General features: G+C 42.7%; 47 protein-coding genes and 5 pseudogenes. 26 read left to right on the plus strand and 26 right to left on the minus strand.

The features are described 5' to 3' along the window. From EXN75_RS09460 to EXN75_RS09480, 5 genes and pseudogenes are all read left to right on the plus strand, one after another. Positions 1-110, plus strand: a pseudogene (locus tag EXN75_RS09460) (IS982 family transposase); the annotation flags it as partial. A gap of 340 nt (positions 111-450) precedes the next feature. Then, positions 451-1,836, plus strand: a complete 1,386-nt coding sequence (locus tag EXN75_RS09465) for an MATE family efflux transporter (protein ID WP_118117188.1) — start codon at positions 451-453, stop codon at positions 1,834-1,836. A 281-nt stretch (positions 1,837-2,117) separates the two neighbouring features. Further along, positions 2,118-4,949: a M16 family metallopeptidase gene (locus EXN75_RS09470; RefSeq protein ID WP_134843619.1), complete on the plus strand. Its 2,832-nt coding sequence runs from the start codon at positions 2,118-2,120 to the stop codon at positions 4,947-4,949. A 129-nt stretch (positions 4,950-5,078) separates the two neighbouring features. Beyond that, positions 5,079-5,957, plus strand: coding sequence for a TraB/GumN family protein (locus EXN75_RS09475; RefSeq protein WP_246031347.1), 879 nt, complete (start codon positions 5,079-5,081; stop codon positions 5,955-5,957). Between the two features lie 735 nt (positions 5,958-6,692). Then, positions 6,693-7,580, plus strand: a complete 888-nt coding sequence (locus EXN75_RS09480; protein ID WP_246031348.1) for a DUF4923 family protein — start codon at positions 6,693-6,695, stop codon at positions 7,578-7,580. A gap of 142 nt (positions 7,581-7,722) precedes the next feature. On the opposite strand, the gene EXN75_RS09485 is transcribed toward EXN75_RS09480, so the two are convergent. The 4 genes from EXN75_RS09485 to EXN75_RS09500 all read right to left on the minus strand — a co-directional run bounded on the left by EXN75_RS09485 (position 7,723) and on the right by EXN75_RS09500 (position 10,772). Beyond that, entirely contained in the window at positions 7,723-9,039 is a 1,317-nt protein-coding gene (locus EXN75_RS09485; protein ID WP_134843620.1) for a DUF4861 domain-containing protein, read from the minus strand. Between the two features lie 146 nt (positions 9,040-9,185). Next, positions 9,186-9,932, minus strand: a complete 747-nt coding sequence (locus EXN75_RS09490) for a peptidylprolyl isomerase (RefSeq protein WP_408005946.1) — start codon at positions 9,930-9,932, stop codon at positions 9,186-9,188. Positions 9,933-10,077: 145 nt separating this feature from the next. After that, the gene (locus EXN75_RS09495) at positions 10,078-10,440 is read right to left on the minus strand and encodes a hypothetical protein (RefSeq protein ID WP_022110110.1); all 363 of its coding nucleotides are present in this window, start codon (positions 10,438-10,440) and stop codon (positions 10,078-10,080) included. Then, positions 10,440-10,772, minus strand: a complete 333-nt coding sequence (locus EXN75_RS09500) for a hypothetical protein (RefSeq protein WP_118117193.1) — start codon at positions 10,770-10,772, stop codon at positions 10,440-10,442. Before EXN75_RS09500 ends, EXN75_RS09495 begins: the two co-directional genes overlap by 1 nt. On the opposite strand from EXN75_RS09500, the gene dnaK reads away from it, so the two are divergent. Continuing rightward, positions 10,771-12,681: a molecular chaperone DnaK gene (gene dnaK, locus EXN75_RS09505; RefSeq protein ID WP_134843622.1), complete on the plus strand. Its 1,911-nt coding sequence runs from the start codon at positions 10,771-10,773 to the stop codon at positions 12,679-12,681. The two genes, EXN75_RS09500 and dnaK, sit on opposite strands and share 2 nt — an antisense overlap. A gap of 381 nt (positions 12,682-13,062) precedes the next feature. On the opposite strand, the pseudogene EXN75_RS09515 reads toward dnaK, so the two are convergent. Next, positions 13,063-13,266: pseudogene (locus EXN75_RS09515) on the minus strand (RNA-binding domain-containing protein); the annotation flags it as partial. A gap of 432 nt (positions 13,267-13,698) precedes the next feature. On the opposite strand from EXN75_RS09515, the gene EXN75_RS09520 reads away from it, so the two are divergent. Genes EXN75_RS09520 through EXN75_RS09530 form a run of 3 tightly spaced genes read left to right on the plus strand, consistent with a single transcriptional unit; the run spans position 13,699 to position 15,298 of the window. Beyond that, entirely contained in the window at positions 13,699-13,911 is a 213-nt protein-coding gene (locus EXN75_RS09520; protein WP_408005947.1) for a helix-turn-helix domain-containing protein, read from the plus strand. A 20-nt stretch (positions 13,912-13,931) separates the two neighbouring features. Further along, the gene (locus tag EXN75_RS09525; RefSeq protein WP_134843625.1) at positions 13,932-14,522 is read left to right on the plus strand and encodes an MjaI family restriction endonuclease; all 591 of its coding nucleotides are present in this window, start codon (positions 13,932-13,934) and stop codon (positions 14,520-14,522) included. Between the two features lie 5 nt (positions 14,523-14,527). Beyond that, complete coding sequence (locus tag EXN75_RS09530; protein WP_134843626.1) at positions 14,528-15,298, plus strand: MjaI family restriction endonuclease; 771 nt, start codon at positions 14,528-14,530, stop codon at positions 15,296-15,298. Between the two features lie 37 nt (positions 15,299-15,335). Here the strand turns inward: EXN75_RS09530 and EXN75_RS09535 are convergent, their stop codons facing one another. From EXN75_RS09535 to crcB, 6 genes are all read right to left on the minus strand, one after another. Beyond that, positions 15,336-16,667 carry a DNA-methyltransferase gene (locus EXN75_RS09535; protein ID WP_223176156.1) on the minus strand — a complete coding sequence of 444 codons (1,332 nt, stop codon included), beginning with the start codon at positions 16,665-16,667 and terminating at the stop codon, positions 15,336-15,338. Between the two features lie 43 nt (positions 16,668-16,710). Beyond that, positions 16,711-17,760: a DNA methyltransferase gene (locus EXN75_RS09540; protein ID WP_134843628.1), complete on the minus strand. Its 1,050-nt coding sequence runs from the start codon at positions 17,758-17,760 to the stop codon at positions 16,711-16,713. Between the two features lie 409 nt (positions 17,761-18,169). Further along, on the minus strand, positions 18,170-19,207 hold the full coding sequence (gene recA / locus EXN75_RS09545) for a recombinase RecA (protein WP_118117195.1): 1,038 nt from the start codon (positions 19,205-19,207) through the stop codon (positions 18,170-18,172). A 50-nt stretch (positions 19,208-19,257) separates the two neighbouring features. Next, a complete protein-coding gene (locus EXN75_RS09550; RefSeq protein ID WP_118117196.1) occupies positions 19,258-20,499 on the minus strand; it encodes a saccharopine dehydrogenase family protein in 1,242 nt (413 codons plus the stop codon). A 37-nt stretch (positions 20,500-20,536) separates the two neighbouring features. Then, positions 20,537-21,145 carry a DUF6621 family protein gene (locus EXN75_RS09555; protein WP_134843629.1) on the minus strand — a complete coding sequence of 203 codons (609 nt, stop codon included), beginning with the start codon at positions 21,143-21,145 and terminating at the stop codon, positions 20,537-20,539. Positions 21,146-21,271: 126 nt separating this feature from the next. Beyond that, entirely contained in the window at positions 21,272-21,652 is a 381-nt protein-coding gene (gene crcB / locus EXN75_RS09560) for a fluoride efflux transporter CrcB (protein ID WP_134843630.1), read from the minus strand. Between the two features lie 270 nt (positions 21,653-21,922). Here crcB and EXN75_RS09570 point away from each other — a divergent pair, with 270 nt between their 5' ends. Together EXN75_RS09570 and EXN75_RS09575 are read left to right on the plus strand one after the other, a co-directional pair. Further along, on the plus strand, positions 21,923-22,546 hold the full coding sequence (locus EXN75_RS09570) for a vWA domain-containing protein (RefSeq protein ID WP_134843632.1): 624 nt from the start codon (positions 21,923-21,925) through the stop codon (positions 22,544-22,546). A 393-nt stretch (positions 22,547-22,939) separates the two neighbouring features. After that, positions 22,940-23,413, plus strand: coding sequence for a lipocalin family protein (locus EXN75_RS09575; RefSeq protein ID WP_134843633.1), 474 nt, complete (start codon positions 22,940-22,942; stop codon positions 23,411-23,413). Positions 23,414-23,721: 308 nt separating this feature from the next. On the opposite strand, the gene EXN75_RS09585 is transcribed toward EXN75_RS09575, so the two are convergent. The 5 genes from EXN75_RS09585 to EXN75_RS17685 are packed head-to-tail and all read right to left on the minus strand — an operon-like array spanning position 23,722 to position 25,985. After that, entirely contained in the window at positions 23,722-23,937 is a 216-nt protein-coding gene (locus EXN75_RS09585; RefSeq protein WP_022110805.1) for a hypothetical protein, read from the minus strand. An 11-nt stretch (positions 23,938-23,948) separates the two neighbouring features. Further along, positions 23,949-24,425, minus strand: coding sequence for a DUF3990 domain-containing protein (locus EXN75_RS09590; RefSeq protein WP_118117201.1), 477 nt, complete (start codon positions 24,423-24,425; stop codon positions 23,949-23,951). Continuing rightward, on the minus strand, positions 24,422-24,637 hold the full coding sequence (locus EXN75_RS09595) for a DUF3791 domain-containing protein (RefSeq protein ID WP_118117202.1): 216 nt from the start codon (positions 24,635-24,637) through the stop codon (positions 24,422-24,424). Before EXN75_RS09595 ends, EXN75_RS09590 begins: the two co-directional genes overlap by 4 nt. A gap of 59 nt (positions 24,638-24,696) precedes the next feature. Then, a complete protein-coding gene (locus EXN75_RS09600; protein ID WP_134843634.1) occupies positions 24,697-25,554 on the minus strand; it encodes an ADP-ribosylglycohydrolase family protein in 858 nt (285 codons plus the stop codon). A gap of 32 nt (positions 25,555-25,586) precedes the next feature. Continuing rightward, entirely contained in the window at positions 25,587-25,985 is a 399-nt protein-coding gene (locus tag EXN75_RS17685; RefSeq protein ID WP_187349084.1) for an A1S_2505 family phage non-structural protein, read from the minus strand. 1,021 nt (positions 25,986-27,006) lie between these two features. Here EXN75_RS17685 and EXN75_RS09610 point away from each other — a divergent pair. From EXN75_RS09610 to EXN75_RS09625, 4 genes are all read left to right on the plus strand, one after another. Next, positions 27,007-28,368 (plus strand): formylglycine-generating enzyme family protein, encoded by a 1,362-nt coding sequence (locus tag EXN75_RS09610; RefSeq protein ID WP_246031349.1) that lies wholly within the window; start codon positions 27,007-27,009, stop codon positions 28,366-28,368. 119 nt (positions 28,369-28,487) lie between these two features. Continuing rightward, positions 28,488-29,027: an RNA polymerase sigma factor gene (locus EXN75_RS09615; RefSeq protein WP_134843636.1), complete on the plus strand. Its 540-nt coding sequence runs from the start codon at positions 28,488-28,490 to the stop codon at positions 29,025-29,027. 48 nt (positions 29,028-29,075) lie between these two features. After that, complete coding sequence (locus EXN75_RS09620) at positions 29,076-29,465, plus strand: hypothetical protein (protein ID WP_134843637.1); 390 nt, start codon at positions 29,076-29,078, stop codon at positions 29,463-29,465. Positions 29,466-29,566: 101 nt separating this feature from the next. After that, entirely contained in the window at positions 29,567-30,037 is a 471-nt protein-coding gene (locus EXN75_RS09625) for a hypothetical protein (protein ID WP_187349083.1), read from the plus strand. Between the two features lie 66 nt (positions 30,038-30,103). Here the strand turns inward: EXN75_RS09625 and EXN75_RS09630 are convergent, their stop codons facing one another. After that, a complete protein-coding gene (locus EXN75_RS09630) occupies positions 30,104-31,234 on the minus strand; it encodes a DUF3810 domain-containing protein (protein WP_134843638.1) in 1,131 nt (376 codons plus the stop codon). Positions 31,235-31,657: 423 nt separating this feature from the next. Further along, a complete protein-coding gene (locus tag EXN75_RS09635) occupies positions 31,658-32,368 on the minus strand; it encodes a M15 family metallopeptidase (RefSeq protein WP_134843639.1) in 711 nt (236 codons plus the stop codon). Positions 32,369-33,176: 808 nt separating this feature from the next. On the opposite strand from EXN75_RS09635, the gene EXN75_RS09640 reads away from it, so the two are divergent. Next, entirely contained in the window at positions 33,177-34,316 is a 1,140-nt protein-coding gene (locus EXN75_RS09640) for an MFS transporter (protein ID WP_134843640.1), read from the plus strand. A 66-nt stretch (positions 34,317-34,382) separates the two neighbouring features. Here the strand turns inward: EXN75_RS09640 and EXN75_RS09645 are convergent, their stop codons facing one another. Together EXN75_RS09645 and EXN75_RS09650 are read right to left on the minus strand one after the other, a co-directional pair. Then, positions 34,383-36,050, minus strand: a complete 1,668-nt coding sequence (locus EXN75_RS09645) for a PepSY-associated TM helix domain-containing protein (protein WP_246031350.1) — start codon at positions 36,048-36,050, stop codon at positions 34,383-34,385. A 121-nt stretch (positions 36,051-36,171) separates the two neighbouring features. Then, positions 36,172-38,001: a MutS-related protein gene (locus tag EXN75_RS09650; protein ID WP_134843641.1), complete on the minus strand. Its 1,830-nt coding sequence runs from the start codon at positions 37,999-38,001 to the stop codon at positions 36,172-36,174. Between the two features lie 244 nt (positions 38,002-38,245). Between EXN75_RS09650 and greA the strand changes: the two genes are divergently transcribed. After that, positions 38,246-38,710, plus strand: coding sequence for a transcription elongation factor GreA (gene greA / locus EXN75_RS09655; protein ID WP_118117216.1), 465 nt, complete (start codon positions 38,246-38,248; stop codon positions 38,708-38,710). Positions 38,711-38,873: 163 nt separating this feature from the next. On the opposite strand, the gene EXN75_RS09660 is transcribed toward greA, so the two are convergent. Beyond that, positions 38,874-40,556 (minus strand): transposase, encoded by a 1,683-nt coding sequence (locus EXN75_RS09660; protein ID WP_246031351.1) that lies wholly within the window; start codon positions 40,554-40,556, stop codon positions 38,874-38,876. A 167-nt stretch (positions 40,557-40,723) separates the two neighbouring features. On the opposite strand from EXN75_RS09660, the gene EXN75_RS09665 reads away from it, so the two are divergent. From EXN75_RS09665 to EXN75_RS09690, 7 genes are all read left to right on the plus strand, one after another. Then, complete coding sequence (locus EXN75_RS09665) at positions 40,724-40,924, plus strand: hypothetical protein (protein WP_134843643.1); 201 nt, start codon at positions 40,724-40,726, stop codon at positions 40,922-40,924. Between the two features lie 320 nt (positions 40,925-41,244). Next, on the plus strand, positions 41,245-42,384 hold the full coding sequence (locus tag EXN75_RS09670) for an ATP-binding protein (RefSeq protein WP_246031352.1): 1,140 nt from the start codon (positions 41,245-41,247) through the stop codon (positions 42,382-42,384). Next, the gene (locus tag EXN75_RS18235; RefSeq protein ID WP_246031353.1) at positions 42,375-42,617 is read left to right on the plus strand and encodes a PD-(D/E)XK nuclease domain-containing protein; all 243 of its coding nucleotides are present in this window, start codon (positions 42,375-42,377) and stop codon (positions 42,615-42,617) included. The genes EXN75_RS09670 and EXN75_RS18235 overlap by 10 nt, the downstream gene beginning before the upstream one ends. A gap of 56 nt (positions 42,618-42,673) precedes the next feature. After that, positions 42,674-43,870 (plus strand): hypothetical protein, encoded by a 1,197-nt coding sequence (locus EXN75_RS09675; RefSeq protein ID WP_118117218.1) that lies wholly within the window; start codon positions 42,674-42,676, stop codon positions 43,868-43,870. Between the two features lie 46 nt (positions 43,871-43,916). Then, entirely contained in the window at positions 43,917-44,477 is a 561-nt protein-coding gene (locus EXN75_RS09680) for a condensin complex protein MksE (protein WP_134843653.1), read from the plus strand. Beyond that, complete coding sequence (locus EXN75_RS09685; RefSeq protein WP_134843644.1) at positions 44,474-48,157, plus strand: ATP-binding protein; 3,684 nt, start codon at positions 44,474-44,476, stop codon at positions 48,155-48,157. The genes EXN75_RS09680 and EXN75_RS09685 overlap by 4 nt, the downstream gene beginning before the upstream one ends. 17 nt (positions 48,158-48,174) lie before the next feature. Beyond that, on the plus strand, positions 48,175-49,044 hold the full coding sequence (locus tag EXN75_RS09690; RefSeq protein WP_246031354.1) for a DUF7281 domain-containing protein: 870 nt from the start codon (positions 48,175-48,177) through the stop codon (positions 49,042-49,044). 67 nt (positions 49,045-49,111) lie between these two features. Here EXN75_RS09690 and EXN75_RS09695 read toward each other — a convergent pair whose 3' ends face one another. The 3 genes from EXN75_RS09695 to EXN75_RS09705 all read right to left on the minus strand — a co-directional run bounded on the left by EXN75_RS09695 (position 49,112) and on the right by EXN75_RS09705 (position 51,397). Beyond that, a complete protein-coding gene (locus tag EXN75_RS09695) occupies positions 49,112-49,255 on the minus strand; it encodes a nitroreductase family protein (protein WP_134843646.1) in 144 nt (47 codons plus the stop codon). Between the two features lie 18 nt (positions 49,256-49,273). Continuing rightward, positions 49,274-50,488, minus strand: a complete 1,215-nt coding sequence (locus EXN75_RS09700; RefSeq protein ID WP_134843647.1) for an ATP-binding protein — start codon at positions 50,486-50,488, stop codon at positions 49,274-49,276. A gap of 231 nt (positions 50,489-50,719) precedes the next feature. Then, positions 50,720-51,397: a hypothetical protein gene (locus tag EXN75_RS09705; RefSeq protein WP_134843648.1), complete on the minus strand. Its 678-nt coding sequence runs from the start codon at positions 51,395-51,397 to the stop codon at positions 50,720-50,722. A 301-nt stretch (positions 51,398-51,698) separates the two neighbouring features. On the opposite strand from EXN75_RS09705, the pseudogene EXN75_RS09710 reads away from it, so the two are divergent. Then, a pseudogene (locus EXN75_RS09710) lies at positions 51,699-52,330 on the plus strand (nitroreductase family protein). Positions 52,331-52,385: 55 nt separating this feature from the next. Here the strand turns inward: EXN75_RS09710 and EXN75_RS09715 are convergent. Both EXN75_RS09715 and EXN75_RS09720 read right to left on the minus strand, forming a co-directional pair. Continuing rightward, a complete protein-coding gene (locus EXN75_RS09715) occupies positions 52,386-52,568 on the minus strand; it encodes a helix-turn-helix transcriptional regulator (RefSeq protein ID WP_118117222.1) in 183 nt (60 codons plus the stop codon). Positions 52,569-52,872: 304 nt separating this feature from the next. Beyond that, positions 52,873-54,025: pseudogene (locus EXN75_RS09720) on the minus strand (IS110 family RNA-guided transposase). A 256-nt stretch (positions 54,026-54,281) separates the two neighbouring features. On the opposite strand from EXN75_RS09720, the pseudogene EXN75_RS09725 reads away from it, so the two are divergent. Further along, a pseudogene (locus tag EXN75_RS09725) lies at positions 54,282-54,809 on the plus strand (alpha-L-fucosidase); the annotation flags it as partial. Positions 54,810-54,935 lie beyond the last annotated feature (126 nt).

Here is a 54,935-nt window from a genome sequence, read left to right on the forward strand (position 1 = left end):
TAGGACTGTTTACCCGAATCATCGGGAAAATCAGCGCATTTACAGTCTTGCAATATATTAATTATGTAAACAACAGACCGGTTGGCAGGGTTAAGTATGCGCTAAATTAATTCCGCCAACGGGTTAAGTTTTAGGTTTTTAGTTAGGTAATAGATTGTTCTAGGTTTAGTTTTTTAAAAGGTAGTTTATTAAGATTGTAATTCAAGGACGACAGGTATTAGAAGAAAAGGTAAATAAAGATTGTTTATTCAAGGACGACAAATAGGTTAGGTTAGTTTTCATAAAGGTGAAAGTGCGTATTTTAGGAATATTGATTGAAGGTAATAATTATTTATGTTAATAAGAAATGGCGGTTCCTCAACATGGAGTCGCCATTTTCCGTGTATTTTGTTTTGATGTAAATCGATAAAAGAACAGATAATAACAAAAAATAGGAAAATAGAAATAGATATGCTATATAGTAAGAAAACAGAATATCTGATGGAGTCGATTCGTTCGGGTAGAGCGATGGTGCGTAGTGAGAAACTCAATCTGATTGTGGGATTGAGTATCCCATCTATGTTGGCACAGATTTCCACCGTCATGATGTTTTTTATTGATGCCTCTATGGTTGGTCATCTGGGTGCTGAAGCCTCTGCCAGTATCGGTCTGATAGAATCTACCACATGGTTGGTTGGCAGTTTGCTGAGTGCGGCTGCCACAGGATTCTCTGTGCAGGTAGCTCATTTTATCGGAGCCAATGATTTTGTGAAGGCGCGTCAGGTTTTCCGTCATGCCTTGATTTGCGGTTTGGCTTTCAGTGTGTTCCTTTCGCTCATAGGAGTGGGAATACATTCACATCTTCCATACTGGTTGGGCGGTGGTGCTGATATCGCTTCAGCATCTTCTGGTTATTTCCTGATATATTCCTTGGTGCTTCCCTTCGTGTATCTTTATCATACTTCCGAGATGATGCTCAAGTCGGCTGGTAATATGCATACGCCGAGCGTGATGGCTGTACTGGTGTGTATTTGTGATGTAATCTTCAATTATATTTTCATTTATATCTGCAAGCTCGGGGTAGTGGGTGCTGCTATGGGAACAGCCTTGGCATATATCTGTATTTCACTACCCAATCTATATCTGTCGGCTTGCAAGAACCGGATGCTTAATCTCCGTCAGGACCATGTGCGTTTTCATTGGGTAAAGGAATATGTGCAGAGAGCCTGCAAGATCAGCATCCCTATCGCCATACAGAATATTCTGATGAGTGGAGCACAGATTGTGAGTACCATGATTGTGGCGCCATTGGGCAACATAGCCATTGCTGCCCATTCTTTTGCGATTACAGCAGAAAGTCTTTGTTATATGCCTGGTTATGGTATCGGTGATGCTGCTACTACCCTGGTAGGACAGACTCATGGAGCGGGGCGCATAGACCTGTGCAAGAACTTTGCTTATATGACCGTTGGTCTTGGTATGTTGGTGATGGCATTGATGGGAGTCATCATGTATGTCTTTGCGCCAGAAATGATAGGAGTGCTTTCGCCTGTTGAGGCCATCCGCCAGTTGGGTACTACCTGTCTGCGTATCGAAGCATTTGCCGAACCGTTCTTTGCTGCGAGCATCGTGACCTATTGTGTCTGTGTGGGAGCAGGTGATACATTCAAGCCTGCTGCCATCAATCTCGGTACCATGTGGCTCGTGCGACTCACTCTTGCCTACGGCTTATCCAAGAGCTATGGGTTGGAAGGTGTGTGGATTGCGATGGCTACGGAACTTACTTTCCGTGGAGTTCTCTTCCTCATACGCCTTTTCCGCGGTTCTTGGATGAAGAGCTTTCAGGTGCGTGGATAACGGACTTCCGGTTCTTTGAGTTAGTGCATGATTTTCCAGGCAAAAGTGTGAAAATAGCGATAAAAGCGTGAAAATGAGGGGTAAAGAGTGAAAAAGCTACAAAATATTTGTTTTCTCCCTTTAATTATGTTATTTTTGCATTCTGAAAGCTACCCAAAGGCGTGGGGATTTCGTTTTATCATATAAATGTATATTCAGAAAATATCCATTTTCCTATAATATATGTGTATAGATTAAATAATAAAATGTAAGTAATAATTCTAACAACATTATAATAAAACATGAGATTAAAGCAGTTTTTTGTAGCGGCAGTGATGCTGCTGGCTACAGGCTCAATGGTGGCACAGCAGATGCCTCAGGTTCCTGTTGACAAGGACGTGAGAATCGGTCACCTTGACAACGGCCTTACCTACTACATTCGTCACAACAATTTCCCTGAGCATGTAGCTAGTTTCTACATTGCACAGAAGGTTGGTTCTATTAATGAGAACGACGACCAGCGTGGTTTGGCTCACCTCTTGGAGCACTTGGCTTTCAATGGTTCTGAGCATTTCCAGGGCAATAGCCTTCAGAACTATCTTCAGAGCATTGGTGTGGAGTATGGTAAGAATTTGAATGCTTACACAAGTATCGACAAGACCGTTTATTATTTTACCGACGTACCAACTACTCGTACTACAGCCGTAGATTCTTGTATGCTCATCCTCAAGGATTGGAGCAATGGTATCTCTCTTACCCAAGAGGCTATCGACAATGAGCGTGACGTTGTACACAATGAGTACCGTATGCGTATGGTAGGTCAGCAGCGTATCATGGAGCGTTCACTTCCTGCACTTTATCCTGGCAGCAAGTATGGTTATCGTATGCCAATCGGTCTGATGAGCATCATTGATGGTTGCGATCCTGAAACCCTCCGTGCTTACTATCGCAAATGGTATCGTCCAGACAACCAAGCTGTCATCGTTGTAGGTGATGTGGATGTTGATCACATTGAGGCACAGATCAAGAAGCTCTTCAGCGGCATCAAGGTTCCTGCTAATGCAGCAAAGGTGATCCCTGAGTTGGTTCCTGACAATGATACAGCTATCTATGTAGTTGACAAGGACAAGGAGCAGAACTACGATGTGGCTATGATCAGCATGAAGCACGATGCTACACCTGACTCTTTGAAGGGTAGTCTCAATTACTTCGCTACTTCTTATGTTCAGAGTGCAATTACCAGCATGCTTAGCTCTCGTTTGGGCGAAAAGTCATTGGAGGCTGACTGTCCATATCTCCAGGCTGGTTGTGATAATGGCAGCTACTTGGTTTCCCGCACAAAGGATGCTTTCAGTCTTACTGCAGTTGCCAAGCCTGGCAAGATGCTTGAGGCTTATGCAGCTGTTCTCCGTGAGGCTAAGCGTGCTAAGGACTTTGGTTTCACAGCTACTGAGTACGTTCGCTATAAAGAGGATTTCATGAGCGGTTTGGATAAGATGTATTCTAACCGTGATAAGATGAAGAATGAGCAGTTTACTTCTCAGTATGTAGATCATTTCATCTCTAATGAACCAATCCCTTCTGTTGAGGTTGAACATCAGATCTATAAGACCATGGTTCCAAGTATTCCTTTAGAGGCTATCAATGCTTATGCCAAGGAGTTGATTTGCGAGACTGATACCAATTTCGTAACACTTCTGATGATGCGCGATGCTGAGGGTGCTGTTTATCCAACCAAGCAGCAGTTGGCAGATGTCGTAAAGCAGGTGCGTGGTGAAAAGCTCGAAGCTTACGTAGATAATGTAAAGCAGGAACCATTGATGGCAGAGCTTCCTAAGGCTGGTAAGATCAAGAAGACTACAGAGAATAAGCTCTTCGGTTACAAGATGCTTACCCTCTCTAATGGTGCCAAGGTTGTGCTCAAGAAGACTGACTTCAAGAACGACGAGGTACAGTTTGCTGCTACTGCAAATGGTGGTACTTCTGTTTTCGGAACAAAGGATCTCAACGAGGTGAAGATGATGGGTGCCTTGATGAACTCAAGTGGTTTGCGTGGCTTTACCAATAATGACCTTGAGAAGGTATTGGCTGGTAAGATTGCTTCTTGCGGATTCAGTGTTTCAAAATACCGTCATGGTTTGGGTGGTGGCTCAACTCCAAAGGATTTGGAGACTTTGATGCAGCTCATCTATTTGAAACTCACCAATCTGACTAAGGACGAGAAGGCTGTCAACAACCTGATCAACAATCAGGTAACAGCACTCGCTAATCGTAGCAACAATCCTCAGGCTGTATTCCAGGATTCATTGACCAGCACGCTCTATCCTGGTAATCCAGTATTCCGCACAATGACAGTGGATGAGGTGAAGAGTGTAAACTACGACCGCGCACTTGAACTTGGTAAGCAGCTTTTCGGTAATGCGAAGGATTATACCTTCTTCTTTGTCGGCAACTTCGATGAGGCTAAGATTCTTCCTCTTATCGAGCAGTATATCGCTTCTTTGCCAAACAACGGAAAGAAGTTCAAGAACGTAGAGACATTGCCAGTGAAGGGTGAAGTTATCAACAAGTTCACCAAGGCAATGGAGAATCCACAGGATGTAGCTGTTGAGATCTGGTGCTCAGAGGCTCCTTATACATTGCGCAACTCAGTACTTGCTGATATTGCAGCTCGCGTTATCAATATGGATTACAACCGTAATATCCGTGAAAAGTTGAGCGCTGCTTATTATGCTGGTGCTGATGCTATGGAAAGTGTAAAACTTGATGGTAAGACCATGCGTGTAGGTGTTACTGGTAATGCAATGATGAACCCAGACAAGTCTAAGGATGCTATTCCTTACTTCTATTCTGGTTTGAAGGATGCGATGGAGCAGCCTAATCTGGATGACCTCCAGAAAGTGAAGGAAATCCTTCTGAAACAGGCTGATGTAAGCTGTAAGCAGAATGGCTACTGGATGGGTGTTATTTCTGAGTATCTGCTTCATGGTATTGATACTCATACCAACTACAAGAAGGAGGTAAGCTCTGTAGATGCAAAGGCAGTGAGCGATTTCCTCAAGAATGTAGTGATGAAGGATGGCAACCACGTAGAGGTTATCATGCATGCGACAAAGGCTGGTGAGGCTAAGTAACAAGAAAAAAGTCACATAAATATATAAAATCCCGATACAATTGTTGTTGTATCGGGATTTTTTTGTACCTTTGTCCACAAAATAGAGAGTTTAGTGAAAGATAAGTTTAATGTTTTAATTTAAAAGTAAATGAATTTCAAGAAGATGAATTTCAATTCGATGAAGCGAATTGTTTTGGCGCTTATGCTGATAAGTGTAAGCATGGTGAGTGTGCAGGCACAGCTTCTTTACAAGATTAGTAAAGATAGTACCGACCAGAAGCCTTCCTATATCATGGCTTCCAGCCGGCTCATGAATCCTATGGGTGTTGTTAGTCTGAGTGGTGAGTTGAAGGAAGCACTTACTAATACCGATCAGATGTATTTTGAGGTAAACAAGGCGGCTTATCGTGAGTCCATTAATGACGCTAAGAAACTGGCTGACGGCAAGACTCTTCTCAGTTTGCTTACTCCGGCTCAGCAGACAAAACTTAATGCTTTCCTCAAGAAATACATGGAGGTGGATTTCCGTAGTTCCTACGTGCAGAAAAAGTATGGTAACCTGACTCCTGCAGCTTTGATGGAAGACATGGAGCAGTTGCTTTTTGTGGCCAATCACATGGGTATGTATGATCCTACTCATACTTTCGACCAGTATTTTGAAGCACAGGCAAAGGCAAACAATGAGACTGTAGGCGGTTTAAGTGATGTTGATGCTTATATCAACGATACTTATAAGAGTGACCTGAAGCAGCAAGTGGCTCGCTTGGTAGAGTTTCTTGAGAATGAGCCTACAGAGTTGGCCAAGTTGAATAAAGCTGTAGGTGCTTTCAAGGCACAGGATGTAGATGCTGCAGCCAAGGCTACTGGCGCTCATGTTTCTCAACCAACTCTTGAGGCTTGGGCTGCAAAGGTGCAGACTGTGATGGCAGAGAAGCCAACCTTCTTTGTTGTTGATGCCGCCAATTTAGGTGGTGAGAATGGTCTTCTCCAGTTGCTCCGCAATGCCGGCTGCAAAGTAGAGAAATAATCAATAGTATAATCTAAAAATAAATAGGGTAAACCAAAAAAGTCCCGCTGTTAGGATGAAATTCCTTACAGCGGGACTTTTTTCGTGATGTCCTCGACTCTCTATCGAGCGGGGGATAAAGATCATAATCTTACAGCATAACCTTCTTCCAGATCAATGGAATTTACCACATACGAGTGTCTTCCATCTGGAAGAAAAACAAAGCTGCACACGAGAATCTCTCTTAAAAGATAATCTCTTTAATTTCTGCTTTTAGCCTTAGAGGCAAGAGCCTCGCGGCGATCACGAAGAATGCTCTGGCATCTGCTGATAGCCTGATTCTGATTCTCTTCGTTAACCTTTATTAAACAATCATTCATAACCTATTGTGTTTTGATAAACCTATTGTGATTTGAATACGTTGCAAAGATAGAGCATTCTGATAAAAGATGAAAGAAAATCCTATTAAAATGCATTACTTTTAGTCGATTTTTTGATTTACGTCAATTTTAAAGCCTTTTGTATTCCAATTTTCATGTTATATTCATACGATTCGTAGTATTTATAGGGATATTACTATGAGAAAATGGGGAAATCCTTCTGAAATTTCATTTTTTTTTGCGAACTTTGCAGTCGAAAATGGATTCTTCTTCTAAAAGAGATTGTTTTCTTCCAGAGATAATTCCATGCATAAATAGAGAGAAGGAAATGAAGAATTCCATAGGAATATAGGTATATATATAAAATAATAAAGGTATGAAAAAAGTAATTCTATTGACTGCTTTGGTGCTGGCTTGCACTACTGGCAGTATGGCAAATGAACTCAGCGAGTGCTCTCTTTCAGAGTTAATCAGTACTCCTGTTAAGAAAACTACAAAGAAGACAACAAAGAAGGCAACAAAGAAAACAACAAAGAAAACAACAAGCAAGAAGACAAGCTCAACTAAGTCTTCTGCTAAAACTTCTACTGCGGCAACCTCTGCCACCAGTACTTCTGCAACAACAAATACAGAAACAACAACTCCTACAACGGCAACTTCTGCAACTTCTACCTCAGCTGGTTCAGCAATAGCTGGTATCCTCGGTGGATTGCTTGGTGGAGGCACATCTGGTAGCACAGGCAGTACTGCAGGAACCATTATCAATGGAATTCTAAACAATGTAATCGGATCTGGTTCTTTCAGTAAAGAGAGTCTTTGTGCTCATACTTGGAAATACAGTAAGCCAGGTTGTGCTTTTACTTCAGAGAATCTGCTTGCCAAAGCAGGCGGTGAAATTGCAGCTAATAAGATAGAGGAGCAGTTGGAAGGTTATTACAAGAAAGCAGGTTTCTCCGGCTCAAACACTTACTTCAAGTTTAATACGGATGGAAGTTTTGAGTCAAAAATAGATGGCAAGTCATGGAAAGGTACTTATACTTTTGATGAGAAGACACATGCCATCACAATGAAGGGACTCCTGTTCAGCGTTTCCGGCTATGCCACACAAACAACCAATGGTGTCAGCCTTCTCTTTGAATCAAAGAAACTCCTTACCTTGGTTCAGACATTGACAGCTCTCAGCGGTAATTCTACACTTGGCACTATCGGCAATATCACCAAGAATTATGATGGTGTACGTGTAGGCTTTGAGATGAGTAAGTAATTTCTCATTTCATCTATTGAGATATTATATAGTAATGATTATATTGCTATTATTTATATAGCAGAAAAATCCCCTTAGAGATTGCCTGAATCAGGCTTTCGCTAAGGGGATTTTTTATCTCTTTCGCTTTAAAGTTTCCTTTTTACTTGATCTCAACTTTTAGCGGAGTTTTCAATGCTTCAAGATAATCCTTGATGCGAATCTGCCATTCTGTATAGCTGCGAACATCATATTTGCTCCATGCAGCTCCGAAGTAATAGCTGAACTTTTCTCCGTCCTTCAAGCCAGTCTTGATGCCTAACGCATGACCGGTAGCGCCGTCGTGCTTCTTATCGAAAAGCTGGTAGTAGGTATTGTCAATGCCATAAGGGAAGAGTACACCTACATATACCTGAGACTGGTTACCTTCCATATTGTCGGTAGGGTCTGCGTAACTTACGTAGTCTTTTGCGAAAGTTTTAGTCTCGGTATCTTCCTCATGGATTGGGAAACCTGTAGCAAAGTCGGTAGGGTGGGTGAGGCCATCATACCAGACAGTCATCTTGTTGAAGTTGCTGCCCTTGTCGAGAGAGATGATACGATGTTCTACTACGTTCTTCTGGTCGCCCACGGTAGAAGGATTGTAGGTCAGTTCAACGGTAAATCTGAGAGGACCATTGTCTAAGATCTTGTAATCCTTATAGCAGTAAGGTAATATCTGTTCGTTACCAATCATAAGACTTGGTGCACCGAGACCCAAGGTTGCACCTACGCGATATGGGTCGAGTCCGTTGCCCTGGTCGAGATGGAATGAGTTGCGGATATTAACTTCTTTTCCTTCTGCTTCTACTGCCTTGATCTGATCTTTGAGTTTGACAATTCTTGCAGGATTTTTCTCCGTCTTGAGTTGTTTTTCTATGGCTTTTTTCTTTGCATCCACTCTGCACATGTTTTCCCAGGCTTTCTGGTTCTTGATGTATCGGATATTTACCACCGTATCAGGCGTGTTCTTTACCCAAACATCAGTGCCGAATGAGCGCTCGCCAGAACGCTGTAATGCTGGTCCGTAAACACGGTAGGCGCATCGGTCGTTCTCCCAAGCCAGGTCGTCCTTTCTCATCTTATAGAGAGCGCCTGTTGTCCAAACTTTCTGAGGATATGGCTTCTCTATGCTGATATAAAAGGTAGCTGCGCTATGAGGGCGCACACTGGCGTCGATGAGCAACTTGCCATCGTGGGTAATCTGTGAACCGATTTGCTGTCCGCGGGTATTCTTTACCACATAAGCCTGTCCTTTGCCAGGAGTTGCATTTGATAGCTTGGCTTTCACATCGGCCATGCTTACTTCTACGAGTTCCATTCGCTGTGTAGCAGTTGTGTTGCTTACTACTACAGTTGCTTGCTGGGCATAGCTGTAGTTGGAACCGGCTATCGCCAAGAGCATCATGACACTCTTCATCATGTTGGTTTTTGTCATCATTGTTTCTGATTTGTTAGTTATTATTAATTTTGTTTTCTTACGTGTCGAACTTGCTTCGTTACGTACATTATTATATATAATACGAATGAATAGTTGCCGATACTGACAAAGTGACAATATTTTCTGTTGCCAATATTTCTTCTGGATTATTCCTCGATAAGGGAAACTTCCATACTGATATCCTCTTTCGGACGATCACCTCTGAGCGTCTCGCAATTCTGGATTTTTTCCACGACGTCGAGACCTTCTTCTACTTCGCCGAATACAGTATATTGGTTGTCAAGGAAAGGAGTACCGCCCATCTCGGTGTAGGTTTTCACCTGCTCATCGGTAAATTTAGGGTAACCTTCCTCCTTGCAGCGTTTCTTGGTTTCATCCACCAGCTGATCCTGCAATTCCATCAATCCCTGGCGGTCGCGGTTGCGACGGAAGTTCATGATCTCATCGTGGTGTTCTTTAGCAAGCTGGTTGAATATGTTTTGTTCCATCTGCATGTCCATCTGTTTCTCCATCTGCTTGAGTTCATTCATCTTGTAGGTTTTTCCCCATACGATATAGAACTGGCTTCCGCTGCTTTCGCGCTTAGGATTTACCTCATCTCCCAATCTTGCAGCGCTCAGTGCACCACGCTTATGGAAAAGTTGAGGATAAACAAATTCTGCAGGAATCGTGTAGTCAGGACCACCTGTTCCTAACATTTTGCCCTTAGGAGCATTCTTACTCTCCGGATCACCGCCCTGAATCATGAAATCCTTGATGACACGATGGAAGAGAGTGCCGTCGAAATATCCCTCTTTAGCCAACTTGATAAAGTTGTCGCGATGTTGAGGAGTCTCATCATAAAGGCGAACTTTGATATCGCCTTCAGAAGTCTTAATCAATACTTTTGCCATAATATTTAATTATCAGTATAGTTCTTTAATTTGGTCTTTATAACCTTCAGTCCTTCAAGTTCTTTAGCCCTTCAGTCCTTTAGTCTTCAGCCCTTCAGCCTTCAGTTATTCAGCCCTTTTTTTACCTTTTTACTTTTTTACCTTTTTACCTTTCATAATATTCCTTCCATTCTTTCATGGCTTCCTTCCAGTCGGTTTGCTCTCCGCTTGCAACAGCTTCCTTCTGTTTTTCAGCCTCGTCGCGGGCCTTGTCACGGGCACGCTTAGCTTTCATCGCCTCGATAGTAGCATCATCAAGAATCTGGATGGCGCCACGCTTGATGGCAGCCTGAAGTTCCTCTTCGCCGAAAGCCTTGCCCGGTTCGTTGAAGTCGGATATATTAAATTCGTAATCTACACGAAGGTCATGGCGAATCTGCTTCTGCTGGAGTCTGTTACCAGCGTTTTTCAATCGGAGCAATTTGCCGATTTCCTTGATTTCTCCTGCGGAGTATTTGTTTCTTCCCATTAAAAAACTGATGTTATAATAATCTTATGAATAATTCTCTGCAAAATTACAGATAATCCTTGATAATGCCAAGTAATTATCTGGAAAAATGCGCTTATGGCATACGAAATCTGCCATCTTGTCATTTCTTTTATGCTCTTTTCTGACATTTCTCGCTCTTTTGTCAGTTGTGCCCCTTCTGTCTTTTCCTTGGCACACGCTTTGTTAACTATGTTTGCGTGACCGTTGGGGAGAGTTCCTGATAGATGCATATCTTCGGCAGACTTTCCGGAAACAGCGTTCACATGATAAACATTATTAATAACGATAAAAATAAAAAAAGATATAATCATGGGAAAAGTAATTGGAATTGACTTGGGTACCACAAACAGTTGTGTTGCCGTTTTCGAAGGTAGCGAACCAGTTGTAATCGCTAATAGTGAAGGTAAGCGTACTACTCCATCAGTAGTAGGTTTCGTTAAGGATGGTGATCGCAAGGTAGGTGATCCTGCTAAGCGTCAGGCCATCACAAACCCTAAGAACACTGTATATTCTATCAAGCGTTTCATGGGTGAGACATACGCTCAGAGCCAGAAAGAGGCTGAGGCAATGCCTTACACAGTAGTAAACGAGGGTGGTTATCCACGTGTTGAAATCGAGGGTCGCAAATATACTCCACAGGAGATTTCTGCAATGGTTCTTCAGAAGATGAAGAAGACCGCTGAGGATTATCTCGGACAGGAGGTTACAGATGCAGTTATTACAGTTCCTGCTTACTTCTCTGACTCACAGCGTCAGGCTACTAAGGAGGCTGGTCAGATTGCAGGTTTGAACGTTCAGCGTATTGTCAATGAGCCTACAGCTGCTGCTTTGGCTTATGGTGTTGACAAGGCTAACAAGGATATGAAGATCGCCGTATTCGACTTGGGTGGTGGTACATTCGATATCTCTATCTTGGAGTTCGGTGGCGGTGTATTCGAGGTACTTTCTACCAATGGTGATACTCACCTCGGTGGTGATGACTTCGACCAGGTAATCATCAACTGGTTGGCTGATGGCTTCAAGGCTGAGGAAGGCGTAGATCTCCGCAAGGACCCTATGGCTATGCAGCGTTTGAAAGAAGCTGCTGAGAAGGCTAAGATTGAGTTGTCAAGCTCTACAGCTACAGAAATCAACTTGCCTTACATCACAGCCGTTGACGGTATGCCTAAGCACTTGGTAAAGAGTTTGACTCGTGCACAGTTCGAGCAGTTGGCTCACAACTTGATTCAGGCTTGTCTCGTACCTTGCCAGAATGCTATTCGTGATGCTAAGCTCTCTACATCAGATATCGACGAGGTTATCTTGGTTGGTGGTTCAAGCCGTATTCCAGCCGTTCAGACACTCGTTAAGAACTACTTCGGCAAGGAGCCTTCTAAGGGTGTAAACCCTGATGAGGTTGTTGCAGTTGGTGCAGCTATTCAGGGTGCCATCTTGAATAAGGAAGAGGGTGTTGGCGACATCGTATTGCTCGATGTTACTCCATTGACTCTCGGTATCGAGACTATGGGTGGTGTGATGACTAAGCTCATCGATGCTAATACAACTATCCCTTGCAAGAAGAGCGAGGTGTTCTCTACTGCAGCTGATAACCAGACAGAGGTTACCATCCACGTATTGCAGGGTGAGCGTCCAATGGCAGCTCAGAACAAGAGTATCGGTCAGTTCAACTTGACAGGTATTGCTCCAGCTCGTCGTGGTGTTCCTCAGATTGAGGTTACTTTCGATATCGATGCCAACGGTATCTTGAACGTATCAGCTAAGGATAAGGCTACCGGTAAGGAGCAGAGCATCCGCATCGAGGCTTCATCTGGCTTGAGCGAGGATGAGATTAACCGCATGAAGGCTGAGGCTGAGCAGAACGCTGCTGCTGATAAGGCTGAGCGCGAGAAGATTGACAAGATGAATCAGGCAGACTCTATGATCTTCACCACCGAGAACTTCCTGAAGGATAACGGTGATAAGATTCCAGCTGACAAGAAGCCAGGTGTCGAGCAGGCATTGCAGCAGTTGAAGGATGCTCACAAGGCTGGTGATGTTGCTGCCATCGATACTGCCATCAACAACTTGAACACCGTAATGCAGGCTGCTTCTCAGCAGATGTATCAGGGTGGTCAGCAGGCTGGTCCTGGTGCACAGGGTGCTCAGGGCGGTCAGCAGGCACAGGGCGGCAATGGTGGCGCTCAGGATGTTCAGGACGCTGACTTCGAGGAGGTTAAGTAATATCTCCTGTCGACGAGGAGCCTCTCATTGATGCTCCTCTCTCTCAAAAGAGAGTTGTTAAGTTAATATATAATTAAAGCACACAACTGAAAAGGAAACGATTCGGTTGTGTGCTTTTTTGGTATTGAGAAAGAAGGACTATTTCTAAATATGCAGCCACTTGGCGTTGCAATATTCCTTTTTCGTCTCTAAGAGACCTTATCTTGTTTCCTAATAATATATCTTTTGCATTTTAAGTTCAACTAAATCGGTCAGTTTTTGACGGTGTTCGCTATAATTGGTTGTTTTCGCTATAAATTCTGTTGAATTACGACGATTTTGAAACTATTTCGACGAATTTTCGACGGAAGTATGTGATTTTCGTCGAATTTCGACGGTTTTTCACAGAAGAAACCAATTCCGTCCATCGGTTTTTATCAGTTTTTCCATTTTCATGGCTTTTAGTAAATCTCCGAGCATACGAAGTCTTTGTTCTTCCGTCTTGTTTTGCGGAAGAACATCCTTCAGATATTCGTATATACTATCTCGCTTGGCACCTTCATCTCCTGCATTGCTGAGATATTGTAGAACCATTTGACGCAACTTCTAAGAATGTTTTCCGTAGTATCGGTAGGAGTTTCCGTAGTATCGGTAGGAGTTTCCGTAGTATCGGTAGGAGTTTCCGTAGTATCAGCAGGAGTTTTCGTAGTAGCAGCAGGAGTTTTCGTAGTGTCTTTTATGTTTTTTCCAGCTTAATGCAAGTTTCAATCCGGTCAGGATTACTCTTTTCTTTAACTGTTGGTATGCTCCAACCATTATCGCGAATTCAACAAGCAAGTGCAAAATTTCGAAATGCTTTTGTAAAAGTACCCCTTTGTTGTTGAAAAATAATTATCTTTTTGTAAATTAGCTTATTTTTGGTTAACAATATTGAAATACATCTTACAAACCTTGAAGTTTAAGCTTGAAGCATACAGTTGTATGTTGACATTGTCTTATATTATATACAATAAACTATTATACATTTGTATGCAAATTATGGAAGATAAAGAATATTTGAAGATGTTCGCTCAAAGAGTTAGAACACTTCGCGAAGAGCAAGGCATCTCTCAGGAAAAACTTGCAGAGAGGGCAGAACTCCATCGTACTTATATAGGTATGGTGGAACGTCTTGAGCGCAACCCTTCGCTCGTTTGCATTTATAAAATTGCAAATGGTTTAGGAGTTCATATAACAGAACTATTTCAATAATTTCAAATTATAACATTCTTATGAAGAAGTTCAAGATTTCAAACGATGAAGTTGCTGGATTATCTAATGCTCCCCAGTACAAATTTCCTAAATATGTAACGCAGGTAATTAACTTGGTGAATAGTAACGCAGGTGGTACACGTCCTAAGGTTGTTGGTCAAATGTCAGAGCTCATTAAAGAGTTTGATGGAAAATCTATCGATGAGTGGATTGAATGGTACACCGAACGTTATCCGAATGCCGTTAATGATGCTACGGATAAGATTTGGAATATGTATGAAACAATGAAAGTAGCTTTCAATGCTATAACAAAAGATATGGTTGAGAACTGGGTCAAGGATCTTGTCTATGGTAAAACCTATTGTGGACTCAGATTTCAAACAGCAATTATTTCTGCTATTGCTTCTCAAATGGGAAAGGAGTGGAGAGAGGCAAATCCTGACGAGGAAGCACAGGGAATTGATGGTTTTATAGGAGACAAACCCCTCCAAATTAAATCATCTACCTACAAACTTGAGGCACATTTGTTAGAATCTATAGAAGTGCTAATTGTGTATTATGACAAGAAGAAGGATGGAATAAACATAGAGTATAACCCAGCAGATTTTTGATTATTATGGTAAGACATAAGCGTATTAATGAACCAGACATTCGATATGATGGTCAAAATCTTTTTCAATTAAATGCTACTCCAGATTTACCTAAATATACGTCTGGTTTTATTAATGATGTTAATGGGTGGGCAGGAGGTACAAAACCTGAAAATGTAGGTCAGGTTTCTGAACTCATCAAACGATTTAGGGAAGAACACCCCCAAGGAACACTTGAGGATTGGAAAACATTTCACCATACATTGACTGATATTCAAGTTCTGAAAGGTAGAGGAAATACTAAAAGATTTGAAAACGTTCATATGAATGGTATCGAACAGGGGGTGCATGATATTATGGCGAAGATGGACGAGGTCAAGAATAATATAAATCAACTGACTGAAAAAAAAGTTCAATCTTGGCTTGAAAATTTGGTTTATGAAAAAACTTATTGTGGTCTTGAAGCTCAAAAGTTAATATTGAAGACAATAGCAGAAAATCATCATTTTGATTGGATTTTGGGATCAATTGAAGATGAAAGGCAAGGTATTGATGGGTATATAATTGATCCTAATGGTCCTAAGTTTTATCCTTTACAGATTAAAAGTTCGTCTTATGGGAATAAACACAAACAAGAACATTTTGTTTGCCCTATTGTAACATATGATTTGTTAGAGGAAGGAATAAATTTTAATATGCCAGCTAATGCTCTTACTGATCCTCCTGAGTCAGAAGATTGGACTACTATAAAGTTAAGAACTTCAATTAGATATTTTCATCATAAGCCTAAAGCATAGCCTAATTGTTATAAAGAATAGAGGGTTTTCAAATCCTCTATTCTATTTCATTCAAATCCACAATTCTTGCTTTAAACGTATTATATCCTTCGTTAATCTTTAGATCCTTACGAAGTTCAATCTCTTTTGAATTATCAAATTGTAGCACTACGTAATATGAAGCATGCTCAGGAGAGAAACCGATTTCTTTGAGATTTTCTTTTGTCCATATTTTGAAGCAACCTTTATTTCTAAGTTTGAATAAATGTGGATCCTTTCCGTTTGTATGAAGTAATACATATTGCATTCGTTCAAATCCTGGAGTCACAAGGACGGAGCCTTTAGAATCGCCAGCACGTAGATAACAAATTCCCTTTTCTATCATCTGCTTTTTTAGAGATGTACGAGCATGGTTGATTAGAACTGTTGGTGCAGAATTGTTTGATAATGTATTAACGTCAGTCTTGTCTTTTATCTGGGTTAGCACATTTTGATCTATTTCAAACTTCGACCCATAAGTCTGTTCTTTTACATTAACTAGCTTATCCATTTTGTGAACATCAACAAATCGGTATGCCAACATATCAATAGCTTTATGGTAGTCAAAAAAGGATGTGTCTTCTTTAAACGAAAAAATATCTTGCTTGTTTATGTCACCATCTATAACTTTCTCCTTATAGAAAGCACGAAAATCCTTATTAAGTTCATATCCTACAGAGTTGCGTCCAAGATTTCTTGCAGCCAATGCTGTTGTACCGCTCCCCATGAAAGGATCACAGATAGTATCCCCAACAAATGAAAACATCTTTATCAGTCGTTTAGGAAGTTCTTCTGGGAATACTGCAATATGACGATTCTGTTTGGCACCACAGAAAGTCCAATGCGAAGAGAAATATTCGTCCCATTCCTCCTTTGTCAAAACTGAGGATTCCTTTGCTTCCTTTGAAGGAGTTGGAGCCTTTCCTAATTTCTTGAATAACAGAATGTGTTCAAAATCAATTTTGACAATACCTCCTCGTGGATAAGGATAACTGCCCATAACTTGTTGACCTCCTGTTGTATGCATAGATGTTGGCTTTTGCCATATGATACTGCCCATATAGTCAAAACCTATCAATTCGCAGAAATGAATGATCTCGGAATGTATAGGTATGACTTTGTATCGACCATAATAAAAAGATCTGGCAAACTGATCTCCAATGTTGATACACATGCGACAACCAGAAGTTAGAATTCTATGACACTCTTTCCAAACAAGATTGAGATTGTTGATATATGTTTCATAAGTATCATTGAAACCAATCTGTTTTTCTGTACCATAGTCCTTCAATTGCCAATAGGGAGGTGATGTAATAATCAATTGAACAGATTCATCTTGAATCTGTGACATGTTTCGACTATCACCGTTTATGAGAATATGATTGGTCGTCATTTTATTTTGTTGTAGCAAATAAGTTTTCTTTGAATGGCATAGCTGAAAGATCCGAATGATCTTCTAATTCGACAACGTATTCTCCTGACTCTTTTCGAGTTATTGAAGTTAAATAATTAAGTTCAATTTCGGTCTCTTGTTTAGTCATTACCTTGTAGTTTAGAGTGCTGTTGAAATACTTTACCTTTTTGCCAGATATTTCTCTTTCTTCTACAAATAGTTTATGCGCATCAAAACGTTTCTTGATAGAGCTATTACAGAGATCAATATCAAGACTTTCAATGCCTTCTCTTATAATAGTTTCAAAATTTGCATCAATGTCATAGCCGCAAGAATTTCTTCCAGTTAAGATTGCAGCTTGCATCGTTGTGCCTGTTCCAAGAAATGGATCAAGAACAATATCGCCCTTCTGTGAAAACATATTAATTAACCTAAACGGTATCTCAAAAGGATAGGCAGCACTTCGCTCTCGTGTATTCAACTTCTGAAGATTCTGTTTTGTTCCCTTTACTTCCCAAACGTCAGAAAACCAAACATTGCGTTCTTCCCAAAAAAATGAACTTTTCATGCGTCCAAGTTTTGCATCTGCAGTTTTGTAGGTGCGTTTCTCTCCCTTACGGAAAATAAGAATCCATTCATGTTCGAGAGTAACGTATGCGCCACAGGGCAACATGCCACTTCCCATGAACTTATTTGGTGCATTTGTTTGCTTCCTCCATATTATATTAGGCAAACCGATAAAACCAAGTTCGATACAAGCTTTAGCAATTCGACTATGATTGTTATAAAGTGAGAATTTTCCATTTATAGTTCTAGTTGCATCACCAATATTTATGCACAGAAAACCTCCTGGCTTGATAACACGGAAGCATTCTTTCCATACCATATCAAGTTCTTGATGCATTAACTCAAATGCCTTCTCTGGTTCCGATTCTATATACTTCTTTATTTGTGGATTCTGGTCAGACATAATCTCATCCCACATCTCAATCATAGGATATGGTGGAGATGTAACAACCAAATCTATGGTGCAATCATTAATCTGCTTCATGTGTTGTGAAGCTCCAATATAAAGTGTATGATTCGTAGTCATCGAAAATGTTTTTTCAATTATTTGTCAATATTTAATTCCTGTACTGGGACTTAGAGAGTATTGGCTGTTGTGAAAAGTGCTTCCAAATTTGGTTGATTGGTATTGTTTCACTTACATACGGTGTGCTAATCTTTACCAAGATTAGCTGCCGCCTGCGCCATTGGTAACTAAAATCCTTTTCTGCAAGAATGATTTTATTTTAATATAGCTATTTGAATTTATTAAGCTGTCATTGATTAATGTCTATAATTGAAGACCATGGCAGCTTTCTGGTTGCATTTGAAGTCAAAAATGTTAAAGAAAAACTATGAAGAAACGAAAAAGAGGATGTACCATGGACTAATGACACATCCACTTTTCAAAAATCTTATTTCTCGTTTTTTGCAGCAAGGGCTTCACGAACCTTTGCCTCGATTTCCTCAGCCAATTCTGGATTGTCCTTCAATAAAGCCTTGGCAGCATCGCGACCCTGACCCAATTTAGAACCATCATAGCTGAACCAGCTACCACTCTTCTGGATGATGTTGTGCTCTACGCCCAAATCAATAATCTCGCCAATCTTGCTGATACCCTCACCAAAGGTAATCTCAAACTCAGCCTTGCGGAAAGGAGGAGCAACCTTGTTCTTCACCACCTTCACACGTACCAGATTGCCAAGAACATTTTCACCATCCTTGATGGCAGAAGCCTTGCGGATATCCAGACGTACAGAAGCATAGAATTTCAAGGCATTACCACCGGTAGTCGTCTCTGGGTTGCCAAACATGATACCAATCTTATCACGCAACTGGTTGATGAATATACAGGTGGTGTTTGTCTTGCTGATGGTAGAGGTGAGCTTGCGGAGAGCCTGGCTCATCAGACGAGCCTGAAGACCTACCACGTTGTCACCCATGTCACCCTCGATTTCCTTCTTTGGAGTCAGCGCTGCTACAGAGTCAATCACCAGAATGTCGATGGCAGAAGAACTGATCAGCTGGTCTGCAATCTGTAAAGCCTGCTCACCATTGTCTGGCTGTGAAATCCACAGATTGTCCACATCTACACCCAATTTGGCTGCGTAGAAACGGTCGAATGCGTGCTCAGCATCGATGAAAGCAGCGATACCGCCAGCTTTCTGTGCCTCTGCGATGGCATGAATGGCCAGAGTAGTCTTACCAGAAGATTCCGGACCATAGATTTCTATGATTCGTCCCTTAGGATAACCACCTACGCCAAGCGCATTGTCAAGTGCGATACTGCCGGTAGGAATCACCTCTATATTCTCGATTTGTTCATCACCCAATTTCATGATAGAGCCTTTGCCGAAGTCCTTTTCGATCTTCGCCATGGCAGCTTGAAGGGCCTTCAGTTTACCTTCATTAGGATTTAAAGTACCCTCCTTTATTTCTTCCTTTTTCGCCATTGTAATAATAGTTTTAAACTGTTATATTTTATATTTGTTTGAGGTTGCAATTAGTCGATTTCCAAATCACCATCAAATACCTCGTGCCAAGGCAAACCTTGCTTGTTGAGTTGCTCCATGAATGGATCCGGGTCGAATTCCTCTACGTTCCATACACCTGGCTTCTTCCAGATGCCCTTGAGGAACATCATGGCACCAATCATAGCTGGTACACCAGTAGTATAGCTTACGCCCTGCATGCCAGTCTCGTTGTATGCCTCCTGGTGCTTGCAGTTGTTGTAAACATAGTATGTGCGCTCCTTACCATCCTTCTTGCCACGGATACGGCAACCGATAGAGGTCTCGCCGTCATAGTTCTCACCGAGATCCTGTGGGTTAGGCAATACGGCTTTCAGGAACTGCAATGGAACGATCTTCACCTTGGCAGTCTTGCCAGAGCCATCAGCCAATGGAGCCTCGTATTCAATCTCGTCGATACGACTCATGCCGAGGTTCTGAATGCAGTCGAGATAGGTGAGATACTGCTGACCGAAAGTCATCCAGAAGCGTGCCTCCTTGATGGTAGGGTAGTTCTTTACCAGACTCTCCAACTCCTCGTGGTGCATCAGATAACTCTCGCGAGGACCGATGTTAGGGTAGGTGAGAGGTTTGTGGATAGACAGAGGGTCTGTTTCAATCCATTCACCATTCTTATACCAGAGTCCCTTCTGGGTAATCTCGCGGATGTTGATTTCAGGGTTGAAGTTGGTAGCGAAAGCCTTGTGGTGGTTACCAGCGTTGCAGTCCACGATGTCGAGCACCTCAATCTCATCGAAGTGATGCTTGGCAGCGTATGCGGTGAAGATACCGGAAACGCCTGGGTCGAAACCGCAACCGAGGATAGCGCAAAGACCAGCCTTCTCAAACTTGTCCTTGTATGCCCACTGCCATGAGTACTCGAAGTGAGCCTCGTCCTTAGGTTCGTAATTGGCAGTGTCCATGTAGTTGCAACCGCAAGCCAAACAAGCATCCATGATCGTAAGATCCTGATAAGGCAAAGCGAGGTTGATGACAAGCTCAGGCTTGTAGCTATTGAAGAGAGCCTTCAACTGCTCAACGTCGTCGGCATCCACCTCAGCCGTCTGAATATCCATCTTGTAACCCTTGGCGTGGATATCCTTTACCAACTTATCGCATTTTTCCTTGCGACGGCTAGCAATCATAAACTCGGTGAAAACGTCCTGGTTCTGGACGATTTTGAAGGCAGCCACGGTAGCAACGCCACCTGCGCCAATCATAAGTACTCTACTCATTTATATTTTATATATTTTAATGTTTATCGTCTGTTATTTATTTTATTTCATTGGCAGAGATGCCCAAGGCACTCATCAGTGAATATCCGAGAATCTCCTGTCGGAAATTGCCGCCAGGCATTGGTTGCATGGCGAAGAGCGTGATGCGCTTGTCGTCATCCTCTACCTTTCTCAATATCTCTCGCAGGCGGTCGTAGGCATCTCCATCTTCCGAGTTGGGAATGATCATGACGCGCTTTACCTCCTTGGCATTGCAAACCGTGCGGGCAACATCCACGAGGAAATCATCCTTGCCCACCATCTTTTCCTCTGTAGGATAAGAAGATATGATAAACTCGCCCAACTTGTTGTCCTTGAAAGCCTGTGCGTTCAGATCTTTCTCATAATTGGAAGGGCGGAAGTTTTTCATTGCCATAGACTGCTTGTCGTGGATAAGCACTACTTGGGTTTCGTGCTCACCCTCTCTGAGACCGCCGTCAAGGGCAATACAGACTGCCCATTGAGCCATGTCGGCCGGTTGGATGCGACGGTTGATCATACGCTCGAAATTGACAGTCAGGTCGAAAGCCACTCTGTCAATGTAGTCAGCGTCAGCGATGATAACATTCTCGCTCCATTTTATATTGTTTGTATCTAATGAATTCATAGGTGCAAAAATACGATTTTTTTTCGTAACTTACCCCATTTTATGGATAAAATAATAAAAATGATATATTTTTTTCTTTTCTATGATGCAGATGCACTCTTTCCTCATGTGTGGATTTCCCTCTTTTCATGCGATGCATTTAGCCAAATAATGTCCTGCGAGGACTGCTAAAAGTCCCAAAGCCAGACTTCCGAAGAGATAGAGCATCATATAGGTATAACTTCCATCCTTCATCAGTCCGTAACCTTCGTTCATGAAGGTAGAGAAGGTGGTAAAACCTCCGCAAAAGCCTGTAGTGAGGAGCATTTTGACGGATGGGGATAAAAGACCTCCTCCATTCCAGTTCAATCCTGATAAAAAACCGATGATGAGGCATCCCAATACATTTACCGTCATCGTTCCGAAGGGGAATGCGATGAATGTATATGATTGCACCATCTTGGAAATCCAAAATCTCATGCCGCCTCCGAAGAAGCTGCCGATACTGACCAGTAATAATTCTTTCATTTCTATATTTTTGTGATTGCTGCATGGACAAGTTAGCAGAGCCTTTTCTGCCGGTGTCCGATTACTTATTGCAGTGCAAAATTACAAGTTTTATTTCTCTTAGGCAAAAGATTTCTGGAAAAAATAAAATAGCATGCTTAATTTTTCCTCTTCCTTTTTCTTTTAATGGATATAAGGAGCAGGAAAGTTATCCCGGGATTGCTTTTCCTGGATAAAGGTTAGAATAAATAAAGAATTGTTGAACATTTTAAAATAATAGGAGAAAAAGTTATGAAACGAGTATTCAATCTTTTGGTCGTGGATGAGAGTGGCAGTATGAGCATTATCAAGCGTCATGCTTTGGTAGGAATCAATGAGACGCTGACTACGATTCAGAAAATGCAGGAGACGCATAAGAATCTGGAGCAGCGAGTTACGCTCATCACTTTTGACAGCACGCATACCAATGTGTTCTATGATAACGTGCGTGCCTCTAATGCCAATCCTTTGAAGGCAAAGGATTATAATCCTTGTGGTGCCACTCCTCTTTACGATGCCATCGGAATGGGTATCGCCAAGATCAACGCCTTGACCACTGAGGATGACAGTGTGTTGGTAACTATTATCACGGATGGTGAGGAGAACTGCAGCGAGGAGTACAGTCTGAAGATGATCAAGAATCTTATCGAGAAATTGAAGAAGCAGAACTGGACTTTTACCTTCATCGGTACCGATGACCTTGATGTGGAGAATATCGCTATGGATATGGGTATTGACAATCATCTCCAGTTCTCGGAAGATGAGGCTGGCACCAAGAAGATGTTTGCAAGAGAGAATAGGGCGAGAGAGCGCTATGTCAAGTGCTGTGCGATGGATTGCAAGATGGAAGCGGGCAGTTACTTTGAGGAGGAATAAAGAAAAAAAGAAGAAGTTGACGAAAAAATGAATGGTAAATGCTGATTATTCAGAAAGTTTTTGTACTTTTGCAATCAGAATGATTTCTCGCAAGAGTTTGACTTCTGTTTTTTTGATGGTTAAATTAGCGTTTGCTATTCGGTCATGCACATTGGAACGTAGGAAACTTCAATAAAAAGCAGGAATACCGACAGATAGTAAGCGTCCGCTATAGCGTGGGCGTTACTTGTCGTTTTCCTCAGCTTTTCCTACGGCTGCAATGTGGACAAGTTTCGTCCACGTGTTTTGTATCCGTAGGTGATGTAGAGAACGATGGCTTCGCAATTATAATCTATCGGATTCACTAATTTAATAACATTAAAAGCTTAGCTATCGGCATAACGGGCACAACTTATGAAAAAGTTACATTTTTCTTTAATGGCGATTCTTTTTGCCTTGTTTTCAATGGTGTCTTTCACCGCTTGTTCATCTGATGATGACGATGCTCCATCACAAGATGATATCAAGACTAATTGTATAGGAATGTGGCAGACGACTCACATTTCTGGCTGGGATTATGATGATACAGATGATGAGAATCTTATTAAGGTTGATCAGGATGTTCCTGAAGGGGAAGCTGATAGAATCCTTTTCAAGGGTGATGGAACCTACAAATGGTATGAGAATGTTGATGGTAACTGGCAATCATCTGACTATACTTGCAAATATGAGGTTTCTGGCAATAAAATCATTCTGTATGACGACAGAGGTGATATGGATATAACTTATACTGTTGTTTCCTTCAAAAATGATACTGTTGTATTGGAGGTTACCTTAGATGAAGGACCTCAGTATAAGCAGAGAATTACCTGCAAGCGAGTAAACTAAATTATATAAGAATTTAAAAAGGCAGCATGATTTCACGTGCTGCTTTTTTAGTTTTATATCAATCCTCTTTTCTCGAATTCTTCAATTATGGCTAATTCTCTTTTCCTGGATCTTTCCAAGTTGCTTTTCTCTTTTGAAACTGTGTTCTGGCGCAGAGAGTTGATCTGTGCCAACTTCTGCTCCCGCGAGTAAGGATGCAATAACATGTATTGTTCCCCCTTTAACGCAGCCAAGCTGCTCTGACGGTGAAAATCGTTTATATAAGATTTTTCCAGTACTGAATTGTTCTGCATAATCAGCTAATTTTGCTAGACTTTTTTATTTTTCCATTCTTCTTTGACTAATTCAGCTAAATATCCATCGCTTCTGCAATGCATATCAGCAATGCCTTCGTTCATCATCTTATAAATAGAAGAAGCATAAAAGAAATCTAGAGCATCTTCCAATGTAATGCCTGTGTGCGCTGCAAAGATGGGTACTATGCGAGCATATTTCATTTGAAGTATTGTCTTGTTTGCTTCCATAAAAGATCTCCTTATATGATTTCGTCTGACTTGACAAAGTGCAGATGCTTGTTTAATATTTCTTGATTTAAAATACAGATCTGATGATTGGGATGGATGAATTTTAAGCGTCCAAGCGCTTCTTCTTTGCTGATATTACCCGAAAAATAAAGATCTACAGTATTAAATACTTTATCATCGGCAATGCCACCAGTAACCATATCATACTTACTTGATTGTTTTCCAAGTCGGCATAAAGCAACAAAATCTAACCACTCTTCATTGTAATCAATAAAGTTCTTTATCTTATATTCTCTGTCTAAGTTTTCATCTAAGATGTATTGGTTAAGATACGCTTTATCACCTTGAAAGAGGAATCGTTGGGCATACTTTTTCGCCTGTTCGACAAGAGAGGTTAGATAGAATCCTTTGCCGAAATCCAACAAATCACGAGAATGGTAAACATCTGGTAATTCTATGATGAATTTTGATGCGTGATAAACTTTCATTTCAATGCTCCTCGTTTCTTTAACAAGTTAATCAAATCGTCTATGATGTACTCCTTGCTGAAAGTATGGAGCACATCATAACAGGGTATCATATAGCCATTTAAGATATCTGTTGACCGTAACATCTTATATACCTTACTGGCACTCATGTTCAATCGGTCGGCTAAGTTGCCAACGCAATAGGTTACGAAATCCAATTGATATTCTTGCATAATCTTATTTTTTTTATATGTATGGGGCAAAGTTAAGACTTTTCTTCGTTAACACCAAATTATTCTTGCTTTATTTGGGATTTTTCTGCAAATTGTTTCCATATATCTTTCATGTCATCCGGCAGATAGCTCAAAGCCTTCTCTTTCATTTCTTGCGGAATACCGAAGCGGGCTTCGGCGATGGAGCCGACGATGGCTCCGATGGTATCGCTATCGCCGCCATGAGATATAGCAAGGCGGATGGCATCCTCGAAAGATGAGGCTTGCGAGAGGAGATAGAAGGATAAGGGCACGGCATCCATACAGGTCTCATCGAACTTGCCCTTTGGATAAACTCGTGTGTCGAAATCCTCGTAATAGCTGCGGGCGATGGACATGAACCCCTGTATTGTTTCATTTTCATCCTTAGAAGCCTTAGCATTCTCATTTTTCAATCCCTTCGTTTCCTCATTCTCAGAATCCTTAGATTCTTCTGAGAATCTGCTCTTGCGGAAATGCCAGATGGCATGAGCCACGGCTTGGGCTCCCTTGATTCCTTCGGGATGGTTATGGGTAGGAAGAGCCGTTTTCTCTGCTTCTTCCAACACCTGCGACAGGTCATCGAAGAGCCAAGCTACTGGTGATACTCGCATTGCAGAACCGTTGCCAAAGCTATTATATGGCTGCGGATTAAGAGAGCAAATCCACCTTGCGAATCTACCGCCATACGCTCCTTTTGGAGAAGGATAGCGGCGGCACCAATCCAACAGACTTTCCTGATAGTTTCGCCCGTTTAATATCGCATCGGCAATCGCTACCGTACAAATGGTATCATCGGTGAAGTCGCATCCCTCGCCGAACATCTCGAAATCATAATCAAACGTATTGTTGAACTCATATTTTGAGCCAGCAATATCACCAATCATTGCTCCTAACATTATCTTATGTCTTAATGATTCTTACTCCATTTTCACTCTATCACTTCCCAGAAACTCTCAGGCAGGCTGATGTTCTTCATCTCCTTTGCACTCTCGAACAATGGGGCGATGTCTTCAGCCTCAAAGCCGGCGATACCGCAACCGATAGGTGTTACCAGAAACTGCATTTCTGGATGATGCTTGGCAAAATCCAGGAAATCATTCACGTATGGGCGGATGGTTTCCACGCCGCCCTGCATCGTAGGAATGGCATAACTCTGACCTTGCAGTCCCACACCCTTGCCCATGACGGCACCGAAGTGAAGACAGGCTATACGTGCCGCACCACCGCCATGCATGCCAGCCAGATTGCTGCCAAAAACAAATATTTCGTTTTCTTTCAAAGAATCAATCCAGCGAGGAGTGATTCTTCCCTTCTTCATATCTTCCATATTATTCTTGTTATTAAATATGTTATTGCCATTATCAGCTGCTTCCTCGCAGCACATTCTTGAAGCCATCATGCTCGGCATCGACATCTTAGGAGCACTTGAAACGGATGTGTCTTCCTCTGCGAATGACAGATAGCTTCCGTATTCCGATGCGTCGAAGTATTTTTTGAAATAAGGAATCACCACATCGTGCATCATCTTCTGGCATCGCTGGGTGACGGCGGAGGCGGTCATGCCCAACTGCATGGCTACGTCCTTGCCCCTGAATCCCTCTATATAGAGCATCTTCAGGATGATGCTGTTCTTGCTGTCTCTGCCATAATAGAAATTGCCGATATCTTCTATCGTCTGGTAAAGATCGTGCTCAAACTGATTGTCGGTCACGTCAAACTGCATCTTGCGGCTTTCCTGCCTTGCCTCGAAACTCTCAAAAAGGTGCTCCTTCACCACTTCCTTCAACTTATCCAGCAGCAGGAACCGGAAGCCGTTTACCATCCATGTTTTGAGCGACATACTTGGCTTCCTGTCCTCCAAAGGCTTGAAGTCATGCTCGCAGAGATAGAGATAATATTCGTGAGCCAGCGAGAAGAAATCCATGCCTGGCTTATGCTGCAGGTCATATCGCTTGTCGTAGATGCAATAAGCCACCCGGCAGTATCCGTAGTAATACTCCCTTACTATTCTGGCATTGGCATCCTTGAAGCCCTGCAGAATCTCATCATCCGACAAGCTTTCCAAATTCTTTTCTTTTTTCATATTGATATATCTTTTTGATATCCGCAATTCGATTGCAAATATATACTTTTTCTTTGAGAAACCGGAGGAATAGCTCTTTTTTTCTCTTCTCTATGATATTAAAAGAGAAAAGAGAAGTAAAATTTTAGCTGGTATCGAAAAAAAAGTATCCCGCCTTTTTACTTTTCCTGTATTCTAAGTTCATATAGTTGTGACGTTCATCTAAGCGAGCTCAAAAATGATGATAGTGAACTTTGATATTAAAACATAATAAAAATAAACGAATATGAAGAAAATAATATTTGCCTCGATGGCATTTATGCTGATGTTCTTTGCGGCTTGTTCATCAGATAATCAGATTTTTCCAGAAGAAATACCTACAGTAGAAACCCCTTCGGATCCAGCAGAAGATGAAAACGAAGGAGAAGTGGTTGTTCCCACAGAACAGTCGGCAAGTACAATCGTTTCTTTAGAAAATGTGGCGAAGAAAGGTTTAGGAGGAATCAAACTCAATTTTACTATGTCTGGTATTACCAAGATAGAGTTGGAGAGTGTGGATGGTTATCAGATAGCAGGCAATCTTTCTGGGGATAAGGAATCTATTATTACATTCTCTGCACCAGAAGGGGAAACACTAACACCGGGCAAAGACTATTATATCATTACTTTCCCTTGTGATTTGTATGGAGGTTATCGCCTCTCTATTTATAAGGGTAGGGATGTGGCTGCTTATTTCGGTGTACACCAGAAAATTCAGGCTGTTGAGTTTATTACTCCACTGGATTTGGTAGAGAGTGAACTGGAATTTGCTGATATTGACGCTCCTTTTGTTGAAGACGAACGCCCTAATCTTGATGCTTTGACCAAGAGCATGCTGGTGGCTTATCAGCAAAATCCTACTGATGAAAATCAGCAAGCTTTGATGGAGCAGATGGGAGTAAAGTATGATAAGGTGGTAGCTCGAAAAAAGGCTAAACTTCGCCAACTGGAGCGTGAAGCGAAAACTCCGGATCTGGTAGCTGAGATGCAGGATATTGTTGATGAGCTGGTTGAGAATCGTGATATCCGCCTGGAACAGCAGTTTTGGCGTCTTGTAGATCCTCGTGTTGATGATAATCCTAATGATCAGTGGCTGGTGTTGAGAGGTTCTTCTGCAAAGAATGCTTATGTTGCATACGCACCGGTTACCAACAAGGAATATGCCATGTATGATACTGGATTTACTTATCCGCAAGGTCAGGAAAATTATCCTGTTGTAAATATTTCTTATAGCGAGGCGATGACTTATTGCGAATGGTTGGGCAGTAAGGATGAACTGCATGCGTATCGTTTGCCAACCGAAGAGGAATGGATTTTAGCAGCCGGTCATATGCCAAAGGATGTGAAGATGAACAGCGATTATGTGGAAAAAGGATTGACTGCTGTTGATGCCTATGCTGAAACAACTGGTGCCTGTGGTGGCATTGATTTCTGGGGTAATAGCTGGGAATGGACTTCTACTCAGAATACTGCCGGATTATATATTGTAAAAGGTGGCAGCTGGGATTCCAGTCGTGATGCTTGTCGGAGTGAATATTCCGATGATGTCCGTGATGCTTCGGGTAAATATGCCAATGTCGGTTTCAGGGTAGTGAGAGTAGATTTATAAATAGGTAGTAGAATCAGTTATTCTGAAATAAACGATTTTTTAGAAAAAAGTATTCCGCCTTTTTACTTTTCCCATTTTGAATGGTCATATAATCGTAACGTTCAAGAAATAAAACGAATATGAGTATAAATGACAATGGCATTATGGAAGCGCTGAAGGAAAATCCACAGAACGGATTTCGGATGCTGATGGCGAAATATCAGGAAAGCGTATATTGGCATATTCGCCGACTGGTGGTTTCGCACGATGATGCACAGGATGCCTCGCAGGAAACCTTCGTGAGAATCTATCGCTCGTTCGGCAACTATCGGGGCGATTGCTCTCTGAGAAGCTGGATTTATCGCATAGCCACGAATGAGGCTCTTAGGATTATCAGCAAACGGAGACAGGAAGTTGTCTCTATAGAATCGGAAACCACAGGTGTCAACCTGATTCAAGGCGATAATTATATCGACTTTGATGATAAGGTGGCGGTGAAACTGCAGAAGGCGATTCTTTTGCTTCCGCCCAAGCAGCAGTTGGCATTCAACCTTCGATATTACGAAGAACTCGGGTTTGATGAGATTGCCAAGATTGCGGATTCCACGCCAACCAGTATCAAGGCAAGTTATCATATTGCCAAAGAGAAAATTATTAAGTACATGAATTCGAACGATTAAGTGAGAGTTCTGGCAGTTATTAATTGGATATTTAAAATGGAAAAGAAAATGGATGCAAAGTTTAATTTCAATAAAACCGAGAAATTTGATTTTGATAAGGTGGGTAAGCGAATGCCTTACTCTACTCCCGAAGGTTTCTTCAAGGAAATGGAAGCGAATATTCTGGAGGCGGTGAAGGATGATACTCCGCAACCGCTTAAGACAGAACAGAAAAAGCGACCTCTGATGAGGGTCATGTGGACGGCTGTATTGGCAGTGGCAGCATCTGTGGCAGTACTCCTGGTACTCCATATCGATTTCTCTGCCCCTCATCCTTCTCATCCATCTCAGACAGATAGGGAACTCCAGGCGGTGGATCAGGCTTTTGCCCAGCTGTCAGCTGCCGATCAGGCATATCTTTTAGATGTTTACCAGGAGGATGTTTTTCTGAATAATTAAATATGTCTCTCAAATAATATCAGGATTCTCTTTCATTCAATGGATAGATGTTTCCTGTTTTCTAAAAAAAACAGATTCAATATAATTTAAAAAGATTAAGTATGAAAAGAATTGTAAGTATTTTGATGATGATGGTCGCTATGATGACTATTACAGCCTGTGCTTTTGCACAGACTCCTAATCAGAAACAGCGCATTTCGCGCGAACAGTTGGCTGAAAAGCAGGCGCAGCATATAGCGCACGACTTGGCTTTCGATGAGAAGACCACAGCTCGTTTTATCGAAACCTATACTGCGTGTCAGAAGGAAATCTGGGCGCTGGGTCCTTGTATTCGCCGCAATCAGAAAGGTTCTGAGGCACAGAGTGAACAGAATATAAAGCGTCGTTTTGAGATGAGCGAGAAGATTCTCGACATCCGTCAGAAGTATTACAAGAAGTATTCTCAGTTCCTGACCCAACAGCAGATACAGAGGGTCTATGAGATTGAGAAAAATATGATGAAGCGCTTTGCTCAACACGCAAAGGGTGGCAAAGGACAGCCGGGAAAGCGCGGTCCTCGTAGTCGCAGATAAATAAAGAAGTTTTGTTAATACAAAAGTAGTTCGAATACATAGGCTGGTACTCGTGAGAGCATCAGCCTATTTCGTGTGATGACTTTCCCATGCCAGTATCAGTCCTACGACTCCCGAGTAACTCTTTCTTCCTTCCGCCACATGATTGCCCCGCAGGTAAAGGTCGAAGATGAAATCCTGAGCTGCATCGAGTGCCTTGCATCGCTTGCTGAGCCAGTAGTTGCGGTCGCTTCTTGCCAACTGGATGATTTCTGGTCGGATGTATTTCAGGAATTTCTCTCCTTCTTTCTCACCTAAAATATCGAAGACATTGCGCAGGACGTGGAAGAAGATGTGGTAATAACCGCTGAACTTCACCGCCTTATCTGATGAGGCTGTGCAGACGATGTAACTGTAGAAGTTTGCCTCGCCTTCATTGGCAATACCGAGTAAGTGGGCATATTCGTGGGCATAGATGGCAGGATAGTCGTGGGGACGGATGTCGCCATTGAGGGTGAACTCGCAGAAGAATGGCCCCATGCTGCCCGTTACGCCCGACATCGAACTCAGTGGAGTGAAGATCATGGTCTTGGCATGAGGATGCTGGTTGAAGGGAGCATTGATTCCTTCCTTGGCTCCGATTTCGTTGTAACCTTTCAGAACTGCATCCCGCACCCGATTCTTCAATCCATCATCCACCATACCATTGAATTCTTCACTTAAATAGTTGATGCTGTCAGCATATCTGTAGGCGAACTCCCGAAATTTGGCTTCAGATACTTCCACAGGCTTCATGCCCGTTCTGCAGTAGATATTCGGCTGCGAGTAGTTCAGTCCCCAGGCTATATAAAACCAGGCATATACCCACAGCAGATATTCGGCTACTCTTCCGAAAACTACCTTCTTCTTGGGATAGCAGCCTCTCTTTGCTGCAAGAAAAAAGAATCGTTTGGCCAGTTGTTTCCTCCATTTTATTTCGTAGATGGGATAGAAAATGACCCAGACTATGCTGAGAGCAATGAAAATATCGCCAACAGCAAAGGGGAAGAGCCCGGAGATGGGAGAGAGAAGAGAGCCGATTATCGGATAGATACGGGTGGTGTAGATGAATCCCCATAAAGGAATCAACTTCGTAAGGGTGATGAGGCTGAGCAACACCAGCAATAGCCAGTGGCGCCACTTCAATCGGCTGATATGTAGTGAATTGAGTCGTATCATGTAGCTGATTTTTATTTTTTCTGCAAAGTTACAAAAGTATTCGGAATCCTTGACATAACTTGCTTGTTTTTTTCGTAAATTTGCAAACGTAGAACAGATTATTAACTTAAAGAAATGGGAGGGCCGATTATGAAACGAACATTGGAAGCATTCGAGGCCAACAACCTTGAGTTTGAGAACGTCTATAATGAGGACGATGAGCGCAGAGAATATAATTCAATATGGTACACCTAAGCAGGTCCCTGCTTACTTGTAAGAAAGTATTGGATTATCAATGATAGGATAATAGATTTGAAAGAAAGACTATGTTGAAGTTGAGAATTGCACCAACTGATACATAGTCTTTTTCTTTTTCCTATTTTCCCCCTTCTGCTTTTACATTTGTTGAGGCTTCTTTCTTCCGCTTCCTCTTTCCCCATTTCTTTATTTCTCAAAGTGCTGGTAATCCTTGCTGTATTTCCAGTCGCCACCCCATCTGAATCCTTTTTTCTTGAAGAGGCGGTAACAGAGGTCGCCTTTCCGAATCATGTACACATGTTTCTTGCTTCGGTCGAGATAGGGACGGGCTGTGGCTGGTTCCACCACTTCCTTGCCGTTTTTGAGTCGTTTGTGGTAAGGATTGTAGAGTGTGTTGATATCAATAGCAAGTCCCCTGCCGTGCTTTGAAACGGTGTGGGTATGTGAGATGAATCGGAAATTGAAACTGGAGGAGTTGTTATCCCGCATCGCCCGTTCGTCATCAGCATCCCAATAGTCGATGAGCCGCATCCGCTCTATCGGATATTTGGCATCATAGAGTTTGCGGAGGATATCAAGCACGTCGGTTGCTATCGTTCTGTTTACCACCATCTCTCCCACGATGTTTCTGCCGTCCTTATCCACATGGAGGCATCTCAAATATCGCAGTTCACTTCTTGCCACGCTACAATTCTTCTTGTATGTCTTTCCCTGCATCAACTGGAATATTTTGTCAGGTATAGGAGAAACGGAGAAGAAATGCGCCTCGCCCAGTTTCCTGATGGTTGCTGCAGAAACGGTTTCCCCCGGATTTTGAGCCTTCAGTGAGAGGCAGGATAACAGGAGGAGTAGAAGACATATTTCAGCCGATAAAATGTTCTTTTTCGTTTTCTTCATTCTGAGTTCGTTTTGAAAGTTAATATTTCCAATCCTTCGATTGATGGTGCAAAGTTACACATATTCTCCGAGTTACTTATCCCTTTTGATGCTTTTCTATCCTTTTTGATGCTTTTCTATGCTTTTCTATCCCTTTTGATGCTTTTCTCCCCAAAAAGTGTGTCTGGAAACAAGTCATTTGGCACCAGTAAATAAGTCATTTAGGACCTGCAATCAAGTCATTTAGGACTCGTAATCAAGTCATTTAGAACCTGCAATCAAGTCATTTAGGACTCGTAAACAAGTCATTTAGGACCCGTAAACAAGTCATTTAGGACTCGCAAACAAGTCATTTCGCTCCTGCAAATAGGTTATTTCTGGAAAGTATAAAGTTTTACAAAATTTTCAAAAGGTGACGGTGACACCTATTTTTCATCTTTTTTTTTATGCATTGGAGACACTACCCTCCAATTTGGATGTCTCCCTCTGATTATCAATCTTTTATCTATTTTCGCGCGGTAAGTCATAAAAAAAAGAGTATATAAAAGTGTCACCTGTCACCGTTTTCTGCCGAGCCTTTTATTGGAGCCAGTTTGTTGGGTGACACCTGTGACACGAGTTTTCTGTTTTTTTGTGGAGGGGTCTGTCACCCCTGTCACCCATCGACATTGCGAAAAAAATGGATATTTATTTCTCCTTCCATCAACAATTTGCTTATTTTAGATAAAAAATCCAATCCGTTCCTCCCTGCTTTTCATTTTCTTTTTGTAATTTTGCACCCCGAAAAAATAAGATTGATTTGATATAAAAGGATAATACACAGAGAATAATGAAAAAAGGATTGTTTGCACTCGCCTTGGGTACTTTCACCCTCGGAATGGCGGAATTTATTATCGAGGGAATTCTCACAGATGTGGCACACAACATGAATGTGAGCATCCCGCAAGTGGGTCATCTCATCTCCATTTATGCCCTGGGCGTTTGTGCAGGAGCCTTCTCCCTGATACTGATGCACAAGTATCGCCCTAAGAATATCCTGCTTTTTCTGACGTCATTGGTGGTGATAGGAGCCATTATTGCCACTGTTGCCCCTAACTACTGGCTGTTGCTCTGCGCCCGCTTTATACAGGGTTTGCCACATGGTGCTTACTTCGGAACGGCAACGATCGTGGCAGTGAAAATGGCCAAGGAAGGCAAGGAAACCAAGGCGGTGGCAATGATGTGCGCCGGAATGCTTTTCGCCAACCTGATGGGTGTTCCGCTCGGTACATTTCTCAGTCATACGATGTCCTGGCGAGTTCCTTTCCTGATGTCCGTGATATTGGGACTGCTCACTCTGTATATGATCTATCGCTGGGTACCTAATGTAGAGGCATTGCCCAATAAGGGAATGAAAGCACAGTTCAAGTTCATGCGCCATCTGGCTTCCTGGCTCATCATCGCAGCCACTTTCTTAGGCAATGGCGGCATACTCTGCTGGTTCAGTTACATCTCGCCTTTATTGCAGTGGAACGGCGGGTTCAGTGCTGCCAGCATTTCTGCACTGATGATTCTTGCAGGATTGGGTATGGTGGTAGGCAATCAGGTGAGTGCCTTGCTTGCCGATAGGTTTAAGCCAGGACGTTTTATCTGTTATCTCCAGTTCTTGGCAGCTGCAGCCCTGCTTGCCACTTTCTTCCTTTCCCACATAGGATGGGTTTCGGCAGCCATGATGTTCATCTGCTGTGCCTGTCTTTTCGGAATCGGTTCGCCAGAACAGTTCCTGATAGTCAAGCATAGCGAGGGTGGCGAGATGCTCGGAGGCTGCTGCATTCAGGCGGCATTCAATTTGGGAAATGCGCTGGGTGCTTTCTTCGGAGGAATACCTGTGGCAATGGGATTGGGTTATCATTTCCCTGCTCTTATCGGTGTACCTATGGCTTTGATGGGAGCCGTCTGCCTGCTGGTCTTCCACAAAAAGTATGAATAAACATAAAAAGAGGGTGTGTCATGGATTTACGACACACCCTCTTTTTATGTTTGTTCTTGTGTGAAATTATTCCTTGTTTTTTGATTTCTTCTTCTTTCTTCGATGTAAAATAATATATCCGGAGATTAATACTAAGGAAATCAGCAGTCCGGAGATAAAGACGAAGAGGTCGGAAAGCGGACCTAAGAGGGGAGAATAGCATCTGCCCACATGCAGTTCGAGGGCTACATTCCAGAGAGAAAGGGGAGTGCGGGATAGTAATTCAGGCGTGGAAACAGGAATGTCTGCGCCCTTGCTGTAATCGAAAACTACCGCTCTGCCACCGAAGAAATCCTTGGAGAAACCGCTGGTCAGTGTACTGGAAATCGGAATCATCGACTTGTCATGATGAGGCTTCCCAGTGGAGTAGTCCAGGATAAGTTCCTGCTCCGGATACCAGCGGAATAAACCGCTGAATGAACCTATCAGCCAACCACCCTTGCCGTCGCTTTCAAATACGTTTACTCCCATCGGACTCACCTTTGGAGTCTGGTTTTTGTCGAGCAGTCGTGGCTTCTGACTGAAGGATTTATCTACATAGAGAAAACCCTCAGAGGTAGATACAAGCCAGTTGTTCTCAGCCGCATTCCATCGTATGGCACGGAGCTTGTCATGCCATACATTGCCGTCTTTTATCTTCTGTTCTGTCTTGTTGAGAGCCAGTGGAATCATCAATGGTGGGCGCAGGCACATACCGGTAATCGCCAGCCAGAGGGTGAGGATGATGGTGGTATAACCTATCTTGTTGTGCCATTTCGCATTCCACACCATCCGCTTGCCGAGAACCTTCATCCTTTCCTTGATCTCTGCAGATTTCTGTTCATTTTCCTTCAGTTTCTTATCCTGCAGTCCGTTTCCTAACAAACGTTTTTGTCTGCGGATGCGATAGGGTAAGATAAAGAGGACGATACCCGTTAGCGATAGGATGATGAGTACGACGGCGATGGCATCTACCACCAGTCTGCCCGTAAGTCCGAAGAAGGCTCCGCTGTGCAAAGCCCAGACAGTCTTGAATAATGATTCCGTTGGAATAAAACCATCTGGTTGGGCAATAATACTTCTTTTTGTGTAAAAACTATTTTCAGAATGTGCGGATTGTATTTTTGTGAAACTGTCCGATTTTTTGTGGGTTGTAATTTCGTAAATGGCAGAGCGAGTCAGGGCTATAACATTCATGCTATCTGGAGTAAGTGTGATGTCTGCCATCCTTTCATGATGATTAGGGAGAGGGAACTTGATCCATCTTCCTCCAAGGGTATTCTTCCCATGAACATCATTCCTCTTCGCCTTGTCAGCTTCGAAATAATAAACGTCCCGAAGGGCAGCGCACCAGATTCTTCCATTTTTGGTACAGACCAGATGGCGGATGTTTCTCTCATCTATTTGTTCTGGAAGTCCTCTGTTGAAATCCTCCCAGTTTTGCATTTTGCTGTCTGTAAGCCATACGCCTGCATAGCCATATGTCAGGATGCCCAGAGGCGATGGGGTAGAGCCTTTGATGATACCATTGTTGAAGTTGCGGATATGATAGGCAGGAGGCAGTAAACTTCTGCTCACGGCACAGTCTGCAAATAGTTGGCGGTGGTTCAGGATAATGCCTGAAACGCAGAATACCAGCATGAATACGGACAGTACGAGTCCGAACCAGCGGTGGTATTTCTTCCATGTAAAGTACTTGTTCATTCTATTGTTCATTATCTTTTATATTTCGGGATGCAAAGGTACTGATAACCCCCGATTCGTACAATACCTAAAAATAATGATTTCAAGCCCTGCGCCGTATTTATTCTGTGAGATGGGCAGGGAACCTTTCTGCTTATTCCCCGAAGTTTTTATCCAGAATCTTGTTCAGCAGGAAGGTGGCATTCTGGTTTCTTGCCACGCCTTTTTGTATCTTATAGGTATAGGTGACATCCGTGCCTAAGTCTATCTCAAAACAGAAGTTGTGGAACTTGCCCGACGGGTCATTCTCCATCTTGGATAATTCCAGGTCGTGGGTGGCGATGATGCCGCTAACAGGCAACTTGGAGATGGCTTCGAGGAATTTTCTGGAACCGTTCAACTTGTCCAGCGAATTGGTGCCCTTCAGAATTTCATCGAGAATAATGAGGGTTTTCAGTCTCTCGCTTCTCTCACCGCTTGCACTTCCCTTGCAGAATTTCAACAGTTCTTCCAGTCGGATCAGTTCTGCATTGAAGTAAGAGATGCCATGTGTCAGGTCGTCTGTGGTTCTCATGCTGGAGAACATTCTGAAGCGGGAAATCTTCAGATGGTCGGCAAAGACAGGCATTCCTGCCATCGCTAAGATATAATTCACGCCCAATGAACGGAGGAAGGTACTCTTGCCCGCCATGTTGGCTCCCGTGATGATATAGTAGTTGCCGTCCTTGACCGTGAAATCGTTCTTCACCGCCTTGGCACCGAGGAAAGGATGATAAAGGTTCTTTCCCTCGAAGATGATTTCTGGCAAATCTTGCAGTTCCGGTTCGTTGGCTTCGGGATGATTGTATCGGAAGTTGGCCATTGAAACCATTGCGTCCATCTCGCTGATCACGTTCATCCATTCCTCCATCTTCACCATATAGGTATTCTTCCATTTCAGAAAACTGCGCACCAGGAAGAAGTCGCTGAGCATGAAGGCATCGGTGAAGAACAGACCGAGGAAGTTGCCCCGTCGGTCGTAACCCTTCAGTATCTTTTCCAGTTGGGCGAATGAAGGCAATGCATCGGCGAGCGATTCCTGCATCTCCCTGCCCAACTGGCTCTGGAAATTGCGCTGGGCGATGAGACGGAGAATCTGCGAGTAGGCGATGAGCTGATGACGGAGCTTACCACCATTACTGTCTATCTTGTCGAGGGTTTGCTTGCAAACGAAGAAGACCACCATGTACTGCAGCATGACCCACCACAGGGGGATGTTGATGGAAATGACGGAGCAGATAGAAAGGACGACTGAACCGATGATGCCGATGATCGCCAGCCAACCGAGGACGAGTGAAATCGGAGAACCAAACCATCCCGGTACTTCCATCTGGGAAACTTTCTGCATCGCCTCAGCCACGGCTGCAGAATCTATCTTCTTGCAGTTTCTTTCGCCAAGTGCCAGAAAGTCCATGCGCCAGTCGGGGGCTGCGATTTCCTTCTGCAGTTCCGCTCTTTTTCTGATTTCCTCCAGAGAGAGAGGTGTTTCACGGGTGAGGTTGGCAGCTAATCTGTCAGAACCGCCCGATGTGATGGTGCGGCAGATGCGGTTGAAGAGGGAATCCTTGCCGAAGACATCGAGGTCGAAGGCATAGGAATGCTGCGGGTTCAGATACTGTCCGCCTGTTTCAAAAGGAGAGAAGTCACCCTCCCAGGCCTTGATTTCATTCTGATAAACCTTGAGCAGGGCAGCCAGTTGTTCTATCTTCTCCTTGTGGCGGTCGTCGATGCGGCGGATAATGAAATAGACTGCCAGGCACAGAACGGCTCCCACCAGAAAATGACGGGTGTCGCCATCGCATGCAAAATAGCAGATCAGGAAACTTAGGATGCCTCCGAAAGCCAACAGTTCGCCTGTGATAAATCCCGTGTTCTTGCGCTTCAGGGCAGTCAGCTCCGAAGCATATTTGTTTGCGTATTTCTGATAATTCTCTTTGATATTCATGATTGTCTGCTTGTTTTATTTGCCATGTATCAGCGATAGATGATGGCAAGATGATAAACTGTTTATGGGGTGCAAAAATAGGGATAAAAACAAAGCTGACCAAATAAAGTTACCTATTTTTAAGTCTTTTATGCGAATATTTGTGGAATTTTTCTTTGTGTTTCCATTTATTCCCCGTACCTTTGCACCCCAGAATTATAATCAGTCAATAAGAACGATAGAAAAAATATAAGTTTAGAAGATTATGGAATATATGTCTCAAGAAGGCTATGATGAACTCGTAGCCGAGCTTCAGCACATGGTGAACGTGGAGTTGCCAGCCGTGCGTGATGCTATCGCTGAGGCTCGTGACAAGGGTGACCTCAGTGAAAACTTTGAATATCATGCTGCCAAGCGTGAACAGGGTAAACTGTTGAGCCGGATCAGCTTCAAGCAGAAGGTCTTGGAGAATGCCCGTGTCATCGACAAGTCCCGTCTTAAGAGTGATACTGTAGGACTGTTGAGCAAGGTAAGGATTACCAATCTTTCCACCAATTGCAGTATGACTTACAGCATCGTCAATCCTCATGAGGCGGACCTTCATAATGGCAAAATCTCCATCAAATCTCCTATCGGCAAGGCTCTCTTGGGTAAGAAAGCTGGTGAAGAAGTCGTAGTGAAGGTACCTGCAGGCTTGCTCAAATTCCGCGTAGAGAGCGTGGAATTATAATGTCTCAGATAGCGTGGCACTGTAATGAGGATTATTGAGGAATAATCAGAAAATATTGTGGAATTTTAGAATATAGGGAATGGCTGAATTTCGGTCATTCCTTTTTTTGTAAGTATTTAATCTTGTGGATTTTCACTTGCGAAACTTTAGTAATGAGCCCACTTTAAAAAGGGGCATATTTTGAATCCAGTCTGACCAGTGTGGTCATTCTGAGTGAAACATAGCAATCGGCTCCGCTGGTGAATATCTTTCGAAAAATCGCTTTGAAAGAGCCGAAAGCTTCTCTGATAGGCCCGAAAAGGGCAAATATCGATCTTCGAAATGTTGAAATCTGGAATATTACCATCCTTCGGAGGTTCATCCACATACATCTGCTATATGCATGCATACGATGTTTGAGCAAGCCCCTGTATCGGGTCTTGCCATTACGTGTATGAAAACAGTATTGGAACATGGCTGCTTCAACGTTATTCCGTTTATGCTGTTCCTCTAAAGGAAGGCTTTCTATCTGCTTCCTTAGCTGATAGGCTTTAATGTCTTTGTCTTCAAAGTAACGCCAACCGGTTTTATTGTTCCATGGGATTCTCCATCGCTTTCTGGAGCCCTGCTTTGTGACGGCTTTGACGGCCTCATAGGTGTTGCCAGTAGCAATTTCCCTGATGGTCAGACCATCCTCGTCATGTGGTATCAGTTCCCATCTACAGCCACCTTGCATCTTACCTGTCTTGAGTTGCATGGCATTGTGATTCTTCGCAAACTCTCGATTGTCTGGACTTTGATAGGCACCATCTGCATAAAGGTCTTTAATGGTAGAATCCGTGACACGTTCACTGTTTTCCACAGCCTCCTGAAGGAAATGGCAGTCTGCAAATACTGCAGTTTCAACCTGAACGGAAGTGATGATGTTAGGCTTGCCTTCCTCTACAGTCTCTGTGATGTTGGTCACATAGCCTTGCACCTTCTGGTCGTTCTTGCTACGATAGGTTGCATCAGGATCGTTAGGATTCTGAAGACTGTCAGCCTTTACCTCCTTCTTGTCTCGAAGTACAGCCTTTCCGTCCATTACAACATACTGTTCATCAAACAGACGCTGAAGAAGATCATGTGCAGGAGAAGTAGCTGGAAAAGCTGCCAGCATCTCCATAATGAAATTACCAATTCTGGCAAGATTGCTCTGAAGCGTATCAGAGTCAGAGCGATAAACTGTCTTGGAGGAATCCTCTTTCAAGTATTCCTTTGCCCGTTCTTCCTGCTCTGGGGAGAGATGGGTAAGCGTGCATGTCTTGAGGAACTTGACCAGAGTTGTATGTATCAGTTCATAGCGAGACTGGCAAGCGATATTGCTGCCGATAAGCTTACTGTCCATACGGACGCATTTGCCTGATATCTTGAGAAGACGTACCTGATTGCCGGCAAGCTGCTCGAAGCAGAGCTGCATCAGGTCAATGCCAGTTCTTTCCTGATATTCGCAGATGCGGCGGCGAAACAGATAATAGGTATCTATTGATGGAGTCACATCTGTCAGAAGTTCCATGCCGAGAGCCTTCCTGGTAAGAAGGTCAAACTCGCACTTCTCAAACAGATCCTCATCGCTGCAGCCGAATCCCTCCTTCAAGACTGACATAGCCACGAGTATGCGGATGGAGGCATTTGGGCGACCGCTCTTCTTGCCTTCAGGGAACAAAGGCTTGAATATCTCCTCATCAATCTTGGTTGTCACGAGACTATAAAACTGGTTATGCCATGAGTTGGGGTCAGAATACTTCTTTGAAGCCCGACTTCCTAACTGCATTGAGGGAGCCGTGAATATATCTAACTGAGGATTCGGATCTGTCTTTTTAAACATAGTCATTCTGTTTGATTGATGGTGTAAAGATACGAAAAATACTCCAGATAACGGCATAAATCGAAGATTATTATCGTGAAATATAAACATCTTAAACAGGCCTTACTTTTTAAAGTGGGCTCAGTTATTAATGGTAAGAAATATATTAAGTAAGAACGATTATAATCATGAATAAAAAAGTATATTTACAGCCACAGATAAAATGTGCCCCGTTACCGATGGAAAGTTTGTTGGCAAGTTTATCGGGTACTGAAGGTGGAAACAATCTTGGAGACTCGAAAACTGATATTCCAGAAATGGGAACTCCAGGAACAGATACTGCCAAGGAGCACTGGGGTAGTATTGACTCCTGGGACTCCTGGGAATAACCCCCTAATCCCTCTATAAATAATTAATCGCCCTGAAAAGGCTGAGCATTCATAGCTATTTAGAAATGAAATGCTTGAGCCTTTTCAGGGCGATTTCTTTTAGTCTCCTTTGATTTCCCAATCCTCAATATTACCCTTTGAAGAATCTAAGTTGATACCTACTTTCACAATCGGCTTGTCACAAGGTTTTCTCATGATATATATGCAGATAAACACTTGATTTTGGAAAAAAATACTGTAATTTCAACTTTTTTATCAAACAAGCATTTTATTCAAAAAAAAATATGTAAGTTTGCACTTAGAAATAATGATGAGTAATTATGGTAGAGACAAACGATAGAAAATTGCCTGTAGGCATCCAGTCTTTTGAAGAAATTAGAAAAGGCGAATACCTTTATGTTGATAAGACTGATATCATCTGGCAACTTGCCAATAGAGGGAAAAAGTATAATTACCTGAGTCGCCCGCGCCGCTTTGGTAAGTCTGTGCTTGTCGATACACTTGAAGCCTATTTCATGGGAAAGAAGGAACTCTTTGGGGGCTTGAAAATCATGGAGTTGGAGACAGAATGGGTGAAGCGACCTGTTATCAGACTCGACATGAGTCAGGCTGGTGCAGAGCCAAAAAGTGTAAGAAGCTATTTGGATGATGCTTTCCATACTTTTGAAACGGAGTATGGAATAGTTGTACGTCCAGATAGTTCACTTGCTGTAAGATTTAAGAACATCATAGAAACTGCTTGTAATAAAACAGGCCAGCAAGTAGCAATTCTTATCGATGAATACGATTCTCCATTGCAGCATTCTTGGAAGACTCCTGAGCACGAGGCGTGCACAAGTGTCTATAGAGAAGTGTTTGCCGTCTTGAAAGCACAGGACAAATACGAGAAGTTTGTCTTCATTACGGGTGTCACTAAGTTTACACAGATTTCCCTTTTCTCTGTACTCAACAACTTGAGTAACATCAGCTTTAATCCTGAATATGCAGCTCTCTGCGGTATTACCAAAGAAGAAGCTCTCCGTGATTTTAAGCCTGAAATTAGTAAATTGGCAGCTAAAAAAGAATGGACTTTTGAAGAAACCGTAACACAGTTGACAACTTACTATGACGGTTATCATTTCAGTCATGAAAACATGGTAGATGTATTCAATCCATTCAGTCTCATCAATGCCCTCTCTGATTCTGATTTAAAGAACTATTGGGCTTCTTCCGGGGCGACCTCGCTGCTACCTAAGTTTGTGGACAATATAGAAATTAGAATGAAAGATTTTGAGAATTGTCCTATAGACAGTGATACATTAGAGACTTCTGATGTGACAGGTGGTGGAGCAGAACTGTTCCTCTATCAGTCTGGTTATCTCACAATAAAAGGATATATGGAAGGGATTTATTTGTTAGGCATCCCAAACAATGAAGTTCGCAAGGCTCTCTTAATGCTATCGGATGCAGGGTGGAAGTAGAAAAAATGATTGCTACAGGCAGAATCGATATGGTGGTAGAAACTACTGGTTTTGTGTATGTTCTGGAACTGAAATTAAGCAATAATGGCGGTGTAGATGCTGCAACAGAACAGATAAAAGCCAAGCTATATACAGAACCTTTCAAGGCAGACAAGCGCAAAGTGATTGCACTTGCCATAGAACTGGATGATTTGGGAAAAGGATTGATTGGTTGGAGAAGGGTGGCTGAGTGAAAATGTTTTCTGCTGAAAAATAAAAATAGATATATAGATATTAAATAGACAGGTCAATGGGAACTTTCCGATCTATAGATGAACTGATCAGAACGCTTGAGCGAGAAAAGATTTTGCTGAAGGAAATGTTTGCGAAGCGACATTCCCTTCAGTTTCGCTATGACTATGCTCTGGAAATGACAGAATACAAGGAGGAACGAATCCGATTCCTGATAGAGAATGGGGTGATTCGTGATACGGGCGACTGTCTGGAGATGGAGGACGTGTATCAGAAATTCTTTGAGGATGTACTGGAAGTGAATGAGGAAATCAATGTTTCTTCGGTACGTGATTATATCTCTGTCTTGAAGGAGAATATCGACTATTATCTCAAGGAAAATAATGAAACTCGCAAATATAAGTATCTCAAGGAAGTGCGCCGATGTCTGAAGACGATAGCTTTGGCCACCGTTCGCAATGTCTTGGACCTGAAGCGTAATATGGATAATACTTATAAGAATGAGCCTAATTACGAAATCAAGAAATCGAAACTCCAGCGACTGGGCGAGAAAATGAAGAACATATCACAACTCATCACCGAGAGTGAACGGGTGATAGATACAGAACATGTATTCTTCTCTATGGCGATGGATGTGCAGATGAAAAACGTAGTGAATGATGTGCGTTTGCAACTCAACGAGTCTTATCACAATCTCCTGGAGATAGAACGCCAAATCATCCAATACCTCAATATGATAGATTATCAGAATCGCATCTTCGAAAAGGTGAAGAAACTGAAATATCTGAAAGATCAGTTTAGGTGGGAGGAAGCCACGGATGTAAGACAGGTCGTTGCTGGTCGAAATGCTGTCTGGATGGAACCGCAACCTAAGTATTACATCAAGTTGTCGATAGATAATCTTCGTACATCCGATGAGGCTTTGCAATGTATCAATATTCTTTCTGAAAAGCTAAAAAAGAGAAAGGGACGACGGCTGGATCATCTTGCAGAACCTATCCCGGATGATTATCTTAAAGGTAACAAACAGAAGTTGGAGGCTGTGAATCTGCAGGAAATCTATAATGCTTTTTCGGCATCGAGTACCCATCTCTTTGCCTTCGTGATGAATTATCAATATGATAAGAAACAAAGCAGGGAGGATAAACTTGTATATTTCTGCCAGATAGCTTCGCAATATGTGGATAAGTTGAAATTTACAGGCAATTATGCAGAGGCTGACGGAGTGGAATATCCTGTGATACTTCCGAGATAAAAATACGATTCTTTCTACGATAAAAGAAGACAGGACAATGAATAAATTGAACTATACAGAAGAAATCTTTAATATTCTGAGCAGAGGCGGATTTATTTCCAACAATAGTGTTCAGACGAAAAATAAGCGATATTATGATGCCATAGAAGAGCAACAGACTGAATATGATGAATATTACAATGGTATCGGTTTTCATCTGGAAGCGGGTGATGGTTATTTCTTTTTCACTCGCAAGGAAACGAAGGTAGATTTGCAGCGCAAGTTGGAAGCGGTGAGCAAGTGGATAGATTATCTCACCTTTCTGAAGACTTATAATTCTGCCTTCGGATCTGGTTTGGTATTCTCTGCGGCAGATATCGTGGTGAGAATCAATTGCGATATGGAACTGAAGGAATTGGCAGGAAAACTCTTCAGCGAGAAAAAATCATATGATGAGATAGTGGAGAAACTGATCAGTGAATTGGAACGAATGGGATTCATTGAGCAGCAGGATGAAGTGGAGAAAACCTGGAAGGTATTGGCTTCATTCCATTATATCGAGGAGTTGATAGATTGCATATCTATTACCGATGATACTGAAGAAAAAGAAGAGGAGGAACAGCCATGAGATATCTGAATAAAATCATATTTCTGAATAGTGCCCATATCCCATACGCTGAGGTGAAACTCGATGGAAATGTTCATTTCATCGGCACCCAGGGCGTGGGTAAGAGTACCTTGCTCCGTGCGCTGCTGTTCTTCTATAATGCAGATAAGTTGCGCTTGGGCATTCCGAAGGAGAAAAAATCGTTTGATGCCTTTTATTTTCCTTATCCCAATTCATACATCGTTTATGAGGTGATGCGTGAGAATGGGGCTTATTGTGTTCTTGCCTTGAAGAATCAGGGACGAGTGATGTTCCGTTTCATCGATGCCCCGTTTGATAGCAAATGGTTTATCGATGAGCATAAACAGGTGTATGGCGAGTGGAATCAGATACGTGAGCAGGTGGGTAAGAAACATGATATATCTTCGCTCGTAAGCAGTTATGAGATGTATCGTGACATCATCTTCGGCAACAATCGTCGCCTGGAACTTCAGCCTTTTCGCAAGTATGCCATTGTAGAGAGTGCCAAGTATCAGAATATCCCTCGCACTATCCAGAATGTCTTCCTCAATACCAAGTTGGATGCCGATTTCATCAAGAATACCATTATCCGCTCGATGAGTGATGAGGATAACTGCATTGATCTCAACTTTTATCGTGAACAGATCAAGGAGTTTGAACAGGAATATAAGGACGTAAGCCTTTGGACAAAGAAGGAGAAGAATGGCGAGGTGCTGGTTCGCAGAATGGCTGATAAGGTGATAGATGCTTATCGCACCTTGCTGAACAATCGCCGACTGATTGGCGAGGGACGCCGGGAACTCAATTATGCAGAGCGTGTGGCACAGGAACTCCTGCCGCAGTATCGTCTTGATATCCAGGAAAGTGAGGCGGAATGCAACCGGGTAAACCGACTGATAGGTGAGGAACAGGAAAAATATGGAAAGGAGCGTGATAAACTCTCCCGTGAATTGGGTGTACTCGATGCGCAGTTGAAGAAAACTGCCGACAAGCGTAAACATTATGAGGAAATTCATATAGAAGATATCTTGCAGCGAGTAGAGCAGGAAACCATCATCGAAGAAGAGCGCAAGCGACAGGAAGCGATGAAGGCAGAACTGGAGAAATCCTATCAGAACGTGGTGGATAAGTATAAGGCTCTGCTCGAACAGCTGGATATGGATTTGCGTGCTTTCAGAAACAGCAAGACCACCTTGCTCAATGAACATCAGGCAGCCTTGATGACCCAGAAGGAAGTCCTGATGCAGGAATGGAGAAAGGCTGAAACGGAAACCCGAGAGGTGTTCTGGGAAAAAACTTCGTCTGTGGACGAGATGATTGCGCAACTGGTGCATGAGGAAACTGCCTTGAAGATTCAGAAGGCAAAGGTGGCTCACGAGAATCCTTTTGCCCGTGAGATGGAGACAAACGAAAAGGAGTTTGCTGAATTTACAGCCAGACAAATTCAGGTAGAAACCGAGAAAAGGGAAGTGGAACTGCGCATTGAAACCTTGCGTCAGGAAGCTCAGAATGAATTGGAAATAGCAGAACTGAAATATCAGGCATCGCTCGATGCTCCCCAAAAACAGAAAACTGATGTTGAGGCTGAAATCCGGAAAATTCAGAATCTTCTGAAGAAGAGTAAAGGTTCGTTTTCTGAATGGCTCGATCAAAACAGGAAGGGATGGCAGGAGAATATTGGAAAAGTGGTGGATGAAGAAACGATACTATATAATGATGTATTGAATCCGCAATTGGTTGCTGATTCATCAGCATTGTCATCATCTTCATCATCGGCTTCTCTCTATGGCGTAAATATCAATCTGACTGCCGTAGAGCGAAAATTCAGAACTCCCAAGGAATTGAAGGAGCAACTCGCTGAAAAGGAACAACTTCGTGCTGACATCATCAAGCAGCTGAATGATTTACTGAACCAGCATGAGGAGAATCATAAAACCTTGAAGGGAAAATATCTGCTTCAGATAAGAAAGCTGAATGAATCGCTTCATGCTAAAAAGGCTGAAATGCAACTGCTGCCTCAGACGGAAAAGAAGCTCAAAACGCAAGCGCTGGAGTTGGAAAAACGTTTGGAAAAATGGCGCAGCCAACAGCTGGCTGAATTGGAAGATAAGCAGAATGCGCTGGTTGCCGATAAGGTGAAGAAGGAAGAGAATAAACACCAACTGGAGATGGATTTGCAGCGCAAGCTAAAAGCTCTCCAAACGGAATACAACAGACAGGTTAAGCAGGAAACGCAGACTTTTGAAGTCTTTGCCAACGATATTCAGGCGCAGATAGAAGAGAAGCAGAACCAGGTGGATGCTCGCAAACAGGAACTCCTGAAAGCCCAGCGCGATGAACTGCATGGCAAGGGTATGGATACCCAGACTTTGGATGCTTACAACAAGCGCATAGCAGAACTGGATGCTGAGTTGGCGTTTATCAGGAAGAATCGTGATGTGGTGGCGGTTTACCGAAACGACAAGATAGAACTCTTTGACCAGGAAACTTCCGTAAGACAGAAACGGAAAAACAAGGCTGAGGCTTTGATGGCGATTGAAGATAAATTCTGGCAGCGCAGTGAACGACTCAAGCTGCAATTGTCTGTGGCACAGAGTCAACTGACTAAGCAGCAGACTGCTTTGAAAAAGCTGGATGCAGGATTGAATGCAGTGAGGAGTTTTAGACGTGACGAAACATTGTGCCCATTGGAAAGTAATGAAATAGAGGAGAAGATCACTACCAAGGATTGTCTGACTATCGTGGAAGAATTGAAGCGCCAAATCTATGAGGATGGTCGTTCGCTCGACAACTTCAAGAAGCAATCTCAGCAATTCTTAGGTATGTTCTCTGCTCACAATACCTTCCACTTCAATGTAAGTCCGGTAACGGAAGAGGAGTTCATCGCTTTCGCATCCAATCTCTGCGAGTTTGTGGAGAATGATAAAATCTCGGAATATCAGAAGCGCATCAGTGGAAGATATACCGATATCATCTTCCGAATCTCCAAGGAAGTGGGCGATCTGACCCGTCGGGAAGGCGATATCGGCAAGACCATCAACGATATCAACCACGATTTCGAGGAGCGGAATTTCGCAGGTGTTATCAGGGAAATCGCCTTGCGCCCATTGAAGACCAACGACCAGTTGATGCTTCTCCTCTTGCGTATCAGAGATTTTGCAGAAGAAAATCAATTCAATATGGGAGAGATGGATCTCTTTGCCACTGAGTCACGACAGGATGTGAATGCCAAGGCGGTGAAATATCTGCTTGCCTTTATGAAGGGACTTCTGGATGAGCCTAACCGCAAGCAGTTGCAGGTGGCTGACACCTTCAAGTTGGAGTTCCGCATCAAAGAAAATGACAATGATACGGGATGGGTAGAGAAGATAGCGAATGTGGGTTCTGATGGCACCGACATTTTGGTGAAGGCGATGGTTAATATCATGCTCATCAATGTGTTTAAGGAGAAGGCATCGAAGAAATCGGGCGATTTCAAGATTCATTGCATGATGGACGAGATAGGCAAGTTGCATCCTAACAATGTGAAGGGAATCCTCGATTTTGCCAATCGCCGCAACATTCTGCTGGTAAACAGTTCGCCAACTACCTATAATGTGGAGGATTATAAATATACCTATCTGCTCAGCAAAGACAATAGGGCAAATACTAAGGTTACTCAATTGATTAAGAGATTATAATTGATATACTTGATGATATGGAAAAGTTAGGATTGGGCGATGCCCGACAGATATTAGCGATGTTGAAGGGTGAGGAGATTGCTTCGTCGAAGCTGTCTCTTCGCATGACGGCTTTGCTGAGGCAGGAAGGATTGTTGATGTTAAAGAGTAATGGGAGTAGATGCAAATATCGCATAGCCGAGGCCATGCGAGAGAGTTGCCGTACCCTGTTATCGCAGGAGTTTGGCTTGAAATGTTCTTTAGAAGAATGGATTTCTGCTTCTTCCTCTATGCAGACGAGGGCAGATATGGTTAGGATGGTAGGTGATTCAAAGGCTAAGAAGGTGAATACATTTCGTGGCTTTCTGATAGATTGCTATGTTCGGATAGATGCTATGCTGAATGGAAAGCCATTCAGACTTCAGCCGATGGAGGGCAGCTCTGTTTTCATCAATCAGCCGGATCTTTTCGAGATACAGGAAGATGTGATAGTTGTGGGTATGGAGAATGCTGAGAATTTCATGCAGATTCGGTCGCAGCGTTGGCTTTTCGATGCTCTGTTTCCTGGTAAGCAACTCTTGTTTGTCTGCCGTTATCCACAGGAAAATCTGGAGCATCTCAGGTCATGGCTTCTCCGCATCCCCAATCGTTACGTTCATTTTGGCGATTTCGATCTGGCAGGAGTTCATATCTATCTTTCAGAAATTTATGCCCATCTGGGTAATCGGTCTTCCTTCCTGTTTCCATCTGATATCGAGGAAAGATTGGCCGAAGGCAATGCTGCGCTTTACAATCAGCAATATGCTAAATTCAAGAATATGGCAGTAACGGATGTCCGCCTTCAGCCGTTGGTCAATATGATTCATCATTATCGCAGGGGATATGAGCAGGAGGGGTATATAAGATGATAGGGATATGATTACTGATGGAGATTATTTCTGATAATAATTATAGGAAATATTCTCCTCTTTCCACTTATCCTTTGTTGCAAGCCGATGGAGCAGCCATGCCGGCACGCAGCATCATCTCCACCTTCTCCGGCTCTACAGGCATGTCTGTATAGCTTCTCACCGATGTACGGTTCATGATATTTTCAAAAATCTGATTCTTTTCCATCATTGTTTTTCTGTGTGAGTCTTATTTTTTAGGCGAATCATAGCATTCCATAAGCCAGTCGAGCACATATTCTTGCTTGATTCCATCATGAAACTGGATGGGGTCGTTGTCCAGGGTGAGCAGATATTTTGGAAAATTGTCGGAGATGGACTTCAGGGGGGTCAATTCTCTCTGCATCGTGTTTTCATCCCTTACGCTGAGCGATACCTGATAGTATGCCTTGTGTTCACCAATGATTACCACGAAGTCTATTTCTGCATCACCGGCTTTGCCTACATAGATTTCTCCGCCTCGTCGTGCTAGTTCCAGATACACGATGTTTTCCAGTACGTGCCCCAAGTCGCCACCTTTGGTGCCATTGATGACTTGGCGCAGACCTACGTCGGCAAGATATAGTTTCTGTCCAGTCTTCAATAGCTGCTTACCCTTGGCATCATATCTCTGCACTGGGTAGAAGATATAGCTGTCGGTGAGGGCAGAGACGTAGTTTTCTATCGTATGAGATGTAGTCTTTCTGCCCAACGAGGTCATGGTGTCGCTGATGCGCTTGATTACGGATATGTTGCCTATATTGTCAGCAAGGAATCTTACCACACTTTGCAACATCATCACATCGGTTATCTTCTTGCGGCTCACCACATCTTTCAGTACGATGGTGTTGTAGAGACCTGACAGGTATTCACGCACCATCTCTCGGTCTTGGCTGATTTGGGGAATGTATGGGAAGGAACCCAGTTCGATGTATTGGCGATAGGCGAGCTCTCGGGAAATATGGGCAGGCTGCGTCTGCATGAATTCTCGGAAGGAGAAAGGGAAGAGCTTGATTTCGATGTATCTTCCGGTGAGCAGGGTGGCTATTTCGCCGGAGAGCAGGTAGGCATTGCTGCCAGTAACGTAAATATCTACGTTGTCTAGCAGGAACAGGCTGTCTATCACTTTCTGGAAATTTTCCACCATCTGTATCTCGTCAAAGAAGAGATAGTTCATCTTGTCTGGGCACAGGTTCTGCTTTACGTGCGCGTACAAAATTTTATAGTCGAGGAACGGTTCGTTGTCGAGATCCTCGAAGTTGAGGTTCTGTACTTGTTCTTCGGATACTCCGTCCGAGAGAAGTTTCTCCCTAAACATTCTCAGCAGCGATGACTTGCCACAGCGTCGTATGCCTGTTACTACCTTGATGGCCTTCTTATCTCTCCATTTCTCCAGGAGATTCATATATTCTTTGCGCTCTATCATATTCTCTTTATGTTCTATTTATTCACTTTGCTATTCATTTTGCATTCTATCTTGATTGCTAAAAATGAAATGCGCTGCAAATATACGAAAGTTTTTTGGGAAATTTGCAGTGCATTGCAAATTTCTTGTGCTTCTGAGTGAAATTTGCAGTGCATTGCAAATTTCTTTCTGTAAAACTGATAACACTTTCTGTAATCTGTATATCCGAGAATTTGTATTTATTTAGTTTTATTACCCGATACATCCTATAGTTTTTATCGCCCGATACATTCTATAGTATGCGTATATATAAGCCGATGTTGTGGTTATCATACTGATGAGATTCATGCAGGTGAAGGCAGCCTGCTGGGTGTTACCTGCCAGATAAAACACTGCCGCAGGGAGTATATTTGAGCATATCAGCCATGCGATGAAAACCAGGACAAGGGCTATGCCCAGTTTGCGCATGTTGCCCCTGTGCTTGTTGCACAGATGACAGCCGGCTATCAGGGAGGCGATGACGGAAATCAGACCCATCGTGCTTTCTGTCCAGGTGAGTATGGAAGCCATTTGGGTAATCTGTCCGTTCTGCATCATCGTTACGAGATGAAGATTGAAGCATTGGCCCAGGATGAATGAGAGCACATAGTAAAGTACCATCAACTCGCTGCAGCGTCGTAGCAATTTTACGCCTGCCGGTAGCGTGTAGCGGAATATTCCCCATAAAGCTATAGGGGCGAGCTGCAAGACCAGTTGCTTGATAGTAACCAGGATGGGACTTATTGGAATCAGGATGGGACTTGTTCTGAAGGATAAGCCCGCTTGTCTGCAAACAGAAAATGCCAGCGAAAACAATGCGAAAATGCAATATGCATACATGGCATATTGTGCAATGCGATTTATATCTATAGAATAACTTTTTCTTTCCATAATTCTACGCTTGATGATTTTATAAACAGTTTATCTTGCATAAGGCCATTGCAAAGATACGAAGTTTTTGGAAAATTCTAGCAAAATAGGTGGAAAATGTTTGGCTATGATATATTCTTATTAAAAGAATGGCAGAATGAATAATAAAAACTCTAAAAAGTTATAACGTATCTTCTTGAATATCAGTATTTGTTGCTATCTTTGCACGGTATATACTAAATGCGCTACGTGGATAAATACTAAAAGCGCTACATGGGTATATACTAATTTGAAATATAGGTTTAATCATACAATGAATCATATGAAGAAGATATTTTTTGGATTGGCAGCTGCACTGATGTTGACTGCCTGCAATGAGAGCAGACTTCCGGAGGCAACAGCCAACGTTGATTCAGCAAGTGTGGTAACCGACTTGATGATGAGTCGCAGAAGCATTCGTGCTTACAAGGATTCCGCTATCAGCCGTGATACCCTGAACGAGATTCTGAAATGCGGCATCCATGCGCCAAACGGACAGAATCTGCAGTCGTATGAAATCAGAGTGATAGATTCTCCTGCACTTATCGATTCGATAACCCAAGCCGTGGTAAAGGATAATCCTAAGATAGCAGAGCGCAAGGGCTTCAAGAACATCTTCGTGAATGCACCATGCGTGGTTTGCATCGCCTATGATACTACTTATGATATGGCGCAGATTGATTGCGGTTTGCTTGGCGAGAACATCATTCTTGCAGCATGGTCAAAGGGCATCGGTTCCTGTTGCCTGGGCAGTTCGCCCGTTGGATACAGGATTCTCCATCAGCCAAGCCTTACCTCGACCGCATGGCATTCTCCAAGGGTTACAAATTGCTCTGCTGCATCGCCCTGGGATACCCAGATGAATCGCCGGAGGCAAAGCCACGACGCCAGGATATGATAAAGTTCATGGATTAAGGCAAATGAAGGTTGACGTTCTAAAACAGGACGTCAACCTATTGGATAAGCAGTTTTATCTCATGCTCTTTCTATATGCCATTGGAGTAATGCCTGTTATTTTTTTTAATAGGCGTATAAAGTACGAATGATCATTGTAACCTAAATCATAGGCTATCTCCTTGATTGGCTGATTGTCTGTAATCAACAATAATTCTGCTATTTCCAGTTTACAATGCTGATTATGTGAAAAATCAATATTGTGCTATTATTGCATTATAAAATCCCATCAACTACGTACAAATCTATGTATCTTTCCTCTATAAAAGGATAATGATTTCCCTCGCATAGGGTAACTAAAACCAGTAAATTTGCATATAGCAGGAAAAATAGACACGCAACATCACACACTTGCACATTCATGCAAATGCTACTATCAGTATACTTTCCTCTTCGAGTTATACTCATACTGACTTCCATAGCCCTCCATGACATGAGTTAATTTGCAGACGAGGTGTGACCATCACAAAGATAGTAGCCTTTTCATGGAAGGTATATTATGATCATCCGTTGTTTGCGGACTCTTCACAATCATGCTTGAAGTCGAAATATTCAACATTGTCATGTAGGACATGCCAAACAGCAACGAGCATTTTTCTCGCCACAGCCACGATGACTTTCATCTTGTTTTTTCTTCTCACTACAGTCTGGTGATAGGAGAACCAACTAAAGAAACAGTCTTTCTGCCGACTGGCAGCCCATGCACATTGTATGATGGTTCTTCTGAGATAGCTGTTGCCGTGTGTCGTTTTGCGGGACTTTACTTTCTTGTTGGACTCATCATTTCTTGGGCGTAATCCACTCCAGGCAGCAAGGTGATTTGCCGTCTCGAACTTACTCATGTCTGTACCGATCTCTGCGATCAATGATGTTGCGGCACGTTCCTTGATGCCTGGGATTGTTTGCAAGCGTCTGAGTTCCTCTGGGAAGTATTTCTGGCATATCTCCGACATTTTGTCTTGGCATTCTTTCTTGTGGCTCTCGGCAATGTCTATTTCCTCACGGAGTTGGCGAAGGACATCAATCTCGGCTTGGGAGACAACTCCCTCCATAGAGGCAAGTATAGTTTCTCTGCCATGTTTGTTGATGATGCGTCCATGAATCTCTTTGATCAATTCCTGTGGGTCGGTGACACCTTCCGAGAGCCTGCGCACGACGGTTCTGTAACTCTTGCACTCTATGTTGGAGACATAGTTGCTCAAGCGGATGTTGCACCGTTGGAGTACAGCATCCACTTTGGATTCCTTACGCACAATTTCCTCATTGAGGTCAAAGATTCTACGGTCATATTGGCGAAGTTGCTGAATAATCTCTGGAGGTGCAAAACTACCATTTACCAGTTCCTTCATTGTACACGCTGCTATCCATTGAGCATCCTTCACGTCACTCTTATGACCGGGAAGTTGCTTGATAAAATACGGATTGACAAGGCGGAGTGTAAAATGAGGAGACAGCACACGCCAGGTTGGTATCCAGTAAATGCTGGTACTTTCCATTGAAACTTCTGAAACATGGTGTTTTTTTGAGCAATTTGCACATTTCATGCAGTTGAAATGTTAAAACTCCGAAAACTTGCTCAAATAATTCACCATCAGGGTGCAAAATACAAAGATAAATGCTATCTTTGTGCACGTCAAGACCACATACTGCTTTCATAAGCCTAATTTTTTGAAGTTAAAAACTTGGTTAATGAACACTGCTTCAAAGATAGTAAAAATTATTGTGACTTAGAGCACGTTGATGGCTGTTTTTGCAGTTGTGGCCTTGATTTTTTCAAAAAAAGCTAATTTCGCACAATTCGAGGGAAATCATTGTGCTTTTTTATTCATACTGACTTATAATTCGGAAATATTATGTAAATTTGCAGCTGGATTAGTAAACTGTTATTTTATAACAACAAAATAGAAACGGTATGAAAAAAATATTCTTTATAGTAGGTGCCATTTTTGCGATGGTACAGGTAACATTAGCACAAGCATATCAGGTGCCGGTATCTGAGGCAGACGAACCCATGATGAAAGGTACATTTACGCCTACCTGGGAATCTTTAGAGAGTAATTACAAAGTTCCAGATTGGTTTAAAAATGCGAAGTTTGGAATTTGGGCACATTGGGGACCTCAATGTGTGGAAGGAACTGGTGATTGGATGGCACGTTCTATGTATATTGAGGGTAGCCGAGAATATAGATATCATGTTGAGCATTATGGTCATCCGTCTGAATTTGGATTCAAAGACTTGCTGCCGCTGTTCAAGGCAGAAAAATGGAATCCAGATAAGTTGGTTGCCTTTTATAAGAAAATTGGTGCTCAATATTTCTTTGCTTTAGGCAATCATCACGACAACTTTGATCTTTGGGATAGTAAATATCAGCCATGGAACTCAATGAATATGGGACCTAAAAAAGACATTTTGGCAGGTTGGGCAGCGGCAGCTAAGAAATATAACTAAAGTTTCCCACCCTTGTTTATAGGGCATTTTTGAGTCCTTAATGTTCCATCAATCCCTATAAACAGGGCATTTTAACGGTTACCTAAAAAGTGTTTCATGCCACTTCTTTCCCATTTT

The organism is Segatella hominis, from assembly GCF_004535825.1.
GTDB lineage: Bacteria > Bacteroidota > Bacteroidia > Bacteroidales > Bacteroidaceae > Prevotella > Prevotella hominis.

What these genes read in the sequence shown, in the direction of transcription:
- EXN75_RS09465 (WP_118117188.1), top strand. Translation starts at nt 451, where the DNA reads ATGCTATATAGTAAGAAAACAGAATATCTGATGGAGTCGATTCGTTCG.
- EXN75_RS09470 (WP_134843619.1), top strand. Translation starts at nt 2,118, where the DNA reads ATGAGATTAAAGCAGTTTTTTGTAGCGGCAGTGATGCTGCTGGCTACA.
- EXN75_RS09475 (WP_246031347.1), top strand. Translation starts at nt 5,079, where the DNA reads ATGAATTTCAAGAAGATGAATTTCAATTCGATGAAGCGAATTGTTTTG.
- EXN75_RS09480 (WP_246031348.1), top strand. Translation starts at nt 6,693, where the DNA reads ATGAAAAAAGTAATTCTATTGACTGCTTTGGTGCTGGCTTGCACTACT.
- EXN75_RS09485 (WP_134843620.1), bottom strand. Translation starts at nt 9,039, where the DNA reads ATGATGACAAAAACCAACATGATGAAGAGTGTCATGATGCTCTTGGCG.
- EXN75_RS09490 (WP_408005946.1), bottom strand. Translation starts at nt 9,932, where the DNA reads ATGGCAAAAGTATTGATTAAGACTTCTGAAGGCGATATCAAAGTTCGC.
- EXN75_RS09495 (WP_022110110.1), bottom strand. Translation starts at nt 10,440, where the DNA reads ATGGGAAGAAACAAATACTCCGCAGGAGAAATCAAGGAAATCGGCAAA.
- dnaK (WP_134843622.1), top strand. Translation starts at nt 10,771, where the DNA reads ATGGGAAAAGTAATTGGAATTGACTTGGGTACCACAAACAGTTGTGTT.
- EXN75_RS09500 (WP_118117193.1), bottom strand. Translation starts at nt 10,772, where the DNA reads ATGATTATATCTTTTTTTATTTTTATCGTTATTAATAATGTTTATCAT.
- EXN75_RS09520 (WP_408005947.1), top strand. Translation starts at nt 13,699, where the DNA reads ATGGAAGATAAAGAATATTTGAAGATGTTCGCTCAAAGAGTTAGAACA.
- EXN75_RS09525 (WP_134843625.1), top strand. Translation starts at nt 13,932, where the DNA reads ATGAAGAAGTTCAAGATTTCAAACGATGAAGTTGCTGGATTATCTAAT.
- EXN75_RS09530 (WP_134843626.1), top strand. Translation starts at nt 14,528, where the DNA reads ATGGTAAGACATAAGCGTATTAATGAACCAGACATTCGATATGATGGT.
- EXN75_RS09535 (WP_223176156.1), bottom strand. Translation starts at nt 16,667, where the DNA reads ATGTCACAGATTCAAGATGAATCTGTTCAATTGATTATTACATCACCT.
- EXN75_RS09540 (WP_134843628.1), bottom strand. Translation starts at nt 17,760, where the DNA reads ATGAAGCAGATTAATGATTGCACCATAGATTTGGTTGTTACATCTCCA.
- recA (WP_118117195.1), bottom strand. Translation starts at nt 19,207, where the DNA reads ATGGCGAAAAAGGAAGAAATAAAGGAGGGTACTTTAAATCCTAATGAA.
- EXN75_RS09550 (WP_118117196.1), bottom strand. Translation starts at nt 20,499, where the DNA reads ATGAGTAGAGTACTTATGATTGGCGCAGGTGGCGTTGCTACCGTGGCT.
- EXN75_RS09555 (WP_134843629.1), bottom strand. Translation starts at nt 21,145, where the DNA reads ATGAATTCATTAGATACAAACAATATAAAATGGAGCGAGAATGTTATC.
- crcB (WP_134843630.1), bottom strand. Translation starts at nt 21,652, where the DNA reads ATGAAAGAATTATTACTGGTCAGTATCGGCAGCTTCTTCGGAGGCGGC.
- EXN75_RS09570 (WP_134843632.1), top strand. Translation starts at nt 21,923, where the DNA reads ATGAAACGAGTATTCAATCTTTTGGTCGTGGATGAGAGTGGCAGTATG.
- EXN75_RS09575 (WP_134843633.1), top strand. Translation starts at nt 22,940, where the DNA reads ATGAAAAAGTTACATTTTTCTTTAATGGCGATTCTTTTTGCCTTGTTT.
- EXN75_RS09585 (WP_022110805.1), bottom strand. Translation starts at nt 23,937, where the DNA reads ATGGAAGCAAACAAGACAATACTTCAAATGAAATATGCTCGCATAGTA.
- EXN75_RS09590 (WP_118117201.1), bottom strand. Translation starts at nt 24,425, where the DNA reads ATGAAAGTTTATCACGCATCAAAATTCATCATAGAATTACCAGATGTT.
- EXN75_RS09595 (WP_118117202.1), bottom strand. Translation starts at nt 24,637, where the DNA reads ATGCAAGAATATCAATTGGATTTCGTAACCTATTGCGTTGGCAACTTA.
- EXN75_RS09600 (WP_134843634.1), bottom strand. Translation starts at nt 25,554, where the DNA reads ATGTTAGGAGCAATGATTGGTGATATTGCTGGCTCAAAATATGAGTTC.
- EXN75_RS17685 (WP_187349084.1), bottom strand. Translation starts at nt 25,985, where the DNA reads ATGGAAGATATGAAGAAGGGAAGAATCACTCCTCGCTGGATTGATTCT.
- EXN75_RS09610 (WP_246031349.1), top strand. Translation starts at nt 27,007, where the DNA reads ATGAAGAAAATAATATTTGCCTCGATGGCATTTATGCTGATGTTCTTT.
- EXN75_RS09615 (WP_134843636.1), top strand. Translation starts at nt 28,488, where the DNA reads ATGAGTATAAATGACAATGGCATTATGGAAGCGCTGAAGGAAAATCCA.
- EXN75_RS09620 (WP_134843637.1), top strand. Translation starts at nt 29,076, where the DNA reads ATGGATGCAAAGTTTAATTTCAATAAAACCGAGAAATTTGATTTTGAT.
- EXN75_RS09625 (WP_187349083.1), top strand. Translation starts at nt 29,567, where the DNA reads ATGAAAAGAATTGTAAGTATTTTGATGATGATGGTCGCTATGATGACT.
- EXN75_RS09630 (WP_134843638.1), bottom strand. Translation starts at nt 31,234, where the DNA reads ATGATACGACTCAATTCACTACATATCAGCCGATTGAAGTGGCGCCAC.
- EXN75_RS09635 (WP_134843639.1), bottom strand. Translation starts at nt 32,368, where the DNA reads ATGAAGAAAACGAAAAAGAACATTTTATCGGCTGAAATATGTCTTCTA.
- EXN75_RS09640 (WP_134843640.1), top strand. Translation starts at nt 33,177, where the DNA reads ATGAAAAAAGGATTGTTTGCACTCGCCTTGGGTACTTTCACCCTCGGA.
- EXN75_RS09645 (WP_246031350.1), bottom strand. Translation starts at nt 36,050, where the DNA reads ATGAACAATAGAATGAACAAGTACTTTACATGGAAGAAATACCACCGC.
- EXN75_RS09650 (WP_134843641.1), bottom strand. Translation starts at nt 38,001, where the DNA reads ATGAATATCAAAGAGAATTATCAGAAATACGCAAACAAATATGCTTCG.
- greA (WP_118117216.1), top strand. Translation starts at nt 38,246, where the DNA reads ATGGAATATATGTCTCAAGAAGGCTATGATGAACTCGTAGCCGAGCTT.
- EXN75_RS09660 (WP_246031351.1), bottom strand. Translation starts at nt 40,556, where the DNA reads ATGTTTAAAAAGACAGATCCGAATCCTCAGTTAGATATATTCACGGCT.
- EXN75_RS09665 (WP_134843643.1), top strand. Translation starts at nt 40,724, where the DNA reads ATGAATAAAAAAGTATATTTACAGCCACAGATAAAATGTGCCCCGTTA.
- EXN75_RS09670 (WP_246031352.1), top strand. Translation starts at nt 41,245, where the DNA reads ATGGTAGAGACAAACGATAGAAAATTGCCTGTAGGCATCCAGTCTTTT.
- EXN75_RS09675 (WP_118117218.1), top strand. Translation starts at nt 42,674, where the DNA reads ATGGGAACTTTCCGATCTATAGATGAACTGATCAGAACGCTTGAGCGA.
- EXN75_RS09685 (WP_134843644.1), top strand. Translation starts at nt 44,474, where the DNA reads ATGAGATATCTGAATAAAATCATATTTCTGAATAGTGCCCATATCCCA.
- EXN75_RS09690 (WP_246031354.1), top strand. Translation starts at nt 48,175, where the DNA reads ATGGAAAAGTTAGGATTGGGCGATGCCCGACAGATATTAGCGATGTTG.
- EXN75_RS09695 (WP_134843646.1), bottom strand. Translation starts at nt 49,255, where the DNA reads ATGATGGAAAAGAATCAGATTTTTGAAAATATCATGAACCGTACATCG.
- EXN75_RS09700 (WP_134843647.1), bottom strand. Translation starts at nt 50,488, where the DNA reads ATGATAGAGCGCAAAGAATATATGAATCTCCTGGAGAAATGGAGAGAT.
- EXN75_RS09705 (WP_134843648.1), bottom strand. Translation starts at nt 51,397, where the DNA reads ATGGAAAGAAAAAGTTATTCTATAGATATAAATCGCATTGCACAATAT.